Source organism: Mesorhizobium sp. M1295 (genome assembly GCF_040318135.1).
Taxonomy (GTDB): domain Bacteria; phylum Pseudomonadota; class Alphaproteobacteria; order Rhizobiales; family Rhizobiaceae; genus Mesorhizobium.
Window position 1 is genome coordinate 1 of sequence record NZ_JAMYLU010000013.1, and the last position, 57,671, is coordinate 57,671.

General features: G+C 58.4%; 47 protein-coding genes and 5 pseudogenes (1 of these 52 running past the window's edge). 27 read left to right on the forward strand and 25 right to left on the reverse strand.

Translation table 11 applies throughout. The features are described from left to right. Positions 1-81: 81 nt before the first annotated feature. Positions 82-237, reverse strand: a complete 156-nt coding sequence (locus tag NKH29_RS18480) for a hypothetical protein (protein WP_353000247.1) — start codon at positions 235-237, stop codon at positions 82-84. A gap of 134 nt (positions 238-371) precedes the next feature. Here NKH29_RS18480 and NKH29_RS18485 point away from each other — a divergent pair. Further along, positions 372-1,138 (forward strand): annotated as a pseudogene (locus NKH29_RS18485) (IS5 family transposase). A 334-nt stretch (positions 1,139-1,472) separates the two neighbouring features. Here NKH29_RS18485 and NKH29_RS18490 read toward each other — a convergent pair. Next, positions 1,473-1,856: a hypothetical protein gene (locus tag NKH29_RS18490; RefSeq protein ID WP_352473695.1), complete on the reverse strand. Its 384-nt coding sequence runs from the start codon at positions 1,854-1,856 to the stop codon at positions 1,473-1,475. 998 nt (positions 1,857-2,854) lie between these two features. After that, positions 2,855-3,208: a hypothetical protein gene (locus NKH29_RS18495; RefSeq protein ID WP_023680319.1), complete on the reverse strand. Its 354-nt coding sequence runs from the start codon at positions 3,206-3,208 to the stop codon at positions 2,855-2,857. A gap of 655 nt (positions 3,209-3,863) precedes the next feature. Between NKH29_RS18495 and NKH29_RS18500 the strand changes: the two genes are divergently transcribed. Next, on the forward strand, positions 3,864-4,373 hold the full coding sequence (locus NKH29_RS18500; protein ID WP_352924657.1) for a ferritin-like domain-containing protein: 510 nt from the start codon (positions 3,864-3,866) through the stop codon (positions 4,371-4,373). A 718-nt stretch (positions 4,374-5,091) separates the two neighbouring features. Here NKH29_RS18500 and NKH29_RS18505 read toward each other — a convergent pair. The 6 genes and pseudogenes from NKH29_RS18505 to NKH29_RS18535 form a co-directional block, all read right to left on the reverse strand. Continuing rightward, a complete protein-coding gene (locus NKH29_RS18505; RefSeq protein WP_353000249.1) occupies positions 5,092-5,856 on the reverse strand; it encodes a hypothetical protein in 765 nt (254 codons plus the stop codon). After that, positions 5,853-6,737: a hypothetical protein gene (locus NKH29_RS18510; RefSeq protein WP_352706224.1), complete on the reverse strand. Its 885-nt coding sequence runs from the start codon at positions 6,735-6,737 to the stop codon at positions 5,853-5,855. The genes NKH29_RS18505 and NKH29_RS18510 overlap by 4 nt, the downstream gene beginning before the upstream one ends. Then, entirely contained in the window at positions 6,734-7,129 is a 396-nt protein-coding gene (locus tag NKH29_RS18515) for a phage holin family protein (RefSeq protein ID WP_353000250.1), read from the reverse strand. The genes NKH29_RS18510 and NKH29_RS18515 overlap by 4 nt, the downstream gene beginning before the upstream one ends. A 4-nt stretch (positions 7,130-7,133) precedes the next feature. Continuing rightward, positions 7,134-7,481: a hypothetical protein gene (locus tag NKH29_RS18520; RefSeq protein ID WP_352457932.1), complete on the reverse strand. Its 348-nt coding sequence runs from the start codon at positions 7,479-7,481 to the stop codon at positions 7,134-7,136. 237 nt (positions 7,482-7,718) lie between these two features. Further along, positions 7,719-8,263 (reverse strand): annotated as a pseudogene (locus NKH29_RS32645) (transposase); the annotation flags it as partial. A 48-nt stretch (positions 8,264-8,311) separates the two neighbouring features. Beyond that, complete coding sequence (locus tag NKH29_RS18535) at positions 8,312-9,361, reverse strand: YihY/virulence factor BrkB family protein (RefSeq protein WP_353000252.1); 1,050 nt, start codon at positions 9,359-9,361, stop codon at positions 8,312-8,314. A 253-nt stretch (positions 9,362-9,614) separates the two neighbouring features. On the opposite strand from NKH29_RS18535, the gene NKH29_RS18540 reads away from it, so the two are divergent. After that, the gene (locus NKH29_RS18540; RefSeq protein ID WP_353000254.1) at positions 9,615-10,472 is read left to right on the forward strand and encodes an alpha/beta fold hydrolase; all 858 of its coding nucleotides are present in this window, start codon (positions 9,615-9,617) and stop codon (positions 10,470-10,472) included. 846 nt (positions 10,473-11,318) lie between these two features. Here NKH29_RS18540 and NKH29_RS18545 read toward each other — a convergent pair. The 4 genes and pseudogenes from NKH29_RS18545 to NKH29_RS18555 form a co-directional block, all read right to left on the reverse strand. Then, the gene (locus tag NKH29_RS18545) at positions 11,319-11,603 is read right to left on the reverse strand and encodes a DUF982 domain-containing protein (protein ID WP_023680323.1); all 285 of its coding nucleotides are present in this window, start codon (positions 11,601-11,603) and stop codon (positions 11,319-11,321) included. Between the two features lie 308 nt (positions 11,604-11,911). Next, the gene (locus NKH29_RS32650) at positions 11,912-12,124 is read right to left on the reverse strand and encodes a hypothetical protein (RefSeq protein ID WP_502895030.1); all 213 of its coding nucleotides are present in this window, start codon (positions 12,122-12,124) and stop codon (positions 11,912-11,914) included. 143 nt (positions 12,125-12,267) lie between these two features. Then, positions 12,268-12,421, reverse strand: a pseudogene (locus NKH29_RS18550) (diguanylate cyclase); the annotation flags it as partial. Between the two features lie 1,070 nt (positions 12,422-13,491). Further along, positions 13,492-13,830 carry a hypothetical protein gene (locus tag NKH29_RS18555; RefSeq protein WP_352457937.1) on the reverse strand — a complete coding sequence of 113 codons (339 nt, stop codon included), beginning with the start codon at positions 13,828-13,830 and terminating at the stop codon, positions 13,492-13,494. A gap of 176 nt (positions 13,831-14,006) precedes the next feature. Between NKH29_RS18555 and NKH29_RS18560 the strand changes: the two genes are divergently transcribed. Next, positions 14,007-14,309, forward strand: a complete 303-nt coding sequence (locus NKH29_RS18560) for a hypothetical protein (protein ID WP_353000256.1) — start codon at positions 14,007-14,009, stop codon at positions 14,307-14,309. Between the two features lie 489 nt (positions 14,310-14,798). Here NKH29_RS18560 and NKH29_RS18565 read toward each other — a convergent pair whose 3' ends face one another. Then, a complete protein-coding gene (locus tag NKH29_RS18565) occupies positions 14,799-15,269 on the reverse strand; it encodes a KTSC domain-containing protein (RefSeq protein WP_353000258.1) in 471 nt (156 codons plus the stop codon). A gap of 20 nt (positions 15,270-15,289) precedes the next feature. Here NKH29_RS18565 and NKH29_RS18570 point away from each other — a divergent pair, with 20 nt between their 5' ends. The 14 genes from NKH29_RS18570 (at position 15,290) to NKH29_RS18635 (ending at position 28,411) form a co-directional block, all read left to right on the forward strand. Then, positions 15,290-15,523: a hypothetical protein gene (locus tag NKH29_RS18570; protein ID WP_352457940.1), complete on the forward strand. Its 234-nt coding sequence runs from the start codon at positions 15,290-15,292 to the stop codon at positions 15,521-15,523. Positions 15,524-15,834: 311 nt separating this feature from the next. Then, positions 15,835-16,077 (forward strand): GcrA family cell cycle regulator, encoded by a 243-nt coding sequence (locus NKH29_RS18575; protein ID WP_352473685.1) that lies wholly within the window; start codon positions 15,835-15,837, stop codon positions 16,075-16,077. 425 nt (positions 16,078-16,502) lie between these two features. Further along, positions 16,503-18,530, forward strand: a complete 2,028-nt coding sequence (locus NKH29_RS18580; protein WP_352803793.1) for a conjugal transfer protein TraG — start codon at positions 16,503-16,505, stop codon at positions 18,528-18,530. Between the two features lie 120 nt (positions 18,531-18,650). After that, positions 18,651-19,064, forward strand: coding sequence for a CopG family transcriptional regulator (locus NKH29_RS18585; RefSeq protein ID WP_352547797.1), 414 nt, complete (start codon positions 18,651-18,653; stop codon positions 19,062-19,064). Then, a complete protein-coding gene (gene trbB / locus NKH29_RS18590) occupies positions 19,061-20,029 on the forward strand; it encodes a P-type conjugative transfer ATPase TrbB (RefSeq protein WP_352467841.1) in 969 nt (322 codons plus the stop codon). The genes NKH29_RS18585 and trbB overlap by 4 nt, the downstream gene beginning before the upstream one ends. 11 nt (positions 20,030-20,040) lie before the next feature. Next, a complete protein-coding gene (locus NKH29_RS18595) occupies positions 20,041-20,349 on the forward strand; it encodes a TrbC/VirB2 family type IV secretion system protein (protein ID WP_352547795.1) in 309 nt (102 codons plus the stop codon). Continuing rightward, positions 20,349-20,621: a VirB3 family type IV secretion system protein gene (locus NKH29_RS18600; protein ID WP_352571685.1), complete on the forward strand. Its 273-nt coding sequence runs from the start codon at positions 20,349-20,351 to the stop codon at positions 20,619-20,621. Before NKH29_RS18595 ends, NKH29_RS18600 begins: the two co-directional genes overlap by 1 nt. Continuing rightward, positions 20,615-23,065, forward strand: coding sequence for a conjugal transfer protein TrbE (trbE, locus tag NKH29_RS18605; RefSeq protein ID WP_352610162.1), 2,451 nt, complete (start codon positions 20,615-20,617; stop codon positions 23,063-23,065). Before NKH29_RS18600 ends, trbE begins: the two co-directional genes overlap by 7 nt. Continuing rightward, a complete protein-coding gene (gene trbJ / locus NKH29_RS18610) occupies positions 23,062-23,787 on the forward strand; it encodes a P-type conjugative transfer protein TrbJ (RefSeq protein ID WP_352594742.1) in 726 nt (241 codons plus the stop codon). Before trbE ends, trbJ begins: the two co-directional genes overlap by 4 nt. Positions 23,788-23,823: 36 nt before the next feature. Further along, entirely contained in the window at positions 23,824-25,146 is a 1,323-nt protein-coding gene (gene trbL / locus NKH29_RS18615; protein ID WP_353000260.1) for a P-type conjugative transfer protein TrbL, read from the forward strand. Then, positions 25,147-25,878, forward strand: coding sequence for a conjugal transfer protein TrbF (gene trbF, locus NKH29_RS18620; protein WP_353000262.1), 732 nt, complete (start codon positions 25,147-25,149; stop codon positions 25,876-25,878). It begins immediately after the preceding gene. Beyond that, positions 25,868-26,896, forward strand: a complete 1,029-nt coding sequence (gene trbG / locus NKH29_RS18625; protein WP_353000264.1) for a P-type conjugative transfer protein TrbG — start codon at positions 25,868-25,870, stop codon at positions 26,894-26,896. Before trbF ends, trbG begins: the two co-directional genes overlap by 11 nt. A gap of 10 nt (positions 26,897-26,906) precedes the next feature. Next, positions 26,907-28,124 (forward strand): TraB/TrbI/VirB10 family type IV secretion system protein, encoded by a 1,218-nt coding sequence (locus tag NKH29_RS18630; protein ID WP_353000266.1) that lies wholly within the window; start codon positions 26,907-26,909, stop codon positions 28,122-28,124. Positions 28,125-28,135: 11 nt separating this feature from the next. Next, complete coding sequence (locus NKH29_RS18635) at positions 28,136-28,411, forward strand: DUF2274 domain-containing protein (protein WP_353000268.1); 276 nt, start codon at positions 28,136-28,138, stop codon at positions 28,409-28,411. Between the two features lie 563 nt (positions 28,412-28,974). Here the strand turns inward: NKH29_RS18635 and NKH29_RS18640 are convergent. The 4 genes from NKH29_RS18640 to NKH29_RS18655 all read right to left on the reverse strand — a co-directional run bounded on the left by NKH29_RS18640 (position 28,975) and on the right by NKH29_RS18655 (position 33,344). Further along, positions 28,975-29,940 carry a hypothetical protein gene (locus NKH29_RS18640; protein ID WP_353000270.1) on the reverse strand — a complete coding sequence of 322 codons (966 nt, stop codon included), beginning with the start codon at positions 29,938-29,940 and terminating at the stop codon, positions 28,975-28,977. A 74-nt stretch (positions 29,941-30,014) separates the two neighbouring features. Beyond that, positions 30,015-31,199 carry a hypothetical protein gene (locus tag NKH29_RS18645; protein WP_352895877.1) on the reverse strand — a complete coding sequence of 395 codons (1,185 nt, stop codon included), beginning with the start codon at positions 31,197-31,199 and terminating at the stop codon, positions 30,015-30,017. Then, the gene (locus NKH29_RS18650; protein ID WP_352704225.1) at positions 31,199-31,834 is read right to left on the reverse strand and encodes a hypothetical protein; all 636 of its coding nucleotides are present in this window, start codon (positions 31,832-31,834) and stop codon (positions 31,199-31,201) included. The genes NKH29_RS18645 and NKH29_RS18650 overlap by 1 nt, the downstream gene beginning before the upstream one ends. Positions 31,835-32,006: 172 nt before the next feature. Continuing rightward, positions 32,007-33,344, reverse strand: coding sequence for a hypothetical protein (locus NKH29_RS18655; protein ID WP_353000272.1), 1,338 nt, complete (start codon positions 33,342-33,344; stop codon positions 32,007-32,009). An 813-nt stretch (positions 33,345-34,157) separates the two neighbouring features. Here NKH29_RS18655 and NKH29_RS18660 point away from each other — a divergent pair. Together NKH29_RS18660 and NKH29_RS18665 are read left to right on the forward strand one after the other, a co-directional pair. After that, the gene (locus tag NKH29_RS18660) at positions 34,158-34,757 is read left to right on the forward strand and encodes a thermonuclease family protein (protein ID WP_353000274.1); all 600 of its coding nucleotides are present in this window, start codon (positions 34,158-34,160) and stop codon (positions 34,755-34,757) included. A gap of 681 nt (positions 34,758-35,438) precedes the next feature. Beyond that, positions 35,439-36,515, forward strand: coding sequence for a type I restriction enzyme HsdR N-terminal domain-containing protein (locus NKH29_RS18665; RefSeq protein WP_352895867.1), 1,077 nt, complete (start codon positions 35,439-35,441; stop codon positions 36,513-36,515). Between the two features lie 576 nt (positions 36,516-37,091). Here NKH29_RS18665 and NKH29_RS32655 read toward each other — a convergent pair. The 3 genes and pseudogenes from NKH29_RS32655 to NKH29_RS18675 form a co-directional block, all read right to left on the reverse strand. Beyond that, positions 37,092-37,201, reverse strand: a pseudogene (locus tag NKH29_RS32655) (GDP-L-fucose synthase); the annotation flags it as partial. Beyond that, on the reverse strand, positions 37,201-38,271 hold the full coding sequence (gene gmd, locus NKH29_RS18670) for a GDP-mannose 4,6-dehydratase (protein WP_352622551.1): 1,071 nt from the start codon (positions 38,269-38,271) through the stop codon (positions 37,201-37,203). The gene gmd and the pseudogene NKH29_RS32655, both read right to left, overlap by 1 nt. Before the next feature lie 399 nt (positions 38,272-38,670). After that, the gene (locus tag NKH29_RS18675) at positions 38,671-39,318 is read right to left on the reverse strand and encodes a hypothetical protein (protein ID WP_353000276.1); all 648 of its coding nucleotides are present in this window, start codon (positions 39,316-39,318) and stop codon (positions 38,671-38,673) included. Between the two features lie 797 nt (positions 39,319-40,115). Between NKH29_RS18675 and NKH29_RS18680 the strand changes: the two genes are divergently transcribed. The 5 genes from NKH29_RS18680 to NKH29_RS18700 all read left to right on the forward strand — a co-directional run bounded on the left by NKH29_RS18680 (position 40,116) and on the right by NKH29_RS18700 (position 46,705). Continuing rightward, complete coding sequence (locus tag NKH29_RS18680; RefSeq protein ID WP_353000277.1) at positions 40,116-41,105, forward strand: nodulation protein NodZ; 990 nt, start codon at positions 40,116-40,118, stop codon at positions 41,103-41,105. A 370-nt stretch (positions 41,106-41,475) separates the two neighbouring features. Next, positions 41,476-42,891, forward strand: a complete 1,416-nt coding sequence (locus NKH29_RS18685; protein ID WP_353000279.1) for a mannose-1-phosphate guanylyltransferase/mannose-6-phosphate isomerase — start codon at positions 41,476-41,478, stop codon at positions 42,889-42,891. 616 nt (positions 42,892-43,507) lie between these two features. After that, positions 43,508-43,804: a DUF4917 family protein gene (locus NKH29_RS18690; protein ID WP_245278578.1), complete on the forward strand. Its 297-nt coding sequence runs from the start codon at positions 43,508-43,510 to the stop codon at positions 43,802-43,804. Between the two features lie 237 nt (positions 43,805-44,041). Further along, positions 44,042-44,500 (forward strand): (2Fe-2S)-binding protein, encoded by a 459-nt coding sequence (locus NKH29_RS18695; RefSeq protein WP_352467057.1) that lies wholly within the window; start codon positions 44,042-44,044, stop codon positions 44,498-44,500. A gap of 3 nt (positions 44,501-44,503) precedes the next feature. After that, complete coding sequence (locus tag NKH29_RS18700) at positions 44,504-46,705, forward strand: xanthine dehydrogenase family protein molybdopterin-binding subunit (protein WP_353000280.1); 2,202 nt, start codon at positions 44,504-44,506, stop codon at positions 46,703-46,705. Between the two features lie 1,263 nt (positions 46,706-47,968). On the opposite strand, the gene NKH29_RS18710 is transcribed toward NKH29_RS18700, so the two are convergent. Further along, positions 47,969-48,592, reverse strand: a complete 624-nt coding sequence (locus tag NKH29_RS18710) for an SLATT domain-containing protein (protein ID WP_353000282.1) — start codon at positions 48,590-48,592, stop codon at positions 47,969-47,971. 43 nt (positions 48,593-48,635) lie between these two features. On the opposite strand from NKH29_RS18710, the gene NKH29_RS18715 reads away from it, so the two are divergent. Together NKH29_RS18715 and NKH29_RS18720 are read left to right on the forward strand one after the other, a co-directional pair. Then, positions 48,636-52,217, forward strand: a complete 3,582-nt coding sequence (locus tag NKH29_RS18715) for an AAA domain-containing protein (RefSeq protein ID WP_353000284.1) — start codon at positions 48,636-48,638, stop codon at positions 52,215-52,217. Beyond that, positions 52,214-53,989, forward strand: a complete 1,776-nt coding sequence (locus tag NKH29_RS18720) for a phospholipase D-like domain-containing protein (RefSeq protein ID WP_353000286.1) — start codon at positions 52,214-52,216, stop codon at positions 53,987-53,989. Before NKH29_RS18715 ends, NKH29_RS18720 begins: the two co-directional genes overlap by 4 nt. An 85-nt stretch (positions 53,990-54,074) precedes the next feature. On the opposite strand, the pseudogene NKH29_RS18725 reads toward NKH29_RS18720, so the two are convergent. The 3 genes and pseudogenes from NKH29_RS18725 to NKH29_RS18735 all read right to left on the reverse strand — a co-directional run. After that, positions 54,075-54,247 (reverse strand): annotated as a pseudogene (locus tag NKH29_RS18725) (ATP-binding protein); the annotation flags it as partial. Between the two features lie 857 nt (positions 54,248-55,104). Next, a complete protein-coding gene (locus NKH29_RS18730; RefSeq protein WP_353000288.1) occupies positions 55,105-56,322 on the reverse strand; it encodes a tyrosine-type recombinase/integrase in 1,218 nt (405 codons plus the stop codon). A 671-nt stretch (positions 56,323-56,993) separates the two neighbouring features. After that, positions 56,994-57,671, reverse strand: the 3' portion of a protein-coding gene (locus NKH29_RS18735) for an HlyD family type I secretion periplasmic adaptor subunit (RefSeq protein ID WP_353000290.1). Its footprint extends 636 nt past the window's final position; 678 of the gene's 1,314 nt are visible here — the last part of the coding sequence; the start codon falls outside the window, past its right edge — the gene reads right to left on this strand; it ends in the stop codon at positions 56,994-56,996.

Consider the following 57,671-nt stretch of genomic DNA (forward strand, 5'->3'; position numbering starts at 1 on the left):
GCCTGATCAGACCAGATACCGTTCCCGATTCGAAGGCCATCCGTCGAAAGCCCCCGCGTCAACGTGCAGCGAAAATAGCGCTTACACCCATTCGACGAATTGATCCGCTGTAACATCACCAGATTGAGGAATAAAATCGATGACATCCATGAACTTGTCGCCGTGCATTCCTCCACAATAGCCATGACCGGCACAGACCGCGTGCATGAGCGAGTAGAATCTCTTATTTTCTTTCATGAAACATGCGCCGCGATGGTGAGGCGGATGCCTACGCGTGCTGCCGCAACATATCCTTCTTGGGCGTAAGTCAGCAATAGGTCGTTGTCGACCGAGACTTCCACATTGCGACAGAATCTGATTCAGGCTCGGCAATGAGCCGATATGATCTGACCGATTTCGAATGGCGCGTGATCGAGCCCCTGTTGCCCAACAAGCCGCGAGGGGTGCCGCGCGTAGATGATCGGCGGGTGCTGAACGGCATCTTCTGGGTGCTGCGATCCGGTGCGCCATGGCGCGATCTGCCAGAGCGATACGGCCCACGCACCACCTGCTACAATCGGTTTGTCCGATGGCGGAAAGCAGGTGTGTGGGACCGCCTCATGGCCAACATCACCAAAGCCCATGACGACGAGGTACAGATGATCGACACCTCCATTGTTCGCGTCCATCAGCAGGGCGCGACGGCAAAAAGGGGGATCGAGATCATTGTCTCGGTCGATCACGAGGCGGGCTGACAACCAAAATCCATGCTCTTGTGGACGCCAAAGGCAGGCCGATCAAGCTGATACTCACAGCAGGTCAGATGAGTGACATCACATCCGCAACGGACTTGATCACGGATTTGCCCGAGGGTGCCATGCTGCTCGCCGACAAGGGCTATGATGCCAACGCCCTGCGGACAGCCGTCGCCGAGCGAAAGGCCTGGGCCAACATTCCGCCCAAAGCCAACCGCAAGGATCCGATCTGCTTCAGCCCCTTCCTCTACAAGGCGCGAAACCTCGTCGAGCGCTTCTTCAATAAGGCCAAGCAGTTCCGCCGTATTGCCACCCGCTACGACAAGCTCGCCGAGAACTATCTCGCCGCCCTCAAACTCGTCGCAATCCGCATCTGGTTACGCGGTAATGAGTCTACGTCCTAACAATTGTCGACAGTCAGGGGAAAGTATACCTAAAAGGGCCGGGAGTCTCAAAAAGCTACTATGCTGACCAGAGAAGCTCGTCAGTTTGACGATCATCAAGATGCTGCTAACAAGCAGTGTCCGCCTCTACCGGTCGAAGGTTGCCTTCGCAATCTGGTGTGCGCCTTTTGTCGAAGCATACGGCCCCAAACTGATTCATCCTCTGGGGAAGCCAAGCGGTATCGACGCTGCCTGAAAACTTACGCGCAAGCGCTCCACACTTTCGGGGCGGCGCTTTGTCGATCGCCCAGAGTAGCCAAGCACCCCTTCTTTATCCCATAGTATTCGTCTTCGCCTATTGCTCCGGAACGGCAGAGGTTTGCGGACGATTTCGTGCTGCTTCGGCAATTTCCGGGATGTATTTCGTCGCGGTGCAGCTTCGGTTCACATTGGCGCGTGCGTCGAATACCTCTTTCTCGCAGACCCGCTTGGCGAGCTCGATAGGCACATGAACTGCCAGAGGCACTTCCACCTCGGAGATTCCAAGCTCCCGTGCGATCTGCTGTTTCACTTCGTGCCTGCCAAGCGAAACGTCGACGCCGACATCCTCGGCATCTTCGGTTGTCGATGATGCGCCTTGCCCCGGAAGATCTTGCTGCTCGGTCTGAGCAAATGACTGCACGGCAAAGAGTTGCAACGCGAACACGGCGAGCGGCAAAATTCGTTGGAATACTCTCATGCCTGGCTCCTGCAGGTGCCTTTAACAACGGCAAAGTGTTTGAAGCGTTCCAGAGGCGGGGATGCGCGCGCTCAGCGGCAGTCGAGGCGGGTTTTTTCTGTTGGCGTGGAATACGATATGGCGACCATGGTTGGGTGCCGACAGCCGACTGTGCTGGCACATCGGAGTGTAGGAAGTTGCCTACCGAGAAAGAAAGACAAGCCAGAGACGAGCGCGCCTCGGATGCTGCACGAGGATTGACCGACATTGAGCGTGCGGCACGAGACGCAAAGACCGCGGCTTCGGGAGCAGCGCCTGAAGGCCGCACTTGCTGTGACGTCGGCCCGCGGCATCTAAACCGAAGAGGACACCAAAACCGCGAAAGCCTAGCAGTCACTTGCACCACACGGGAGCTTGCATTCAACCCCACGGTGCTCAAGATCCAAGTAGGCTCTGCAGCTCTCTAGGCTCAGAACGTCGTGCACCCAAGTTAGATCCTGCTGCAGCAGTCAGGACTATCCCAGAACGAATATGGCCAGCAGGGCAACAAAGAGAACAAGGGCGATCGCGGCGCCCCAGATGAGGACCTTTCCGGTGCCGCGTTGCTCTTCCTCGCGAGAAACGTCTTTCGCCATTCCATGCATCCTTTGCGAAGGTCCAAACTGAGCAACGTGCCGTGCCAGGCTGTTCCCAACGCTCTCGGAGCCAACTTGGTGTCAGTCCAACTGCCGGTTGCCGTAGGGCTTCTTCGCTCTAGCGCTATCGGCAATACAGCGCGGCTCTCCTCTGAGCGCGACCGCAGCTCCCTTCAGGCAAGATGCGCGAGCAGACGGATAACTATCTGACCGAAAGCAAAAGAAACCACGCGTGCCCCACTGAAAGCACAAGCAAGCGCAAAGGTTCCTAAACTGATGCTCGGCTGGCGGGAACTTGCTCGCCAGCCGAGTTGAGTTCAGGCGGTGGTCGGGGGAGATCAGCCAGCCACACGCTGGTGATTCCAACCTGAGCCGATGTGCCAATCAGCAACCTTCGTCGGTCTTTTTGACCTGGCCTGGCGCGGCGGTGTTGGCTGCCGTGTCCTGCTGACCTGGCGCCGCCTGCTGAGCGCTGCCAGTCTGCTGGCCGGGCGCGCAGTCTCTGGCCGAGTTCGGATTTGTGGTGCCGCTGGTGGTGGTCGTGTCGGTGCCTTGATCGCCGGACATGTTGGTCCCGCTGCTCGTCGTGCCGGTGCCCTGATCCGTCGTGCTGGGCATGGTCGTCGTGGTCGAGGTTCCGCTCGTCGAGGTTCCGCTCGAAGTTCCGCTGGTCGTCTGGGCAAAGGAAAGCCCGGCCGACACCGCCAGCACGGCCGAAGCCAAAAGGATGCGTTTCATCTTCTTTCTCCTGTCTGAATGCGCCGGATGCGCCTGGCAAATTGAACAGGCAGACAGAAGGAGTGTTCCCCGATGAAGTTCAACTTTTGTAACTCTGGTCGTAGGTCAGCCTTAGGATGGCCGGCGTATATTAGAACCTCATGACGGCGGCTCGAGTCGAAAAGCAATCAACGAGCGGAGAGGCCGTCGCGTTCCTTGTGACTGCGGTGGCGCGGTGGGGCACAAGGCTCAATGCGGAGCGCCAGCGGCCGCGATCAGCGCCTCGTCGAGAATCCACTTCAGCTTCGCCGACCGCCCGTAGCTTCATCTGCTTGCCGTTCTTACTTGCTAGGAACGACAGACAGCGGTCTCGGTATGCCATGCGGGACCTTCAATATGTCGCCGTATGTCGCCGCGTCGGATGGCCAGGAAGCGGCCAGTGCCAGTTGGACTTTGTGATGGAGCGGCGCAGCGGCGAGCGTCCACGGGCCGTTTTCCTTGCGCCGATCTTCCGCGATCTTGGCCTTTTCCACGCATCGCTGCAGGATTTTTCGCGAGGTGAATTGAGACCCGCCACGACGCTGATCTCTGCGACGGTCAAGGCCCGTTCGGCGGGCTCTACTCCGGAACAATGTCCTCTTCTGAAAGTTTCCTTAGATCGCAAAGGAGATTCGAGATGTCAGAAAGCCGCGAATGGTTTGTCCAATGGCTTAGAGATGCCCATGCCATGGAAGAGCAGGCCGAAACGATGTTGAACGGGCAGTTGGGTCGCATCGAGAACTATCCCGAGCTGAGCGACCGGATCCGACAGCACCTCGACGAGACGAAGCAGCAGGCTGCCCGGCTGAAGACTTGTCTCGATCAGATGGACGAGGGTTCATCCACGATGAAGGACGCTGGCGGTAAGCTGACGGCGATGGCGCAATCGCTGAGCGGCGTCTTCGCTGGAGACGAGGTGATGAAAGGATCGCTCGCGAGCTACACGTTCGAGCACATGGAAATCGCCTCCTACACGATCCTGATTGCCGCTGCTCGATCGCTCGGCGAAACGGAGGCTCTTCGGGCTTGCGAAGAGAATCTGCGAGAGGAAGTCGCGATGGCGGATTGGCTGAAAACCCGTCTTCCCTCAACAACCGAGCAGTTCCTTGCGCGGGCCGAAGCGGACAGCGACAGCGCCAAGCGGTGATCGGGTAGGAACGTAGTGACCGTGAACTGGGTGATCGGGATTCGTCCGCTAGCGCGTCCCCCTTCGTGAACGCTGGGCAACGAACACGCCTAGCAGGCGGTCGTCGAGCTGCGCATTTCGAGAAATTGCAACGACGAGCGATGCTAATATTGCGGCGTCGTCACTTAGAGAGTTGAAGCGTTCGTTTGCGCAAGCCTGGTCGAATACGCATTGGCACTAGTCTAGCCAAGATCGGAAGGGCTAGTCTAGCGCAGCGCTCGGCGAGATCAAGCTTGAGGGGGCGTGTTAAAACGTTCGAAACGAGGTCGCGATAGCGGAATGCCCGAGAACACTCGTCCCTGATCACTGAGCAGTGCGTGCGCGGGCACCGGCAGCGCCAAGCCGGATCGAAGAAAGTTCGTCCTGACAGCGGACAGAGCGCGCTGTTGCGCTCACGTTATGGGGTCGGCAGCACTTGCACGGTTTTCGGGGTGAATTCCGCTCAGCCGGTCGCTGGCGGTTTCGCTGAAGGCCGTGACCGACCGGCCGACGATCATCATGCTCGAAGGAGTTGACCGCTTTGTCCGATCTTCTCCGCCGTGCGCATCGTCATCGCGCCGTCCGTGGTTCCAGAATATGCAATCCGATGGCTGAACTCGTCGGGACTCGATAAATGTGAGCGCGGCATCATACTTTGCCTTCAGGACGACTGTTTCTCTGCAATGACCTCTGTCTACGCTCATCCAGTTCGGTCGGTGTCCATCTGCTCATTCAGACGTCGTTGATAGGCAAAGCCGACAGCCGCGGCGACTGCCAAACCCGCCGCCGCCAGAAGGAGTTTGTCCTCGGTATGCTCATTGCCCGATGCGTCTTGAACAGCTAACGAAGCTTCATCGAAGGGTGCGGATGCTTTTGCGACAGTCTCGCCCTGGTGCGGCCCAACGCCGCTATGGCGGATACCCGCAGCCAGACGTTCTGTCTTCTCTTTAACAGTTTCCTTGGCCACGCCGGTCAACTCGGCAGCTTCGCGTTTTATTTTGCCAGCCGTTTCAAGAGCGAAATCACTGACGCTTTCCGCCAAATCGCTAGATTGCTCCTTCAGGCGCTCCTTGGCGTACGATAGGTGATCAACCTGCTGCTCGCTGGGTGGCCGGGCTGAATTGGTCCGCAACAAGCTGATCAATCCCGCTCCGACGAGTGCAGTTGCGATCGGCGGATGGCGGAGGAAACGCCACCCCAAACCGGCCCCAATCGCCAAAGCAGCGCTCGGATTGGCAGCCGCCTTGGCCTTGAGATCGTCAATAATCGCCTGCGCCACCGATTGCATTGAGGCTCTTGCTTTCTCCACCAGCGCATCCTTTGCCTCAAGCGCTTCGTGTTTCAAATCATCGGTAAATTCGGAGAGCGTGTTTGGCGACCGAAGTGTCGACAAGTCCTCGGCGAGCTTAGCCCGGGCAGCCTCAACTTCGTATTCAAGATGCTCAATTTGCGGATCGGCCATCATAAATCTCTCTTGCCACCGGGGCGGGCAGGTTTGCTCGACCGAGCGTTGCCCGACCGCTGCGATTTGGCCGTTATTCCTTCCGAAGGGGTGGCGCTGCCCGGTTGCAGCTTGGCGGCCGGAGTGGATGAACCGCTCGATCCACTTGGGCTTGGCGAAGGCGGCTGCACGGGTTCACTTGATTGCTCTTCTGACAAGGCGCTTCCAAAGGCGCCCGCAACGTCCCTTGCGACCTCCTTCAGGCCGTCCGAATTCAGCCCATGTTCCTCGGCGGCGCTTTTGAGCCGTTCGCCCGCCTTTGCTGTCGAGGACTTCAAGCGTTCCCCAGCTTTTTCAGCAGCATCCGTCAATCGCTCTCCTGCTGGGCCGAGCGTGCGCCTCTCGACATCGCTGGCCGGCAAAGCAGCAGCTATAGCGGCACCAGCTGCGAAGCCGGCCAGAACAAAAGCCAATGGCTGTTCTTCCACCATGCGGCCAATCGTGTCTTGCAACGTTGATTGGGCTTGCTGCACCACGCGCCCTGACTTCTCGGATACGGAGCGACCGGCCTGTTCTGCGTATGACGCGGCGGATGATGCGTACTGACTTGCGGTTTCACTCACCTTCTCCCCAATGCCGGCTAAATTGTCGCGCATGGCCTCTGCTGTCTCGCTAGCCTCTTCCTGCGCTTTGGACGCCCCGCCGCTGGCGGTGCGTACGTGCGGAGCATTTTGGCGCCCGTCGGTTGCACGGGATTGCTCGCGATGCCCGGCACTTGAACTGCGGCTGCGCATTAGCAGCGCGCACCCTGCTGCGACGAGCAGAAGGCCTTCGGGATTGTTCCTAGCGGAGCTGAGAAGCCATTCTTTCGTTCCAAAATCCTGGACCTGTGAATTGCGGCTCATGTTAATTGCTCCTTGGTTGTCGCAATATCCTGCTTTATTTGGCTTATGGAGTGTGTCGGCAGAAGTTCTTTTTGCGCATCAGCGCGGCCCCGATAGTAGGCGAAAGCAGCGGCGAGGGCCGTTGCGGCCGCGACGATCAGACACGACCAGTGCAGGGCCATCCCTAAGCTGGCTATTCCAAGTACGAGGGCTTGCACTAGAAGCAGAGCGGCGACCACTCCCAGCCCGCCAGCAGCAGACATCCACACACCTGCTTGGAGCTTCGTTGAGACGTTGGCGGACAGCTCCGCATGCGCCAGGCGCAACTCTTTTTGAAAGAGGTCCGCGACGTCCGCCAACACTGCCGACAGCGCTTGAGGGAGAGGCGAATTCTTCAGTTGTTCCTGTGCCATCAGATCAGTTCGCTCCCTGCCGCCTTCCCTTGTTGGACTCTGGTGCGGGAGGCGCGCTCTTCAGTGTGCGGAACGTCAAAAAGCCCGCTACGGCGGCCAGCCCAAACACCAAACCCGGCTTGCGCCTCGCCAAATCGGACGCTGCAAGAACCAGCTGATCGACGGACCTGTCTCGCAGGTCGTCTGCGTATCCATCAAGCCTATTCGCGAAGGTGCGCACGACCCCAGCGACTATCGGTGCGTTTGCGTCGAGGTCCTCGGCCGCACGCTTGGTCGAACTCGCCAGTTGGCCCATCACCTCGGCGCCGCTGCCGACCTGACGGTCCAACATCTCCTTCACCTGATTGGTCACGGTGGACGCGCCACCAACGGCCGCCCGTTTGGCGGTTTCCGCTGCCCCTTGCGCTATGTCGGACGCTTTGGATAACGTGCCGCTTACGGTCGCTCCTATGTCTTCCGAGGTACCGTCACCAGCTCTTACCGCAGTCGGGGGACGCCGTTCAGAATTCCGGTTGTTCATGGTTTCCTCCATTCGAGGAGCAAACGGAGGTAAGGCACGTTGGTTCCCAATGAGTGACTATCTGGGGTGTCAAGTTGCGTTTGCGAACTCGTGGCGCGCATCGCGTGCTTTTGCATTGGGAATGATGGGTAGCTTGCGGGCGGGCGCAATGCGAATAGTCATCTTTTCCTTTCCTGTCTGAAGGCGCGGGGGGATCATATCTGGCGACGGTGAGCGCGATGAGGAAAAGGATGGAGCGCGGACCTTTACGGCCGCCGCGCACCGGTCTTCGACCGCTGCGTCTGCCGCTGTCATTGGCGATCGGCGCCAAGCCCACGAGTTTGGCGATGGCCTTATTGGAAAGGTGTCAATCTCGGACAACTCGGCCATCAGGAGTACGCGGGGCCCTTGACCGAACCGAAGACCTGATCGAGACAGGCCCACAGCGGATCGTCGTCGAGTAGCGAGCGATCTCGCCCTTCAAGTCGGCGGCTCTGACGCTTGAGCAGAACAATGAACCTCGTCGAGGCTGGCGAGGTTTCGGCATCGGCGACGATGCTTTTGCGTTGCTTCTGGATGGTGAGATCGCCAGTCACCTGGGCAAGCCGGGCGACCAGCGCCTTGAGCCGTTGCTCACGCTCGGCTGCAGCCGCTTGACGATGGCGTGCAAATTGCTCTGCGCGCTACGCGTTGCGCTCGTCCAAACGCGACTGCTGGTCGGCGGCATCGGCCGGTCCGCCCAGTGTGTCGGCGACCGTGGCACCTCGCGCACCCATCGGCTGCTGCGCACCTGTGGTGGTGTCCATCGCTGTCTGATGCTCCATCTCGGAATTTAGCTCCGCACCTACAACCAGGATAATCACAGAAATCCAAGTCCACATCATCAAGCCGATGACTGCCCCAAGGGCTCCATACGTCGCGTTGTAGTTGGCGAAGTTTTCAAGATAGTAGGAGAATCCTATCGAGACTGCGATCCAGACCACAGCCGCGAGGAAGGCGCCCCATGTCGCCCATTTCCACTTTGCCCTTTCACGGCTGGGCCCGTAGCGGTAAATCAGCGTGGTCCCGACGCCAACCATGATGAGCATCATCGGCCACCGAAGGATCCGCACAAGGGCTTCGATCCAGCCGCCGAGGTTCAGCAGCGCAAGCACGGCCGGCACAATCCCCACCGAGACGATAAAGCCGATGCCAATGAGGATGGCGCCAAGTGTGAAGCCCAAGGCCAGGAGATTCAGGTGAATGAAGCCGCGCTTTTCTCTCTCCTCGTAGGCGATGTTCATGGCTTCGAATAGCGTCTTTATGCCGTTACTGGCGCTCCACAGTGTGACGGCAAGGCCGAAGATGAAGCCGAAGCTGAGCGCGCCAGTCTTCTGAGCGGCTAAGGACGCAAGCTGAGATCTGATGATATCCAGACCTCCCGAGGGCAGTACGCCGCCAAGGAACGCAACGTGCTCAGCGATGGTCTGAGGATCGGCGACGAAACCGTAGATGGACACGAAGGCGGCAAGCGCTGGAAAGAGGGCAAGAAGCAGATAGAATGCGGCCCCGGCCGCGATAAGCATAACACGGTCCTCGGTGAGCTCAGCGAAGACCCGCCACAGCACGTCCTTCCAGCCGCGGCCAGGAATCTCTGACGGCCATTCGGCATTGCGTCCGCGGCTCTCCCGTTCGGCCCGCCGCTCAAGTTGCACTTGACCTTCGTAAGCGTCCTCGGTTGTTTTCTTCGACATGGCCGCCGGTCCGGAGCATCTTCTTCGCGGGGCAAACGTATAATAGCGCCAAAGGATGCAGGTGCAGACCTGCGCTTACAAATAAAGATCCGCCGCCTGTACCAACACCTGCGCCATCCCCACTTGGCCCTTCGGCTCCCATGCCCATCTGGCGGAGGATGCGACGGCTGAGCGTGCATGTTGTCGGGACGACGCAGCCTGATCTAAATCCTCATTGCGCTGGATCACTTTAACGACACCCACGTTACCAGCCATGATCTCACTCGCGCCTGAACATCAGTTCGTCAACGCCGGAAGCATTCGGCTTCATGTCGTTCAGGCCGGGCCTGCCGAGGGTAAGCCGGTCATGCTCCTGCACGGGTTCCCGGACTTCTGGATCGGCTGGAGACGGCAGATCCGTACGCTCGCTTCCGCCGGATATCGGGTCATCGTTCCCGACCAGAGGGGCTACAACACCAGCGACAAGCCCGAGGGCATCCACGAGTACACGCTCCCCAAGCTCCTCGGCGATGTCGTCGCCCTGGCCGACGCGCTCGGCATCGGAAGGTTTCACCTCGTCGGCCATGACTGGGGCGGCATCGTCGCTTGGGCCGCCGGGGCAAACTTGCCTCATCGCCTGGACAAGCTCGTCATCCTGAATGCGCCCCATCCCGAGGTGCTGTTTACCCATGCCCAGCGATCTCCGACGCAGTTTCTGCGGAGCAGCTACGCGGTTTTCTTCCAGATCCCCTTGCTGCCCGAAGCCGTTTTGGGTGCGCGCCGCTCGGCCTTGCTCGCACGAGCACTCAGGACATCCAGCCGGGCAGGCGCCTTCGAAGAAGAGGAGATTGCAGAATATCGGCAGGCCTGGGAGCGGCCGGGGGCGCTGACCAACATGCTCAACTGGTATCGCGCCCTGCGCTTTCGCCCGAGCCTGAAGGAGCGGATCACGACGCCCACTCTTGTAATCTGGGGGATGCGGGACCAGGCTCTGGAATCCGGGCTGGCCAAGCGCAGTCTCGCCCTTTGCGACGATGGCCGCCTGCAGACTTTCGAGAAGGGGACGCATTGGGTTCAACGCGAAGAGAGCAACGCGGTGAATGCGGCGCTTCTGGCGTTCCTGGAGGGCTGAGGAACTCAAAAATGGATAGAAACTGGGGGCAGCGTCAGATGGAGCCGGAGGAGGCCTGCAGGGCATTCCTGGCTGCTGCAAAAGAGGAGGGGACATTACAACTAGCTAAGTTGGATTGCGGTATAAGGTTCCATTGTCTCCGACCAACACCGCGCTTTGCGGAGCCCGCCGCCAGCAAGGAGAGGCGACGGACCCCCGCCACAGCGGCTGCACATCCGAAGAACGACCGCTGCAACCTCTAAATCCGCGAGGGGCCCACATCGTTCCCCTATCCGCGCCTACAGCTGGGTTGGTCAACGGGCTCTTCCCGCCTAAGTTCCCCCTCATGGCACTCCGGTTATCCCCTCCGGTCTACGTCAGGGCCAACCGACCTGGGCTCACCTACGGGGTGAGCCACGTCAAGGGAGCCGCCGAGGAACATGAAGTGGCCGAAGAGGGGACCGAAGTGGAAGCTGGCGATCCAGTCCTGCGCCGACGCATTTTAGGGGCGGCTGACCCCGGGGGAGGTCCGTCAGGCCTTCGAGGCTGCTGCCAAAGAGGCCAAGACGTTCCTTCCTGCTGATTAGCCATCGAGAACGATGCAGAGTGCCCCTCTTTGCGAATGCCGACGCCGGCACAGTCCCGGTTATCTTCGGTTCTCGTGCCGACCTGGCTGAACCATCTGACGGCCACCACCAGATTAGTTGCCACCGCCGCGACTTGGGTCCTGGCTGTCCCGGACGAAGCCAGGGCCTTCTCACGTCCAGGCTAATAGCCCGTTTGAGGCGTTTCGGCTGCCGCGGGAGAAGGCAGTATTTCGGGCTTCAAGTGGGGCGGTTCTTCAGTGTTAGCGAGGCCGGCATGACCTCACATCAGATCTTCAACCATCCGCGCAATTTTCCCCAGACCTGCGGTGGTCCCTCTTGTTCTAAGGAGTCCCTGTTCAGCCGCCGCCGCCTTGAAGGCCTCGAGCGCAGCTTGCTGGCTGCAATGCCCGGCGAGGGACTCCTCGACCATTCGGATCGCGTTGAGCCGCCCCGGCTTTCCCATTCTAGGCCATGGTTGCTGAAGCACCTTCATTGCGTCGGCTATGGACGCGACCACCGTCAGGTTGCGATTGAGGCAGATTGTAATTGGACTGAAGGCCCGCATTCTTGTCGCTCCCCACGATTGAACGCAGCTAAACGCGAAGACAAGGGCAGTGGTTGCATGAATGTGGATTACCGCGAATTCAAAGAACCGCTGGCCGATTCGATTGAGGCTGAGCTGGCTCTCCTTGGGCCCGGCACTTTGCCTAGCCGGACCATCCTCTCGTCGTACAACAGGACCCGGCCGGCAAAAAGCATCTGTGCACCGTCCGACGCCGCGAACTATTTTTCGAGCTCGTCACGCCGCTTGCCCGACGGCTTCTCAAGCACACCGCGACGAATTCGACGGCTGTGAGGGAGGAGATGAAAAGATTATGGTCGTTTCGTTGGGCCGTCCTTTAGAGCAGGGGCTCCGAGGCGGTTTGTATCGAGCAGATGTCGCATCAGATCTTGACCTGGAGATCGGCTCCGGCAGCGGGATCGGCGCAGCGCGGCAAGGATGCCACGTTCCTTCGGCGGCTCACCGGCGATGGTCTGGCTGACGGCCCCGCGAAGGCGCGAAGCATCGAGGCCTTCTTCTGCCAGTCGGGCGAGCCAACTTTCTTTGGCTGGGAGGGCGGTGCAGTGCTTCGGCTCGGAACTGTTGACACATGCGCCAGACTGGCAGACCGGAAGCGGCGGCGTGCCCTGACGTCATGGAGACTAGCCTCGCTTCCGAAGCCGCAGATTGTGATCTCGTTGGCTATGCAGAGCATCCAGCCGTCGTTTTGATCCGTTTCCGTCATCCAGAGCCAGCGACCATCCATGATCCGTCTCAACCGCTTAAAAGCCGGTCTTGCCCCGCCGCGACTGTGTGGAAATCAGCCATGTTTCAAAGTCGGAATGCTGGACGAACTCGCCAAGGAACTGGAGCGACGCAAGCACTGCTTCGTTCGCTACGCCGACGACTGCCCTCTATGTTCGCAGCGAGCGTGCGGGCGCACGGGTGATGGCCAGCGTCGAACACTTCCTCGACAGGCGTCTGAAGCTGAGGGTCAAGATACGGAAGAGCGCGGGTCAGCTTAGGAGAGGAGCGTTTCATAGTCTGGTGGGGCCTAATTCGCCTCGTAGTCCTAGTGGTCACCTATAGGCGCTCACCGGTCCCCTGAAGCGCCGGATAAACGCTCCGCTCACTGACCCCCAGTTCCTTTGGCTATCGCTGTTCTGGTCATGCCCTCGGCATCCAACTTCACGATCTTGTCGCGCTTCCCCATCGCTGCTGGCTTCCGTCCTGGGTACTTGGTCTTGTCGCCTTTGACGGCATCGATCCCGATCCGTTGGCGCTCCAGCATGACGCTACGCTAAAGGCCATCCGCCAGTATCTGGCGCCCTTCTACAAGTGGCGGCAGGCCGAGATCGTGGCGACGGCCGAGCCGCTGATGCCTGGCCCCCAGGCCTTTATGCGCATCATCAGCCGGCGCGATCAGGCCAGACCTTTGATACGCCTGTTCGTGGCCTCCACGCTCATATCGGCGCAGCGGGCGCTCGACATCACTAGAGCTCATTGGCAAGCAGCCCGCCGATATACACTGGCCGTGTCCAGGCGTGGGCGTGGCCTTTCCGCTTGGGTATTAGGGTGCGGCCTGCCCGGTCGGCCGTCCCTCGATCGACCCTGAGTTGCTGATCCGCATGCGGATCGTCGGCAGCTCGTCCTCGACTCGATGCGCGAAGTCGTCGACGCCGTGCGCACCGGGAAGACAAGCCTGGAGCTGTAGCGGCCTCGCCTGTCCCGCCCCGGTGTCGTCGCTTCGCTGGCGCTAACGGTGAGACCGCATAGATCTGGTCCAGTATTTTCAGCATCAGAACGTTGAGCTGGCGGGAACTTGCTCGCCAGCCGAGTTGAGTTCAGGCGGTGGTCGGGGGAGATCAGCCAGCCACACGCTGGTGATTCCCAACCTGAGCCGATGTGCCAATCAGCAACCTTCGTCGGTCTTTTTCACCTGGCCCGGCGCGGCGGTGTTGGCTGTCGTGTCCTGCTGACCAGGCGCCGCCTGCTGAGCGCTGCCAGTCTGCTGGCCGGGCGCGCAGTCTCTGGCCGAGTTCGGATTTGTGGTGCCGCTGGTGGTGGTCGTGTCGGTGCCCTGATCGCCGGACATGTTGGTCCCGCTGCTCGTCGTGCCGGTGCCCTGATCCGTCGTGCTGGGCATGGTTGTGGTGGTCGAGGTTCCGCTCGAAGTTCCGCTGGTCGTCTGGGCAAAGGAAAGCCCGGCCGACACCGCCAGCACGGCCGAAGCCAAAAGGATGCGTTTCATCTTCTTTCTCCTGTCTGAATGCGCGGGATGCGCCTGGCAAATTGAACAGGCAGACAGAAGGAGTGTTCCCCGATGAAGTTCAACTTTTGTAACTCTGGTCGTAGGTCAGCCTTAGGATGGCCGGCGTATATTAGAAGCCTCTTGAAGAAGACACTGCCCGCACCAGAATCCATGGCATGGCTCGGGGAATAGGCATTGGTGACCAGGTGGCGATTACGGCCAGGGTTCTGACGCGGATAACAGAGGACCGCGTAAGCGTCTCTATCCCAGGTTACGACTTCCCACATTCCATCATCGATCACACCAAGGTGAACCGAGGCCAGCAAATCGACCTGAAAGGTGAGGTCACGCGCATCGACGAGGACACCGTGACGGTCGACCTCGGGCCGCTGGTCACGGTCGACCGTGACAAGGTCCGGCTAATGGAGAAATATCGGCCGCCAAAACGACGAAAGGCACTTGTCGTTGCCCCGGATTAGAACCGACAACATCGCGACAGGCTATGAGGGCAGGCCGCATGACGGGCCGGTAGAGGACGAGTCGAAGCACTTGGTCTACTGCCCAGTCTGCGGCCAAAACGTTCGACGCGCGCGATCTTGGACAGGTCTTCCACCACGCTGAGCCGCAGCACGAGCCGCTTCCGGTCGAGCAATAGTCCAGCTAGTTGAGTTCCGGCGGCAGACCGTCATTGAGACCCTTCAGCGCGCCACCGACGTACGTTGGATGAGAAAAGGGTGCTGCGTGCACCGCGCCTTCCCCGCGCGCCGATGCTCCACCTGGACCGCAAAAAAGTCCCGCCGCACTGCCAGAACGGCGGGACCGATCAAACGCTTTGCACCAGGCGGGGGGATGCGGGGTGGGCTTGCCAAGTGAGCGCGGACCGTAACCAACCCTAAGCGCAACGGCGGCAACGCGTCCACCAACCGCCGGTTGGAGCGACAGGACGATTGAGCCGCCGGCAGGTCAGGTCATCCCGGGTCGCTATCGCTCGCAACCAGACGGTAGCGGAAATTGTTGCGGATGTGGTCGTTGAAATAGCGGCCCTTGGCGAACGCGGCCCGGAACGCGGCAAAGGTTTCCGGCGGTACCCCCTCAAACTCGTACCGCTTGCCGCTGGCGACGAACCACACCGAGAGGGTCCTTCTATCCAGATCATATTCCATCTTGCGGATCGAAGTAGATGGCATGAGCACCACAGGCCGAGGCCCGCGCCCTTGCGGGGAGCGCGGGCCGATCGGGATACCGATCTGCAGCAATACCTGGAGGGGAGGAATGGCTGCGTGCACCGAACTTGCGCGGCGGTCCCGTGTTCCAACCAGGATACACAAAAAGCTAGCCGCACCTTTCAGCATCATGCGGACGTTGGATTTCTGAGAAAGCGGGAGCGTCAATACCAACTTCTGGCGATGGAATTTTCCCGTGAGATAGGCACGCTCCACGGCGAAAGGAGTGCCCCGCCATGGCCGTCCTCGCCTATAATCTTGCCAATGACATCAAAGGATCGTGGAGGGTCGTCTTCGTGCCGGACGAACTGCATCTGTATGTGGAATTCAGCCAGCCAGACGCCGACACAAACCCGGCTGATTGGATGAGCGTTGATGATTTCCTTGCATGGCGGCCGAAAGGCGCACTCCACGAGCGAGCGCGCGACAGCTTGGTTTCGCTCATTTGCAAGGCGCTGACAGGGCGATGAGACACGGCAAACCCGCACCGAGATCGAGTGCGAGCGCCGCGAGTGGGCCTAGGGCCCCACAAGCCAGTGCCACCCCGCCGCCGGCAAACCGCGGCGGGCGAGTGCCTCGGGGACACGATGGTAGATTGCTAATGCGTCCGCGTGTGGCCTTAAGTCGCAAACTATTGGCTTCAGAAGCAGGGCGTAGGGCTTCATTGATGGTGCTACCAACACCATATGGTGACCCATAGCCCTCCAAAACGAGAGAAGCTCGTCCCGACGGGTCGCACTGCGGCCGTCAGCTGGTAATTGCTACGAACTAGGAAACCATCATGCCTGAAAATCCTGAAAATATCAGACCAACTTCGAGAGACGTCCCCCTCATTCAGCTAGGCCTCTATCAGTGCCGCTTCCCGGTGAGCGAAGACGCTTCTGTACCTGGCGGTTATCGTTTTTGTGCTGGGCCAACTTCGCCGGATCGCGTCTACTGCGATCACCACCACAACATTGTGACCGCCGTGGACCCTCGTCGAGCCCGTTCGGGTCTTCACCTCGCTCAACGACGCGCCGCGTAAGCCTGACTGGCGGCGGCCTCCCGGCCAGGCGCTATGCGCTCCAAGGCCTTGGCTACGACCTTGCCGTCGGCTCGGTCTGGCCCATCCTGCCTTATGCCGTCTTCGCCGATGTATCCCCGTCGCCCGATTGAGAACGACGACTTCTCGCCGAGCCCTTCAGCTCGCTAATCGCACAAACGCGTCGGCTCCAAAGGTTTGTCTGTCAGCACATCTTCAATGTGCCCGCGCCTGAAGCCCCAACATCTTCTGCGACCAAACCGCGTACCTGGCACCGCCGATCGGTTGCTGCGGCGGATTTTTGCTGTTCGCAGCTGAACAATGCCTATCAACCTTGTCATCGCACCTAGTCGCACGTAGCGGCCGTTCGAATTCTCATCGCTCGGCGCGATGTTTGGTCCGTCTGCCCAGAAGAGCGGAGCAAGCCATTGACACCCACGAAGTTGCTGATTGGGCAGATCGCTGTCGTATTCGCAATTGTCATTCTTGGCGTGTGGACTGCAACCCAATGGTGCGCCCACATGCTCTCCTATCAGCCGCCACTGGGCGCGCCATGGTTTGTGACAGTCGGCTGGCCGATCTACCAGCCGTGGAAACTGTTCGAATGGTGGTTCCAATTTGACGCCTATGCGCCTGAAGTCTTCGACAAGGCTGGCATACTTGCCGGAGCCAGCGGGTTCCTGGGCTGTGCCGCCGCGATAGCTGGGTCCCTCTGGCGCGCACGGCAGCGGGGGTTGGTCACCACCTATGGGTCCTCACGATGGGCCATGAAGCTGGAGATCGAGAAGGCGGGGCTGTTTCAGCCGGCCGGCGTTTTCCTTGGCGAACTGAATTATCGCTATCTGCGCCATGACGGACCGGAACACGTCATGGCCTTTGCGCCGACACGTTCGGGCAAGGGCGTCGGACTCGTTGTTCCAACCCTTCTTTCCTGGACCGGCTCGGCCGTCATTCACGACATCAAAGGCGAGAACTGGCAGCTGACCTCTGGCTGGAGGTCGAAGTTCTCGCACTGTCTCTTGTTCAATCCGACCGATCCGAGATCGGCGCGGTACAACCCGCTGCTGGAAGTGCGCAAAGGTCCAGATGAGGTCCGCGACGTTCAGAACATCGCCGACATTCTCGTCGATCCGGAAGGCGCGCTGGAGCGGCGGAACCATTGGGAGAAGACCAGTCATTCACTCCTAGTTGGCGCCATCTTGCACGTGCTCTACGCCGAAGAGGAAAAGACACTCGCCCGTGCCGCCACCTTCCTGTCGGACCCGCAACGCTCATTCGCTGCGACACTGCAGCGGATGCTGACCACAAACCACCTCGGCACGGTGGACAAGCCTCAGGTCCATCCGGTCGTGGCCTCGGCGGCTCGTGAGGTGCTGAACAAGTCAGAGAACGAGCGCTCAGGCGTTCTCTCGACCGCCATGTCGTTTCTCGGGCTCTATCGTGATCCAACGGTGGCCGCGGCAACATCGGCCTGCGACTGGCGCATTGCCGACCTTGTGGATGCCGAGCGACCGATGTCGCTGTATCTGGTCGTGCCGCCGTCGGATATCTCGCGCACTAAGCCCCTGGTGCGATTGGTGCTCAATCAAATCGGCCGGCGGCTGACCGAGCGCCTGGAGGGGGATCCAAAGAAGAGCCGCAAGCATCAGCTCCTGATGATGCTGGATGAATTTCCGGCGCTCGGTCGGCTCGACTTCTTCGAGACTGCGCTCGCCTTCATGGCAGGCTACGGCATCCGCGCTTATCTGATAGCGCAATCGTTGAACCAAATCTCCAAAGCCTATGGCGAGAACAACGCCATTCTCGACAATTGCCATGTGCGGATTGCCTTTTCCTCAAATGACGAGCGCACGGCCAAACGCATCTCGGACGCGCTCGGTACCGCGACGGAACTCAGATCGATGCGCAACTATGCCGGCCATCGGTTGGCGCCCTGGTTGTCCCACGTCATGGTAAGCCGCCAAGAGACCGCTCGCCCCCTGCTGACGCCGGGTGAGGTGATGCAGTTGCCGCAGGCTGACGAGCTAATCCTGGTTTCGGGATTGCCGCCGATTCGCGCCAAGAAGTTGCGTTATTACCAGGATCCGAATTTCACGGAGCGAGTGCTGCCTTCGCCGGTGCTGCGCGACGGTGCCTACGCGGATCGGCCCACGTCGCGCCCGGACGATTGGAGCGGACAGGTGCGCGGCGTGGATCGGCGTCTTGCTGGCGACGACGACAGTGCCGGCGCGGCAATCGAAGACGGAGGTGTCCAGCAGCAGCGCCATCCGGGCCTGCGCGAAGAACGGACCCTCGTCGTCCAGGAGCCTGATCAGGGCGATCTGTTCACGCCCGCAGACGATGACTGCGAGACGCTCGCCGACAAGCGCGTCATGGATCGGATTTCCACCGCCGCACGTGCGTACGGCCTCAACGAGGGAATGGGCGACGACAAGGACATCGTGCCCGGCTTCTGAACGGCGCGCCATACGCGGGCGCATCTCAGCGTAGATAACGGCCGTAAGCGATTTCGAGGATCTCGACGATGCTCGTTCCCGTCGCCGGTGCATCAGCGCCGGTCAGAGGGAACGAGCAGCATGAAGCCCCACCGCATTCGTCACCAGTTTTTGCTTGAACCCGAGTTGAGCCAGAAGCTGGAGAACCTCAGCCGCAATCCATCGACCACCAAATCGGCCATTGTGGCGCACGCGGTCGAGACCTTTATCGAGCGGCGTGGGGAGAATGAACTCGACCAGCGCTACGGCAAGAGGCTCGACCGTCTTTCCCGCGACCTCGGACATGTCAGGCGCGATGTCGAGATGATCCTGGAGAGCCTGGCGCTCTTCATCCGCTTTTCGATCACGCTTCATGCTCACACGCCGGTGCCGGACAGGGCCACGCAAGCGATTGCCCAGGAGCGCTTCGACAAATTCGTCGAACAGGTCGGCCGCCAAATCGCTTCCGGGAAACGGTCACTTGGCACCGACGATCGCAGGGGAGGGGAAGGATGAGTTCTCATCCGGAAGCCGACCATCGCCGCCGCGTCATGCTGCGCACCGCCATGGGTCCGGCGATCACCGAAGCCCTTGCCGATCCGACCGTCATTGAGGTGATGGTCAATCCCGACGGTGCGCTGCGGCTCGACCGGTTGGGTGAAGGCCGGGTCGACACCGGCGTGCACATGCATCCTTCTGAGGCCGAACGCATCATCCGCCTGGTCGCCTCCCACGTGCGCGCCGAGGCGCATGCTGACAATCCGATTGTCAGCGCCGAATTGCCATCGGGCGAGCGCTTCGAGGGTCTGCTGCCGCCTGTCGTGCTGGGGCCATGCTTCGCCATCCGAAAGCCTGCGGCGAAACTCTACACGTTGGCCGACTATGTCGCCGACCGGGTCATGCTGCCGCTGCAGGCCGATGCGCTGAAGAAGGCGGTCCGCGAGCGGCGCAACATCCTGGTCGCCGGCGGCACGTCGTCGGGCAAGACAACACTTGCCAATGCGCTGCTGGCACAAGCCGCCGATTGCGACGAGCGGGTGATCCTGATCGAGGACACGCGCGAACTGCAATGCGCGGCGAAGGATTGCGTTGCCTTGAGGACGAGGCGGGGGTCGGTCACGCTCGCCGATCTCGTGCGCTCGACCCTGCGGCTCAGACCCGACCGCATCATCGTGGGCGAAGTCAGGGGCGCGGAAGCCCTGGACATGCTGAAGGCATGGAACACCGGGCATCCCGGCGGCATCGCGACGGTTCACGCCAATTCGGCGCGCTCCGCTCTCTACCGTATCGAGCAGCTCGCCCAGGAAGCCGTCGTCACCGTTCCCCGCCGCCTCATCGCTGATGCGGTAGATCTGATCGTCTTCATCGCTGGGCGCGGATCCTCGCGCCGCATTGACGCGATCGCTGAGGTCACCGGTCTCGACAGCAGCGGTGATTACGCCGTCACCCCGCTCACGCTTCCGCAACTCCAGCAGTTTTGAAAGGTCACCTCATGCTCAAGAAGCTTCGCTTCCTTTCGTCCACCGCGCTCGCGTTTCTTCTCACCCTCCCGGCCCACGCAGCGGGCTCCGGCATGCCTTGGGAACAGCCGCTGCAGCAGATCCTTGAGTCGGTGCAGGGACCGGTCGCCAAGATCGTCGCGGTGATCATCATCATCACCACCGGCCTGACCCTTGCTTTCGGTGACACGGCAGGCGGTTTTCGCCGGCTGATCCAGATTGTCTTCGGCCTGTCGATCGCCTTCGCGGCATCGAGCTTCTTTCTCTCCTTCTTCTCCTTCGGCGGCGGGGCACTCGTCTGATGGCCACCGGAGAGCAGCATGTCGAGGGTTTCGAAGTCCCCGTTCACAGGGCATTGACTGAGCCGATCCTGCTGGGCGGCGCGCCGCGAGCGGTGGCGATCCTCAACGGCACGGTGGCCGCGGCAATAGGCCTTGGCCTGCAGCAGTGGATCGCCGGACTGGCGCTCTGGATCGCCGGCCACACCCTCGCGGTCTTTGCCGCTCGCCGCGATCCGGACTTCGCCAGCGTGCTTGTCCGTCATCTTCGCCTGAAGGGGTGGCTTGCATGCTGAACCTTTCGGAGTATCGCGGCAAAGCCGATCGGCTTGCCGACCATCTGCCCTGGGCCGCTTTGGTGGCGCCCGGCATCGTGCTCAATAAAGACAGTAGCTTCCAGCGAACCTTCCGTTTCCGTGGCCCCGACCTTGAAAGCGCGACCGAAGCCGAGTTGGTCGGCATCTGCGCACGAGCCAACAATGCGCTACGAAGGTTGGGCTCCGGATGGGGGTTGTTTTTCGAGGCCGAGCGCGTTGAAGCGCTGGGCTATCCGAGCTCGGCTTTTCCCGATGCTGCCTCATGGCTGGTCGATGAGGAAAGGCGCGCGGCCTTCGAGGGCAAGGTCGCGCACTTCGAGAGTCGCTATCATCTGACCTTGGTCTTCATGCCGGCGCCAGATGGCCAGGCGCGGGCGGAAAGCGCACTGGTCGACTCGCATCACTCGGGAGGGGCTAGAGACTGGCGCCAGGAGCTGGCGTGGTTTCGCGACGAGACCGACCGCGTCCTCGATTTGCTGTCCGGGTTCATGCCGGAAGTGCGCGCCCTCGATGATGCCGAGACGCTAACCTATCTGCACGGCACAATCTCGACCTACCGCCATCCGGTCGCCATGCCGGAAACGCCAATGTATCTCGACGGTGTTCTGGTTGACGCGCCGCTTACCGGCGGCCTGGAGCCGATCCTGGGTGAGCAGCATCTGTGCACCCTCACCATCCTTGGTTTCCCGAACGTCACCCGGCCAGGGATCCTCGACGCGCTCAACCATCAGGATTTCGCCTACCGCTGGATGACGCGCTTCATCCCGCTCGACAAGACGGAAGCCACAAAGACACTGACCCGGTTGCGCCGTCAGTGGTTTGCCAAGCGCAAATCGGTCGCAGCCATCCTGCGCGAGGTCGTGACCAACGAACCCGTCCCTCTCGTCGATAGTGACGCCGACAACAAGGCGCTCGATGCGGATGCCGCCCTTCAGGCATTGGGCGGCGATCACGTCGGCTTCGGCTATCTCACCACAACGGTGACGGTATGGGACCAGGACCGACAGGCCGCCGCGGAAAAGCTCCGAGCGGTTGAGCGCATAGTCAATGGGCTCGGCTTCACCACGATCCGTGAAAGCATCAATGCGGTCGAGGCGTGGCTCGGCTCGTTGCCCGGTCATGTCTACGCTAACGTTCGCCAGCCGCTCGTTCACACGCTGAATCTTGCCCATGTCATGCCGCTGTCGTCGGCGTGGGCCGGTCCGGTGGATAACGAGCATCTCGCCAACGTGACTGGGACCGAATCCCCGCCGCTTCTCTTCGCAGAGACCAACGGGTCGACACCGTTTCGGCTTTCCACCCACGTTGGCGATGTCGGCCACATGCTGGTCGTTGGGCCGACCGGTGCTGGCAAGTCGGTTCTGCTTGCGCTAGTCGCTCTGCAGTTTCGACGCTATGCCGGGGCGCAGGTCTATGTCTTCGACAAGGGCAATTCGGCTCGTGCGGCAACACTGGCCATGGGCGGAGAACACCACGCGCTGGGCGCGGATGGTGCGCTTGCCTTCCAGCCACTGAGCAATATCGGCGACCAGGCTACTCGCAGCTGGGCGGCGGAATGGATCGCCGGCCTCGTTGCCCATGAGAATGTCAGCGTTACGCCGGAGGTAAAGGAGGCGATCTGGTCGGCACTCATCAGCCTTGCCACTGCGCCGGTGCAGGAACGCACGCTGACGGGCCTGTCGGTTCTGCTTCAGTCCAATGGGCTCAAGGCCGCGTTGATGCCCTACACGCTCGACGGTCCCTTCGGCCGGCTGCTCGATGCCGATGAAGATCGGCTGGCTTTGTCGGATGTGCAGTGTTTCGAGACCGAAGAGCTGATGCACAGCCAAGGCGCTGTGCTCCCGGTGCTCACCTATCTGTTCCATCGTCTCGAGGAGCGGTTCGACGGACGGCCGACGCTGCTGATGCTCGACGAGGCGTGGGTCTATCTCGACAACCCTCTCTTTGCCGCCCGGATCCGTGAATGGCTGAAGGTGCTGCGAAAGAAGAACGTGTCGGTGATCTTTGCCACGCAGTCGCTTGCCGACATCGCTGGCTCTTCCATCGCGCCGGCGATCATCGAGAGCTGCCCACAGCGCATTTTTCTCCCCAATGACCGTGCCGTGGAACCGCAGGCGCGGGTGGCTTATGAGCGATTTGGTCTGAACGAGCGGCAGATCGAATTGGTCGCCCGTGCCACATCGAAGCGCCAGTATTATGTGCAGTCGCGCCGCGGCAACCGCCTCTTCGAGCTCGGGCTCGGCCCGATCGCTCTTGCGCTCTGCGGCGCCTCTGATCCGGCCACGCAAGCTTTGATCGACAGCGTCCTGTCAGAGCACGGGCAGGACAGCTTTGCCTCCCGGTTCCTGAGTGCGCGCGGCCTCGATTGGGCTGCCGAGCTTCTCCAGCAATTCCCTCAACCAGACAAGGAGCAATCGTCATGATGCGGCGCCGCCTTCTCACCAGCCTGATCACCGTTTCCCTAATCGCAAAACCGATGGCCGACTACGTCCAGCCGGCCCACGCCCTAATCGTGTTCGATCCGTCGAATTATGCGCAGAACGTGCTGACAGCGGCACGTTCCCTGGAGCAGATAAACAACCAGATCCAGTCGCTTCAGAACCAGGCGACGATGCTGCAGAACATGGCGCGCAACCTTCAGCGCCTGGATTTTTCTTCCGTCGGCCAGCTCACAGGTTCGCTCCAACGGATTGACGGCCTGATGACCCAGGCCAGCGGCCTGAGCTTCGATCTCGACAAGCTTCAGAACCAGTGGCGTTTGCAATATCCGGAAAGCTACGACGCCACAATCAAGGTCAGCGATGTGGCGAGCGCCGCGCGCGAGCGCTGGCAAAACGCCATGCAGGCGTTCCGCCAAACCATGAGCGCGCAGTCGCAGATCGTGGAGAACGTGCGGGCCGACGGCGACCTGCTTACCGATCTCGTCAACCGCAGTCAGGGCGCGGCAGGTGCCCTTGAGGCAAGCCAGGCCACCAATCAGCTGATCGCGCTTTCGACCAAGCAGCAGATCCAGATCCAGACGCTGCTCGCGACCCAGTTCCGGGCTGAAGCCGAAGATGCTGCCCGCAAGGCGCAGTCCGAGGAAGCCGCCCGCGAGACGACGAAGCGTTTCCTGGGCACCGGTACGGCCTATCCCGGCAACTGATCAGCAGTTCTTCAAGACAACGAGGAAGGCGGCGACATGAACGACCTCGGCGTCATTGATCGCTTCATGGAGACTTTTACCCGCTATATTGATAGCGGGTTCGGTCTGCTTTCGGGCGACGTCGCCTTTCTCACCACCATCCTGATCGGCATCGACATCACGCTGGCAGGCCTGGTCTGGGCGTTCGGCGGCGAGCCCAATGTTCTTGGCCGGCTTGTCCGAAAAGTGCTCTATGTCGGCGCCTTCGCCTTCATCCTGAACAATTTTAAGAACCTCGCCGACATCATCTACCATTCCTTTGCCGGGCTCGGCATCAACGCATCGGCCGGCAATCTGTCCGCCGACAGTCTCCTGCGGCCAGGCCGCATTGCCGCGGCCGGCTTCGAGGGCGCCTGGCCGCTGCTCAATCAAGCGAGCCAGCTAGTCGGCTTCCCCGAGATCTTTGGCAACGCGCTGACCATCTTCGTGCTGCTTCTCGCCTGGTTTCTGGTCCTCATCGCCTTCTTCATTCTTTCAATTCAGCTCTTCATCACTATCCTGGAGTTCAAACTCACCACATTGGCCGGTTTTGTTCTGGTGCCCTTCGCGCTCTGGAACCGCTCGGCGTTTCTGGCCGAGCGCGTGCTCGGCAACGTCATCTCGTCGGGCATTAAGGTGATGGTGCTTGCTGTCATCGTCGGCATCGGCTCCACGCTCTTCGGCGAGTTCGCTTCCGCGCTGCAAGGCAAGGAGCCGGATTTGGCCGCGGCCATGTCACAGGTACTGGGCGCGTTGGCGCTGCTTGGGCTCGGCATTTTCGGGCCGGGAATTGCCTCGGGTCTTGTCTCGGGCGCGCCGCAGCTTGGCGCGGGAGCCGCACTCGGAACCACCGCGGCGGCCGCCGGATCAACGCTCGTTGCCGGAGGTGCGGCGCTTGCCGGCGCGCGCATGGCAACCGGCGGCGGTCTCGCCGCCGTTCGAGCCGGCACGGCCATGGGATCGGCTGCTTCCACAGCTTGGCAGATGGGGCATGCAACATCGCCCGAGTCCGGCCTCTCCGGCGTAGCTGCTGGACTGCAGGGCGTTGCCGGCGCAGCTGGCGGCGCCGCGATGCGGGGAATGCGATCTGCAACAGAACCATTCCGGCGCAGCGCCGATGCCGGCCGCGATGCCGCCTGGACCGCGACGGGCGGCACGCCGACCGCATCAATGACCGGAAACCCTGCCGCGTCAGGTGCCAATGCCGCGCCGGCGTGGGCGAGGCGCTTGCGTTCCGAACAGACCGCGCGCGCCCATCGCCACGCCGCCACGCAGGCCGTCCGCGATGGCGATCGGGGTGGAAGCGGGGCCAACCCCTCTCTCAACGATAAGGAAGACTAGATGCTCTTCAAGCGACCTGTTCAGCGTTACGGGAAGACGCCCCACCCCGTCACACCATACCAGAAGGCGGCCCAACTTTGGGACGAGCGCATCGGCACTGCGCGCGTGCAGGCAAGGAACTGGCGCCTCATGGCCTTTGGCTGCCTCGCTCTGGCCATCGGGCTCTCTGGTGGACTCTTGTGGCAGTCGATGCAGGGCCGCGTCGTGCCTTATGTTGTCGAGGTCGACCGCTTCGGTGAAACACGGGCTGTCGCGCCGGCAATCCAAACCTACGAGCCCGACGATGCCCAGATTGCCTGGCATCTCGGCCATTTCATCCAGAATGTCCGCTCCGTCTCCACCGATGCGGTGCTGGTGCGGCAGAATTGGCTCTCGGCCTACGACTTCGCCACCGACCGTGCAGCCCTCTTTCTCAATGAGTACGCTAAGGCCAATGACCCGTTCGGCAAGATCGGCACGCGCAGCGTCTCGGTGCAGGTGACGAGCGTGGTTCGAGCGTCCGACAGCTCCTTTCAAGTCAAATGGACCGAGCAGGTCTTTGAGCGCGGCAGCCTCGCCAGCACAACGCGTTGGACCGGGATCCTCACCATTGTGATCCGGCCGCCGAACAATACCGATCAGCTGCGCAAAAACCCGCTCGGCGTCTTCATCAATGCCATCGACTGGTCGCGCGAGCTCGACAGTGCCGCGCAGACTTCCGTTCCCCCAAAGGAGTCCGCCAATGATAAATAGACTCTCGTCGCTCCGCACTGCGCTGGTCCTGTCGACGTCGGCTGCGGTCATCTCCGCCTGTGCCTCGAAGCCGGTGCCGCCACCTCAGATTTCCTATGATGCTGCCAAGTTCCAACCGGCGGCAATCGAGAAGGCGCCGGAGAAGCCCGTCAAGGTCGTGGAAGTGCCGAAACCGCTGCCGCTGCCCGGCCAGTTGCAGCCCGAGCCGGGCAAGGCTGCTGAGGACAAGCGCTCGCCTGAAGAACGTGTCGCCGATGCCAACAAGGCGGCGACGCAGCAACCCACCAAATATGGCTATGTGAATGCGGTGCAGGTTTACCCTTTTGCCGAAGGCGCGCTCTACCAGCTCTATGCCGCACCGGAGCGCGTCAGCGATATCGCTCTGCAGTCAGGCGAGAAACTCCAATCCGTGTCGGCCGGCGATACAGTGCGCTGGGTAATTGGCGACACCGTCAGTGGCTCCGGCGATGACCAGCGCACCCATGTGCTGGTGAAGCCCTTCGCGCCAGGACTTGCCACCAATCTGGTGATCACCACGGACCGGCGAAGCTATCACCTGCAGCTTCAAAGCACGGATAAGACCGCCATGGCGGCAATCTCCTGGACCTACAGCGAGGACCAGATCATCGCGCTACGCCGGCGCAATGCGGAGGCCGAGGCTGCTATGCCAGTGGCGTCGAATGTGGCTCTCGAAAATATTCGCTTCCGCTATTCGATTACCGGCGACATGCCGCCCTGGAGGCCGACGCGCGCCTTCGATGATGGCAGCAAGGTCTACATCGAGTTCCCGCGCCGCATCGATCAGGGCGAGGCCCCGCCGCTCTTCATCGTCGGTGCTGACGGGGACAACCAGCTCGTCAACTACCGCATACGGGGCAACTATTACATCGTCGATCGCCTCTTCGCCGCGGCCGAACTGCGCCTCGGCGCCAAGCAGCAGCAGGTGGTGCGCATCACGAGGACCGACGGCAGGCAAGCGCCGCGGCGGATATTGCTCTTTTCGCGTTCCAGCAGGTGAGGGACGGCCCATGACGGATACTTCACGCTCCGATGCTCCACCGAAACTCGATCCTGAACAGCTGCAGCTGCGGGCCTCGCCTCGCCGCGCTGTGCGCTTCAAGCGCGGCATTATTGTCGCCATTGCAGCTGTTGGTTCCGGCACCGTTCTAGGCGTCACCATGATGGCGCTGCAGGGACCGGCGCTGCGCATCAAAGAGCAGGCCGAAGAGCTTTACGACACTGAGCGGAAGCCAACCGCGGAGGCACTTGAAAGGCTGCCTAAGGACTATTCCGGGATCAAGCCCAAGCCTCCGGTGCTTGGACCACCGCTGCCCGGCGACCTCGGCCGCCCCATCCTTGAGCACCAACGCCAGCTGGGCATCGCGCCGGGCCAGGAGGTTTCGGCGGAGGAGCAGCGCCTTGCACAGCAGGCGGTCGAGGCGCGCGAATCGCAAGTCTTCTTCCGGATCGAAAATCGACCCCGGCAAGCGGATGCCGCCGGCAACGGGCAGGGCGGGCGTCCACCCTTTGAGGCAACGGCTCCACAATCCGATGCCGCACGCGATTCAGCTTCCGTAGCACCGGCCGAGGGCGACCAAAACAATCAACAGCGCAAGCTCGATTTTGTCAGCCAGCGGAACACAAGTGGAATCTACAATCTGCATGCACTGCAGACGCCGGCTTCGCCGTATCAGCTGATGGCCGGCAGCGTCATCGCAGCGAGCCTGATCACTGGCATCAATTCCGACTTGCCCGGCCTCGTCGTCGCACAGGTCACCGAGAATGTGCACGACACAGTCACCGGCAGCACCTTGCTCATTCCGCAAGGCTCTCGCCTGATTGGCACCTATGACAGCGTTGTTGCCTTTGGACAAAGGCGCGCGCTGCTGGTCTGGCAACGGATACTGCTGCCCGACGGCTCTTCGATCGAAATCGACAATCTGCCGGCAACAGACACCGCCGGCTATGGCGGGCTTGAGGACAAGGTGGATTTCCACACCTGGCACCTGATCAAAGGCGTTGGGCTAGCCACGTTGCTGGGGGTCGGCACGGAGCTGAGCCTCGGGGAAGACGAAAGCGACCTGGTCAAAGCAATCCGCGAATCCGCTCAGCAGAACGTCAGTCAAGCTGGCCAGCGCATCACCGAGAAGAACCTCAATATTCAGCCCACGATCACCGTCCGCCCTGGTTGGCCACTGCGCGTCATCGTGCACAAGGATCTTGTGCTACGGCCGTACCGGAATTGACTGGAGTCATCATGACCAATCTGAAACTCGGCAAACTTCCGGATCGGACACCTTCGAAGATCACCATAAGCGTAAGTGCAGACCTGAACCAAGCACTGAAGGACTATGCGGCGCTTTATCGTCAGACCTATGGCGAGTCCGAATCGGTAGCGGAACTGATCCCGTTCATGCTGGCGGAGTTCCTGGAGAGCGATCGAGCGTTTGCCAAGGCCAGAAAGGAAGGTTCCCGGATGCGGGCAAGTCCGAGAAATCGCGACATCAATCAGTATCAGAGTAAGCAACAGTGACCAGTGAGTTTGAGTGGGACGCTTTTACGCAAAACCTCACCGTCAGACAGGCGATTGCATTGAAGCAACTTGCCTACGACAAACCGTGTCGGTTTCGGCGACACGATCCGCAACCCAAGAAACCCATTCCTCGCGAGTAGTAGGAATGAACTCTCGCGGCCCGCCAATCCCACTGCAGCTAACGCCGTCATGTTATACTCCACGCTCTCACCGCATCAATTGAAGTACAGATCGAACCGTCCCTCCGTGCCAGTGTAATTACCAGCATTACCGAATCTGGGCAGCTGCCATTCAGCTCGCATTCCCACGCGACCAGCTGGTTGCTCACGGCTTATTTGGGCGCAGTTGGCATAGCAGGTCGAAGCTACGCTACCATCCCGAAAGACGTCGGGTAGACCTCGCGTCATCCCGCACGGTCATTCCGGCAATCGTCCGGACGTTGGAAAGGGAAGCCTGCCATTTCTATAAGGCTCAAGCGAGAAACGGCGTCGCATTAAGAAAACTTGCCCGCTCGACGAGCGCGCAGCACCGATTGCGCAGGCGGCGTTGCGAATCTCGTTCACCTATGGGCCAATCGGTGCAGAACGCCGCATGCGGATTTCGATGCGCCGCCGCTCTTTTACGTCACCCTTTGCGCTGCCGTTAGAAAGGTTGTCGCCGGGAAGCACCAACTGACCGGCCGAGAATGGGACAATCTTGATGCCCTTCAAGCGGGGATCGGCTAGGAGAACGCTTGAGACTGATACGGCACGGGCCATGCCGAGACCAGCATTGTCGGCCGGGGTGAGTAGGCCGATCGGAACCTTTCCGGTTAATGCAGCGATTAGGTCGTCATCAAGATTGGAACGATTCGCACCCATCGGCTGCTCGTCCGTGTGCCCCACGACTTCGATCACATCAACTTTATATCGTGAGATCAGGTCTGCAACTTGATCGACAAGTGCCAATTTGCGTCGCTCAAAGTCCGGCGTCAGATCCGCTTTGCCCACAGCAAAGCTGTAACCGTCCGCTTCGCTCAAGGGGATAATAGGCGGCCAATCGTGCTCGCCAGTGCTTGATTGTTCACGATCCTGAGCGGCCTTGGCGAGGCGGATGAGTTCCTCAATGGAGACAGCGCTGAGCTTTTGGGAGGCTTTTGCTTTTTCCAGCGTTTCGACTTCTTGGAGGGAAGCAAAGATCTTCTCAGCTGTTACGCCAGAGGAAAGGGAGGGCAGTAATTCCTTGAGTTCGGCAGCTTGCTTTAGCAACCCGTCGCGAGGCAGGCCTGCCTGGTCGATTTGTTTGGCGAACCTAAGATCCGTTGAAAGATTCTCCCAGTTGTCGGCAATTTTCTCGGGGAGGCCACTGTTTGCACGAAGCTGGTCGAGTAACTCTCTAAGCGTTTTTTGCTCATTCTCAAGCTCGGACACCTGCGTGTTGAGTGCCGTGAGCTTGCTTTGAAGGTCGAGGTTCTGGGCCTTGTAGCGTGTAAACACAACCGAGGTCGCTATGAGCAGGCAGAAGACCAAAAGGAGCATGATCTCTGCCATGGTCAGTCCGAGGACAACGCCCCGACGGTACGCGGCCATGTCATCTGCGATCGCCGCGCGACCTTGCATTCGTGCTACTCTTTCGGCTCGGTTGTCAATGGCGGCTGGCGTTGACTTAGCAGTCGGAAAAGGGCCTCCAGTCGACTGCCAATGACGTGAATAAGAGCCCGGTCCTCGGTCTGATTTTTGCTCGCTGAGTTGATAGCCTCCGTGATTGGCTGGAAGCGCTCTTCGTGGACTTCGATCGAACGGACGCTGCTTTGGATCGTTGTCAACGACGATGAGATGGCCGTAGCAAGCTCACGAATGGCATGGCTGTTCGATCGAATTTCCATTGCTGTGGAGCGGCTCTCGGCAACAACTTGGGAACCGGCGTCAGCGTGGCTTCGAACGAGAACGCCAAATTCTTCGACCGCCTTGGACAATGAACTAACGAGCGGCTCGATTTTGATTTCGATGATGTTGTCCGGAGTTTGCATCGCCGCCAGCTTATCGGTCGTCGCCTCGAATTGACTGACGATGCGTGTCGCAGCACTGGCAAGCTTCTTGTTCTCATCGGCAAGATGATTTGCCGCAGTCTCCAGACTTTCAGTTATGGTTCGGGCAAGTGACGTCAATGCAATGCTCGAGCTTTCCGAAGCCGCTTCAAAGGGCTTACGGGCCTGAGACGTCATATCTTCGAAGTTGCCGAGAATTCGGCCGGAAACTTCCTGCATGCCGCGTCGGACTTCTTCAAACCCTTCCGAAATCGCCTGGTGCGATGAGCGACGAAAATGGCTGAGTTCCACCACCGTCTTGTCCAACTCGCGGCGGACTTTGCGCGCAGCTTCGGACAACTCCAGACGCGCCGCGTGTTCGACTTCAACAGGATCGCGACGCATCTGATTGAAGATCACTCGAAGCGCGACGCCTGCGATGGTTGAGCCGATTGCCACGCCAAAATTGCGGACGATCTCTTCTGCGGCACCATCCGCCGAGAATTGATAGAGGGATACGCCGAGGCTCGTCAGCGTGAAAAGAAAACCCATGTAGTAAAGATTGTCGCCGGCTTGATCGTCGCGAATTCGCAAGAACCGGATGGCTTTTACCACGACTGCGTAAACCAGCATAACGACAACCGGGGTCGCGGTGACTACGAGAGCCGAATAGCGGTCCAGTTTGGCAGCGATGATAAAGCCGCAACCAAAAAGGACAAAAAGGGAGAATATGCCTGCGGTGTACCAGGCATCGCCGGCCCGTTCTTCAGCTTCGCGCGCCATTATCCAGCTCCCTGAAGCTTGTCGGCATCAAGCCGCGAGCCATGGCTTTCTGCAATCCAATCGCGCCAGAACTGAATGTGCTTCGCGCTGTCGATCTTAGTGTTCAGACGAACCAGGTATTTGACCGTCACCGCTGCGCCATGAAGATCCGTTCGCAAGCGCCGATAGGCAGGCGTGCGCGCAAATTCCTCGAACGCTAAGTTGCCTCTGTACTGTGAATAGTCTGACACATGCTCGATCATATCGGAGATGACCGTGAGGTTTTTCGGCATCTCCTCCGCTTTGCGGCCGGAAAATTGATCCACGGCAATACGCTGGATCGTTTCCATGATGGGTGAGGTATCAGACGGGGACCCCGCCAGGTTTTTAAGGGCGGCCTCGAGGGGGTCCTGAAAAGCTTGCTTCCAATGGTTTTTGGCTAGTTTGGGATTGGAATCGAAAGCACTCAGATCAGAGCCATCGCCAGGATTGCACCTGCTAAACACAACGGCGCCACCCGCAATGTTTGGGTCAAGCAGACGGAGCTCCAATAGGCCGTATTTCGGGGTCGTGTCAGCAATGTCCAGAAGGTAGGTCTTTATTTCGCTTTTGGTGATGTCGGGAAGATTGTCGGATCGATCGAGAAGCACGATCATCTTGGAATGTGGCCCATCTTCCGGACAAAGCGATTCCTGTGAAAGGGCTACTCGTGCTGGCCGACTTAGATACGAGTAGCCCAGGAAAACGGCAATCGCGACACAAACCAGGAGAATCGCCGCGGCGGTAATAATCTTTCCGATTTCGGAAGCGTCACCGGGGCGCCGCCTACTACGCTGACGGCGCGACATCTGAAGCCCTTTGTTCCGGAACGAGTTCATCGAGCTGGCGGTAGCGATCGACGGCGTTCTCGAATTCTCGGTGAATGGCACCGACCTGCTCGGTCAGCACGTCCTGTGTCGCAAGAATTCGATCACGCAGTTCTTCGCCTCTCCATTCGCCTGCCATGCTTGCAACGACCGGTATTCGTTGAAGCTTGTATGGGGCAGAGAAGCGCTTGGGCGGCTTGGTACTACGTGCTGCCTTGTTTGCCTCCCTGTAGGTAGACAGGAGCAGGGTTGCAGTCCGTTCCAACTGATTTTGGTGTTCTGCAAATAGCTGGATGAAGCGTGCGCGATTGGTAAGGATCGCATCATGCTCTCCGCGCCGGACGGAGAGGTCACGGTTCAATTCCTCCATCTCATCGCGGTAATCATCTCTAATGTCGCTAAGTCTGTCGATAAGCGCCCGCCGCCCCCTGGAATAGGCTGCCCGGCGCTCCTCAAGCCGCTTCTGCGTAGCAGCGAAGCCGGGATAAGGGTCTGACAAAAACAGCCCATCGATAAACGCGATGAGCGAGAATAATGTGCCGATTACCAAAAACACCCACGAGTTTACATCGTCCAATTGCAAGGGTGTGTGCCGCATGCGCTCCATGACGAGCCGACCCGGGTTCTCGGCCAATATTGCTGACACATCACGGTAGTGTGCCAGGGCAAGATTCAATCCTAGCGCGACCGCGATGTAGAATGCCAGGCTCACGAAACCTATGAGTTTGCGAAGCAAAGAGCGGTGATTGAGTTGAACCACGCCAAATAGCGCAAGAATCAAGGCGCAAGTGATATTCACAAATGCGAAGGAGAAAGCTAGGGCAATACCCCCTAACAAGCCACTTTCATTGCCGACGGCCAAAAACTGTCCATTCAGAATGGTCTCGAATACAAAGATGCAGACGAGGATAGCGATCTTAAAAAGCGTGCTCGCGCGGCCCTGAACCCGTGCGCTACGCGACAGGTTATGCGTGCGGCGGAATTCGTCACGCTCGTTGTGAGCCTCTCGGAAATTGTCTCGTAGGCTGTGTAGGTCATCCAGCCCTTTCGCAACTTCGGCCTTGAACTCGCCAACGCATGCAGGAGCGGCATGGCGAATGGCGGCGAACTTACCCTCAAAATCCAGTGAGGAGAGGCGTTCGGAATAGGTGCGAAGCTCGTCTTCAAGCGCACCGTGAGACTGTTTTTTTTCCATTTCGACGCGTTCGATGATCGCGGCTTCAATGTCGTCAAGGGACGTGGAAATGGAAGGTGGCTCGTTCCTTTCGCCTCGTTCTTGACCGAGATCTTCGAGCCGCATCTCTCTTGCGATACGGTTTGCATCTAGATCAGGAAAAGTCTCAATCGAGGCGACTTTATCGTGAGGCGGCCGTCGCGCGCTTTCCAACAGACCCGATAATGCCCTGCTTACCAAAATGCGTCCCGCCCCTAGTTACCCGCTTTTCGTTGGAATACCGAGTAAAAGTAAAAGAGTGGCAACGTCAAGGCGCGCCAATTTCACGAGGCGCCGCCATTCTCCGGAGGATGGAATTAGTTCACGGTGCTACCCGGGCGTAGGGAGCCTGTCTAGGCAATCTGTCACATCGCTAATATTACAGATTTCCACGACGACTTAAATATCGATCGGCCGCCAACCACGTACGCAAAAACGGCGGCCACTGAGTAGTTTTCGCAGCGAACTTCCTGTCGATGTCGAAGTAAAAGACCAAAAATCGAGACCGCCAGCTCGCACGATTTTTTTACCATCCGGGCAATTTCACGGCCTCATTTGCTTCCCCTTGCGCGCACATTAACATTGCGCGATGTTATCTGCGCTTTGGGAGGGCTTAGGCAATGAAGGGGGTCGTGATCATCGGGACTTTGGCTGGCCGCCAGCCAGGGAATATGTGGGGCGTGAGCCCAACCGGCGGTTGATGTGATGGGGAAGATCACTCGCGTCGGCAGGCAATCCGCAGAATCTGGACGGCTAGGACCTCTCCGAGCGTCCATTTGGATTGCGACATGTTTAGCGGCTCTCGTGGCGGTCGGCTATATCAATGTGGGCCGTTCCGATTTGGGAAAACTCCAAATCCTTCGGTCTCTGGACGACCCGGGCCCGCTCGAGGGAGTCGCATTGGTCATTGATGGCGACACGATTGAAATTCATGGGCAGCGCGTTCGCCTCAACGGCATTGACGCTCCCGAAAGCAGCCAACTATGCGACGATGCAAAGGGCTTTCGCTACCACTGCGGTGCAAAGGCAGCAGCGGCCCTCCGCGAGTTTCTTTCGAAATCAAGGCCGACCCGCTGCCAGTTCGTCAGTTGGGATCGATATGGCCGTTACGTTGGCAGCTGTACTCGTGTGGACGCGGTTAGCGTTGCTGGCTGGTTGGTCGAGAACGGTCATGCGCTCGATTGGCCGAAATACAGCAGTGGAGCCTATGCCTCGCAACAGGCTGCGGCAAAGGCTTCAAAGCGCGGCATCTGGATCGGAGTTTTTCAAGCGCCTTGGGACTGGCGCACTAACCACCGGGAGGCCGAACATTCGCCCAGCAAGCCACCACTAGGCCTGGTCAGCCCGCATGCTCTTGCGCAAAGTTGGTCCTGCCAACCCCGCCGAACATGCCCTCAGATCAGTTCATGTGACGAGGCAAATTGGTATTTGAACAACTGCTCCTGGGGCGGGAAGCTGGACCGCGACAGCGATGGCCTTCCGTGCGAGTCACTATGCTGATTGTGCTCAATGGTCAGCTTGTGACCGACCCTGACCGGAGAAACCGGAGGCCTTCAGATGGTCGACATACGCTTGTTCGTGGATCGAACCACATTCCCAAAGGATTTCAAGAAATAGATCGAAAGAAACAGGTTTCCCAAGTGCTCCCTTTGCAACAGCCTGATCCAGAGCTGTAAGATACCGGCAGGGTCAGGTGGCCGACGTATGTTGTGTTTTACGTACTTCATACGTCAAAGTTTAAGGGTAACGAAGGGTCCAATCAAACGAAAACAATGGCCCGCACGCGGGTTTTCACATGAAGCTTAGCTTGAGGCCCACAGTACAGCGTCTCATTTCACAAGAATATTAAGACCTAAGAGCCCCTGAGAGGCTTTGTACCCAGTCGGATGGGTCAGTCGTGTAGGGCTCGGGCATACGTCGCCGGGTTCCGCGCTGCGTGCTCGACCTCACAGCCATTTTGAACACATCGGTTGGTCGCACGGCATTCCGTCTTGACGAGCCGGGTAGCCTCCTCAGCATGTCGATATGGGACCGTGCACGTCAAACCGGCCATCGCAAATCGTTGAGCGCCCTTGTATGCGCGATGTGGCATTCGCCTCTTTCTAAGAGGCCAGATTACATTGACTTGCGCAAACGGAATTTTTGCACGATCTTACCTATCTCAATTTGGGGGAGGGGCTCATGAGTGTTGAAGAAAAACTTCGCGTTCTTGCTGATCGCATCAAGACGCATTCGAGCGCAATGCTTACAGAGGAGGCCTTAAAGACAGCGATAGTACTGCCCTTTCTCTCAGCGTTAGATTACGACGTTTTCAATCCTGACGAGGTCATCCCTGAATTTTGTGCCGACGCAGTGGGGAAGAAGGGCGAGAAAGTTGACTACGCCATAAAAATTGACGGGGAAATCAGGATTCTTGTTGAATGCAAACCGATAACCACAGTTCTTGATCGAGTACATCTCGCGCAGTTATACAGGTATTTTTCCGTCACTAACGCAAAATTCGCCATTTTGACGAACGGTCGCGCGTTCCATTTTCATACGGACTTAGTTGCACCAAACAAGCTCGATGACAGACCGTTCCTCACGTTCGATCTTTCGGACCTACAGGGGCAATTGATCTCCGAGTTGAAGAAATTCGCGAAAGCGGATTTCAATGTGGATGGGATTCTGCAATCCGCTCACCGCTTGAAATATACATCGGCGATCAAGAAAGAAATTGGAAGCGTGATGGAGAATCCACCAGAGGATTTTGTGCGGATGGTGACTGGCGGCCTTTACCAAGGACGGTTCACCGCCCAGGTGAAGGAGCAATTCACACCCATGGTCAAAGCGGCTTTTCGCGAGATCGTTCGAGAATCCGTTCAGTCACGTCTTTCCACAGCGTTGGCCGAGACTGAGGTTTCAGAAATTGGCGCCGACGGACTTGGCGCCGAAGAAGAGGTTGTGACCACTGAGGACGAGCGAGAGGGCTTCATGGTTGTGCGGGCAATCGTCCGGGACCTTTTAAAGCCAGCCAGGGTGATCATGCGCGATCAGAAAAGCTATTGCGGGATCCTGGTCGACAACAACAACCGTAAGCCCTTGGCCCGGCTGTGGTTTAACAGGTCGGTTAAATATCTTGGGCTTTTCGATTGTGAGAAGGAAGAGAAGGTTAAGATCGACTCGCTCGACGAAATCTATGACCACGCCGATCGCTTGCGAGCTACCGCGAAGGAATATCTTTCCGGGGCAATCGCGGCGCCCTCGATTGCTTCATGACTTTGAACGGTTCGGAAGTCCGCGCTACGCGCCTTCTTCGAAGCTTGATCCCGCGCGATGTGGCGCCCATGTGCCTTATCAACTTTCAATGGGCTTAGTCCGCCAGACGTCTTTCGGCAGATGAGCATGCCGGTTGTTTCCAGAATAAAAGTTGTTCCCGGCGAATTTGCCCCCCACTGATACTGACGACGCACGGTCGGTTGGCGGGTTCATACTTCAGATTGCGTGATGAGGCAATGGAAGGTCCGGCCGACGTGGGAAGCGGTCGTTGGTCTCGTCCCAACGAGCAAGTAGCGCCCCTAAGCTGACTCGCCGGCGGACAGGGAGCGGTTGGCCGTGCCGCCCGGGTCGGTTACGAGGCTAGAGCCAGAACGGGTCCCAGGCGTCAGCTCGTGGATGTGCTCCGGCCGTCCAACTCCAGTCGGGCTACGCCCTGCCTGCGTTCCAACCCGCCAGCATTCTCATTTTAATTGACGCAACGCTCACAGCTTCATTGTCGCGCCGCAGGTTCCGCTGTGGACCAATCAACTACAGACTGCCGGTTGGTTATGGGTCGGTAACGGAACTACCGCTTTCCGCGGCAACAACTTTGCAGTCTTCAGACGCGAGGCGGCGTACAACAGCGCTACCCACCATACCCTTGTTGCCCGCGACCCACTACGGCTTTTTCCCTTCAGATCGTACATTATGCTTCCTTCATTATTACCGATGTCTGCATGACCTTGAGGTCTTCCCGCACCATTTCCGCGGCGAGCTCGCGCACGGATGTCTCATGCACCCAGCCGAGCTTCTCCTTCGCCTTGGTGGCGTCGCCCAGGAGAAGATCGACTTCCGTGGGGCGGAAGTAGCGAGGGTCTACTTGGACCAGGCATCTGCCGGTCTCGACATCATAGCCCTTTTCGTCGACTCCCTCACCACGCCATTCGAGCTCGACGCCGACATCTTCGAAAACCCATTCGACGAATTGGCGGACAGGGGTCGTCTTGCCCGTCGCCAGCACGTAATCATCCGGTTGATCCTGCTGCATCATCATCCACATACCACGCACGTACTCACGCGCATGGCCCCAATCGCGTTGAGCATCGAGATTGCCGAGATAAAGCTTGTCCTGCTTGCCGAGGTAGATAGCAGCGGCGGCGCGGGTGATCTTGCGCGTCACAAAAGTTTCGCCGCGCAGTGGGCTTTCATGATTAAAGAGAATGCCGTTGGAAGCGTGGATACCATAGCCCTCGCGATAGTTGACCACTATCCAGTAGGCGTAGAGCTTGGCGGCGGCGTAAGGGCTGCGCGGATAAAAGGGCGTTGTTTCGTTCTGCGGTACGGATTGCACGAGGCCGTAGAGCTCTGAAGTCGAGGCCTGATAGAAGCGGGTCTTGTCCTTCAGACCGAGGAGGCGGATCGCCTCAAGAAGTCGCAATGTTCCGATACCGTCGGCGTTTGCTGTGTATTCCGGCGTTTCGAACGACACCTGGACATGGCTCTGAGCGGCCAAGTTGTAAATCTCGTCTGGCTGGGATTCCTGAACTACTCGGATGAGATTGGTCGCATCAGTGAGGTCACCGTAATGCAAAATTAGGCGCGGATCGGGATCGTGCGGGTCTTGGTAGATGTCTTCGATGCGACCCGTGTTGAAGGAAGAGGAACGTCGCTTAATCCCATGAACGATGTAGCCTTTTTCCAGCAGAAGACGGGTAAGATAGGCACCATCCTGTCCCGTTATGCCCGTAACCAGAGCAACTTTCCTGTTCTCGCCCATTTTCTTCCTGCTCTATTATAGTTGAAGTTTCGAATCTGGCTCGCCACACCGCCAGCAAACTGCGGCCCGGCGCATACCCTATGGTAGGATTTCGACAGATGCGGTGCGGAGCTCGTCATTGACAGTGTCAGCCAGCGAGCACACCTGCTCCTGCTTCGAGGCATAGCAAAACAGAGTCTCGCCGCTAACCTGCCTAAGTCGCACATGCGGGCTGCTTTGCGCTAACCAGGTAATCTTTGCCTGCTTCAGCGTCTTCTAATGGAAATTGTTTTGATCAGTGAAATCGATTGTTTGGATGAGGTGCATCCATAAAATGGATTGTTTGACAGGGCAGCGCGGCACCATCGGCGGCACAACCGTGGGTGCTAGGTTTCGCTCCGCGCGAAGACAAAGTTCGTGTCAGTGGGCGGCTTCGGGCGAACCGCACATCTGAGACGGCGGCGAAAAGCGCGGGTAGGGCATTACGTATTGACCTCCAGGAATTTCGGGCGGCGAGCCGGAAAAGGGTGGCTGGGCTTCAACGATGGGGGACGAAGCGACCATCAAACTGTGTTTCATACTGTAGGCGATTCGCAGTGCGGCGGATTTGAACGGCTGCCTTTGCCAGCCCTCGCCATCGCATCCGGCGAAGGTCGTGGCTTCGTTTCCAGGTACCGAAGATCTTCTCGATCCGACTACAAATTCTGTGGATCGGTTGGTTCCAGGCGTCGAGCTTTCGGCCTCGTCGCGCCCCCACATAGCGGTTGCGATGATGCGCGGCCTTCCACCCTTGGCGCGCACCGCGTCGCCGAGATGATTGCCTCGGTAGGCGCTGTTGGCAAACCCTTCGCCGGGATTGTCGGGCAGAGCATCAGGAACGGCGTTGCCGTCCTCGGTGTGGGCGCCGTGACGGCGATCTCCTCGACAAGGGCCGTATCGGCGTAGGCACCGAAATGGGCTTTGAAGCAATGAAACGCTGGTCGGCCCTTGTGCTTGACCCTGGCCCTCTTCATCGTCTTCGCTGGCCGAGGCGATGATCGCCGCATCGACAAGCGTGCCGATCTTCACCTGGATCGCTGAACTGGCGGGTGATCTCGGCGAACAACAGGCTCATGAACCTCAAGGGCCTTTCGAAAACGGACGAAAGCGGGTTCGCACAGGTGTCGGCTCCGACACCCAGAACCAGCAGAACCGTCGGAACGATCCTCCACATGGTTGCAGACGCCAAAATTCCTCTCTCGGCCGTCGTCGCACAGCATCGCGTGCCAGTCGCTCAGTCCAGCCGGATCGAAAGCTATCCGGCAGGAGTTGCGCCATGTTGGCGCACTTGAAAGCGTCAGAGGGCGCCGTGTCGCATCTTTCGATGGGACCGGACGCCATGATGGCCATAAATGACGTGGATGGCCTGCGCCTGACATTCGACGGCTGGCGGGTCCTGCACATCCGTCCTTCAGGAAACGCCCCGCAAATGCCATGTTAGGTTGAGGCAGTTAAGAATTGGACTTGAAAAAGGGACTTTGTGGACTGCCTCGACCGGCTGTTTCGCTTAGCAAGGCGCGGCCCCACGTCAGCAGAGGCTCATCGTCAAGGAACGCCTTAGTATCCAACACATGGATGGGCCACATCCACGCAATCAATTTTACACATGTCGCCGGGCGCATTAGAGAACGCTGAATTTAAACCCGAAGCGAGTGTACCGGCGTCAAGATTTGCGAGCGTCACAGAGATAAGGATAGGCAGTGCTGAGGGAGCTCTCTGCCCCACGGCGCAGCCTCTACCAAATCGCCCGGCGTAACGGTCGACTAGTATCGATTAAGAGATCCCAAGTCAGATGCAACCTCGTCTCTGAAACGAGATTTCCGAAAATGCAGGTCAGTGGATTGGTAAAGCGCCGGTTCGTCGTCTCTCAGAGGCGTACGGGGTTCGGTGATTGTCTGTGGTCGCTGGCGGCCGCTTGGCGCTACGCTCAGCGGTCGGGACGAACGCTAGCCGTCGACTGGCGCGGGTCCTGCTATCTCGACCAACCCTTCACAAATGCCTTTCCGGTGTTCTTCCAACCGATCAATGACATCGCTGGCGTACCGGCTATTTGCGACGACCGGATCAACGACTTTTCCTTCCCGGGTCCATTCTTCCCGGAGTGGTGGAATAGGCCAGCGATCGACTGCCTTTACCGCCCAGATGAGCAGATTTTCCAAGAGCGCGACGAGTTGGGCGAGCTCTTTCAGGCCGAACACGATGTCGAAGCGAACACAGTAGTGTGTGACGCTTGTTTGATGTGGCGCTGCGATGAGGATGCCGAGCGGCAGGTCTTCCAGAGTGTCAAGCCTCGGTCTGAAATTCAAACACGCATAGATGCCATTTACCAAGAATGTTTTGAGGGGCACAGCATCATCGGGGTTCATGTTCGACATGGTAACGGTGAAGACATCATGGACCATGCGCCCTACTGGGCCGATCCGGAGTTCGCCGTTCGACAAGTGTGCACTGCGGTTGATAAGGCTAAAGCGTTACCGCACCCCAAGCCTGTGCGGCTGTTCTTGTGCACGGACAGCGCGCAGATCCTGGATCACCTGTCGGGCAGGTTTCCCGATCTTCTCACCGTCCCCAAGCGTTTCCGATCCGATCAAGATGGCCCCTTGCACACTGCAGCACTCGGGATTGACGGCGGAATTTCCGCCCTCGTTGAGATGTATCTTCTCGGGCGCTGCGACACCGTAATTCGGTTTCCTCCGACGAGCGCCTTTACACGATATGCACGCCTTTTCGTACCGCGGGTAATTGAGTTCGATCTGAAGGACCCAAGTCGTTTGATTTTGATAGAAGGCAGGCAAAGGATCTCTCATCTTGATTAACACCCGCTACCTGGGCAATTCGGCAGATGCAACGAACAGGCATAGAGACATCGACCGCAATCCACGAGAGGCGGGCCATGGCATACGCTAAATGTCCCGCAGCTGCTCAGCTTGATCCGCAGGCTCGAGGATCGGGACACACTGCAGCAGTTCTTGGCTCCATTCGGGACTGTTGCCGACGTCGATGAAACCGACGGCCTTAGGGCACGAATACAGAATTACGAGATCATTTATCTGCGGCCGTTCGGCAACGCGCCAGAACTTCGCTGTTACTCGGAGCGCCGCAAGACCATCCCAGAGCGACGGCGGTCGTGACGCTGACGCTAAGGGCGCGGGCAATGACGTCCAGAGACGAAATCGAGGTTGTTTAATGAAAGTGGTTCCCGTCATTATCAGCGGTGGAGCCGGATCGCGGCTATGGCCCGCTTCGAGGCAATCGCACCCCAAACCTTTCCTCAAAGTAGCCGATGGACATTCTCTCATTCAGCACACTGTGCTGCGCGCCGCTTCGATAGAGGGCGTAGTGGAACTCGTCGGTGTGATATCCGGCGAACACCTCTTCGTTACGAAGGACGACTTTGACGAACTGGATTCCGTGGTCCTGCCGCGCACCTTTCTGCTCGAGCCTGAAGGCCGCGATACGGCCGCCGCCGTGGCGGCAGCCGCCATCCATGCCCGGGCAACGCAAGGCACTGACGCAATTCTGTGCGTCTTCCCGGCCGATCACATGGTTGGAAACCTGCCTGCATTTTTAGACGTCATGGGCCGGGCCATCGAACATGCGAAGCTCGGGCGGATCGCCACATTGGGCATCACCCCAACCAGACCGGACACGGCATTCGGCTATATCGAAGCGGATGGTGAGAAAGTCGTCCGTTTCGTTGAAAAACCGGATCTGGACACAGCCAAAGCCTATGTCGCGTCCAAGCGCTTCTTCTGGAATGCCGGCATTTTCTGCTTTAGCGCACAAACCATGCTCGACGAGATGGCATCGCATTGCCCCGCGGTGATCCAGGCCGTCTCCGACAGCTACGAGAACGGCCGCTTCAGTCAAGGCGAAGGCTTTGCCAAAATCGAACTCGCGCCTGAGCATTTCGGCTCCGCCCCGCGAATCTCGCTCGACCACGCTGTCATGGAGAAGACGAACAAACTTGCCGTGGTTGCCTGCGACATGGATTGGAACGACATCGGATCCTGGAACGCAATGGCCGATTTGATCGCCCCCGACGAAAGCGGGAACAGGATACGCGGCGATGTGCATATGGTCGACACGACCGGCAGCTATGTGAGCTCCGACAAGCGCGTCATCGGCACGGTCGGTGTCAGCGATCTGGTGATCGTCGATTCCCCGGACGCTTTGCTTGTCGCATCCCGCGACCGCGTTCAGGACGTCAAGAAGCTGTTCGAGGGCCTCAAGGCTTCCGGACATGAAGCTCATCTGGTCCCTAGCACCGTACACCGGCCGTGGGGTACCTATACGGTTCTAGAGGAAGGCGAGCGCTTCAAGATCAAACGCATCGAGGTGAAGCCCGGTAGACGTTTGAGCCTGCAAATGCACTACCATCGCTCCGAGCACTGGGTGGTGGTCAGCGGGTCTGCGAAAATAGTCAACGGCGACCGGGAGCTGTTCCTGGCGACCAACGAGTCAACCTACATCCCTTGCGGCCATACGCATCGGCTGGAAAACCCTGGCAGAATCGACCTTGTGATCATTGAAGTGCAGAGCGGCGACTATCTCGGCGAGGATGATATCGTGCGCTTCGACGACGTTTATGGTCGGACGTAGATTTCACCCGCGCATGACGAGAACGTCAACGTGTCGCTGACTAATTACCACTAGGAAGGCCGTCTGCCCACTCAGGACCGGATGCTTGTGGAATCGGGAATTGACCAAGGCAGCGGCGAATGACCGCAATCGGCATCAGGGTGGGACAAATCAACCGGAAAAAACCGGAGAGCATAGTAACGCAACACAGTCCCACTGTCGAATAGCCTTTGATATTTCTGACTTTCCAAGCACCCTCAGGGCCCACCAAAATTATATCAATGGCTTATGGCCGACTTCGCTCTGAAGTGGGCCAAATCGACCTCGCTATCCCCGCAGCACTCAGTTTGATTGTTTTCGCATGAAAACGAGCAAGGACAGGGGGAGGGCACATAGCGCGGCTATCGCGAGGCTGGAAGGCCTCCGATCGACAGGTGCGGCGAACGGCGGCAACGAGGTGCGAATAGGATGGCTGAGCGTATGATCGAGAATACCGCAGCTGCGGTCTAGCGCGAAATGCAGCGTCTGTGACTCATCGGTCATTGCAGCGCGATGAACCGGAAAATCATGACCCTAAGCCGCCCTTCATCAGCCCACCAGCGCCCAGAAGAAGGCGAAGATCCGTCACAATGCCTACCTGTACCAAGGCTTCAAGCAGTTCACCGCGAATGTGAAGACCGCCAGCCATTGCTTCTTCATTTTCGGCCATTCGCTCGCTACGAATGACGACCACATCCTTAACCGCATAGCGCGTGGCAAGTTTCGCAAGCTCTGTGTTGGCATCTATGGTGAACCAGCATCCGCGGATAACCAGCGGATCATGAACCACGCGAACGAGCTAGCGGTGCAGCGCAACGAAAAATCGCCGCTTGATGTCGTCTTTTATGATGCTGCTACAGTTCATGTCTGGGGTCTAGGCTTAGAAGCGGAATGACTGCCAACCAGGTCATCGAGCCGGAAACTGACCGGCCGGTCGGCCCAAAAATGACATTCAGTTGCCTCCAGCCTTTCGACACGAGCCACTTCACGATCTCGCGATTGCCAGCTAGCGGCTTGTTGCTCGAGCTGCGCGATCCTAGTCTGTGGTCGCTATGCCTCAGCAAGAAGAGTCCGGTTCCTAGCCGGGCGGAGGCGCAACGAGATAGCCAGCTCAGGACAAGGAGAGCAAGCCATGGTCGCTTTTACCCTCAATGGCGAGGCGCGAACACTCGACGTCGATCCAGAGATGCCGCTGCTCTGGGCGATCCGTGACGGCATCGGACTCACAGGAACGAAATTCGGTTGCGGCCTTGCCCAGTGCGGCGCTTGCACGGTTCACGTTAACGGCATGCCGACGCGCTCGTGCCAGACCGCAGTCGGCGACATCGAAGGAGCCTCGATCACCACCATTGAGGGCGTGTCGGGCAAGATCGGCGAAACGGTCCAGGCCGTGTGGGCCGAGTTCGACGTACCTCAATGCGGCTATTGCCAGTCTGGCCAGATCATGTCGGCCGTGGCCCTCCTGACAGAGACGCCGAAGCCGACGGACGATGATATTGATTCGGCGATGAGCGGCAATCTCTGCCGCTGCGCCACCTATCATCGCATCCGCGCGGCCATCCACGAGACCGCCAACCGGCTGGAGACTTGAGGCATGTTGCAGTTTCTCCCGAAGCAAAATGCCGTGGGGCCCACGCGCCGCCAGTTCCTCCTCGGCACGGCCGTCACCACCGCGGGCCTCGCCGTGGGCTACCGGCTAATGATGGCCGCGCCCGCCAACGCACAAACGACGCCTGCAACGGTCCAGGCGAACCCCTTCCAGACCTATGTCGAGATCACACCGGAGAACCGAATCGTCATCCACTCGTCGCAGTTCGAGATGGGACAAGGCTCCTATTTCGGCATCGCCACCTTGGTTATGGAAGAGCTCGACGGCGCCTGGGCGCAGGTCCACGTGGTCGGCGGATATGGCAATACCGCGCTCTACGGCAATCTCGCCTGGGGCGGGGCCGCGCAGGGAACCGGTGGCTCCACGTCGATGAGCTCGTCGTGGGAGCGCTACCGCAAGGCGGGTGCTGCCGCACGGGCCATGCTGGTTGCGGCCGCGGCGCAGCGGTGGGACGTGCCAGCCGGCGAGATCACAGTCGCTTCCGGGGTCGTGTCGCACGCCTCAGGGATGCAGGCGCGCTTCGGTGACCTGGCTGAAGCCGCAGCGGGAATGCCGGTTCCCGACGACGTGCCGCTAAAGCCGCGCGACAAGTGGGCCCAGATCGGATCGGACAGCCTCAAGCGCTACGATTCCGCCGGCAAGACCAATGGCGCGCAGACCTACACGATCGACCTCAAGATGGATAGACTCAATACGGCCGTTATGATCCATCCGCCGAAGTTCGGCGCTGAGATCGAGAGCTTCGACGCCTCCAAGGCCAAGGCACTCGACGGCATTGTCGATGTCGTCCAGACGCCGCGCGGCATTGCCGTGGTCGGCAGGGACATGTGGACGGCGCTCAAGGGCCGCGATCTCGTGGAGGTGACCTGGAACGAAGAGAAGGCCGAAAGGCGCGGCACGGCCGAGATCATGGCCGAATACACTAAGGCAGCAGACGATCCGGGCGCGGCCACCGCGCGCGACGACGGTAGCACTCCCGCAGCGTTGGCCAGTGCTGAGAAAGTCATCCAAGGGCACTACGAATTCCCCTATCTTGTCCATGCTTCGATCGAGCCACTCAACGCGGCCGCCCGAATCAACGAAGACGGCACCATCGACGTCTGGGGCGGACACCAGATGCCCGACCTTTATCAGGCGGCTGCCGCTCAAGTAGGCGGCACCACGCCGGACAAGGTGAGGCTGCACGTGATGAAGACCGGCGGCAGCTTCGGCCGCCGAGCGGTCTCGGACGCAGATCTCATTATCGAAGCTGTTTCCACAGCGCGTGCACTGGGACCCGGCAAGCCAGTGAAGGTGCAGTGGACCCGCGAGAACGACATGCGGGGTGGGCGGTACCGGCCGGCCTATGTGCACGCAGTCAAGGCGGGGCTCGACAAGGAAGGCAATGTCGTCGCTCTCCATGACCACATCGTAGGCCAATCGATCGCGGGCGACTCGCCCTTTGCGGCGATGATCGAGAACGGCATCGATCCGACCTCCGTGGAGGGCGCCACCAACCTGCCCTATGCGATCCCGAACCTGAAGGTCGAGCTGACCACCACGGGCGTGAAAATCCCAGTGCTGTGGTGGCGTTCGGTAGGCTCCACCCACACCGCTTACGCAATGGAAACCCTGATCGATGAGCTCGCCGCCGCTGCGAACCGTGATCCGGTCGACTTCCGCTTGTCGATGCTCGGTCACCATCCACGGCATGCCGGCGTGCTGAAATTGGCTGCTGAGAAGGCAGGCTGGGACAAGCCTCTGCCGGAAGGCCGTTTCCGCGGCGTGGCCCTGCATGAAAGCCTCTCGACCTATGTCGCCGAGGTGGTGGAGATCACCTTCAACGATGGAAATGATTTCAAAGTCGACCGCGTCGTCTGCGCGGTAGATTGCGGCACCGCGATAAATCCTGACCAGATCCGCGCTCAGATGGAGGGCGGTATCGGCTTCGGGCTAGGCGCGATCCTCCAGGAGGAGCTGACCTTGACGGGCGGTGTGATAGACCAAGAGAACTACGACACCTATACGCCGCTCAGGATCGAGCAGATGCCGCGCGTCGAGGTGCACATTGTGCCGTCCGACGAGCCGCCCACGGGCGTTGGCGAGCCGGGTGTGCCGCCGATCGGCCCGGCCGTCGCCAACGCGCTACGGGCGGCGACGGGCAAGACGATCCGCAAGCTGCCGATCATAAAGAACTTGTCAGCATAGCCGGGGATGACACCATGAAAACGGCCGCGATGAAGATCGCGGTCGTAGGTCGTTTTTGAATTGGCTGCGACTATCCCGCTTTAACTCGACGCCAGCCCACCATACGTTGGTCGACTCGCAGTCGGTCACGGTCGCCGCAATCTGACGCCCGGATGATTGCCGTTCGTGAATTCCACACCCTCTGCCTCAAGAACAGCACGGATTTCATCCTGGGTTTCAGCGGACACGACGGCAGCGCGCTCACTGTCGCTCTCGCAGCGTTTTATCGTTGGAATAGAGACGCTAGCCCGGCGGGCAAGCTCCGCTTGTGAGAGACCGATCAACGCTCGGGCCGCCCGCATCTGTGCTGCTGTCACCAATTTCTATTGATCCCTTTAGATCATTTCGACTATGATCCAAAGGTATCAGTGACACCCCTGGGCCATTCGTTGGTCCGGGTACGGCTAGGACGCGGTGTTGGCGCACCGTGCCTAGCCTGACCACGCCTAAGCTACTGGGAGCTCGGATCATGGCTTCTCTATTCGGCGGCTTGGGGTCAAGCGCTTTTGTCATTTTCTGCCTTACCAGCTTCTGACATCATTCGCGGGTGACTTGAACACGCCAGGAGCCGGACGAGAGTTTTGTATAGGTGGCCATTTTTTCGTGTGCGATCCGTGTGCACTGAGAGATCGAAACGTGGCGAAAAGGGTCGTATTCTGGCGTAAATTCGTGTGCACTCGGCAGGTTCTAACGATTTGATGTTAAAGAAAAAATGCTGAAAAATCAAGATCATAGACAGGCTATTGCACCCATGATGGATGGGGCAGATAGATAGATGAATGAATCAATGATTATTGAGCTTATGTGTGCAAAAATCGCACACGAAAGTTCCGCTTCTCTTCCTTTTTCGTTCACACGAAGGACCAGCCGACAGTCGCCTTGCGGCGCTCTTTTGCCCACTTCGTTGACATCATCCACGCGAATGCTCGCTAAGATACCCGATCGCCGCAACGAGCTTTATCTGCACATCTATTTCGATCCACCCGGAATCGACCAAGTTCTTGGAACTTGTCGAATTTCGTGCCTAGCACCTGCCGGCAAATTGGGTATGCTTATGACAGAGGTCGAGCGTCTGGGTGCGCTATTGGCCAAGTTTGATTGTTTGCCCGTACTTTGAAGCTGAATGTCCTTCGCAGCTCACTCGTAGTAGGATCAAACTAGGCGTCGCTTGCGCGACTGTCGAACCGTTTATCGAGGATAGGGCGCACGCGGAATCCAAATGGTTCACAGCCCGAGTTTTGATCTATAGAGATAACCCAATACTATGGGGCCAATTATGAGTACAAAGTAAAGCCAATATTCTGCGATGATTAGAGCCACGTAGCGAATAAAGCTGAAGGTCAGTGAAACTCTGCTCAATTGTAGATCTTTGTGAAACATCAATTCAAATCTAATGTAATCAACATCGTTATGATTTAGCTGATGTGTCTTTAGAATATCACTGTATGTTATACTAAATTCAGGTCTACGACTGTTTGCTTCCTCCAAAGTCAGTGCTTGAAATTGGTTGTATATTTCAGAAATCTCAAGCGCACACTTCTGCATCATATCTGCCTCGCCGCTGTAATTCTTGGCACTCTCCAGCAGAGTGATAATAATTAGGAAAATGGATATAATGAGGGACAGGACCGACAGAAATTTCGGTCCGCCCGGTGGGAGGCTTGCCTCATAGAGCAGAGGTATGAGCGCCACGATTACCAGGTAAAAGGCGAGGAAAGACGTTGCTGTGGTGGACAGCGATTGTTTCGCTTTGAGTCGTGTGTGCGCGTTAAAGCGGGCACTTTTTGTTTTCCACATCTTTCCCAGTAGCGGATCGGTGGTTCTGCCGGGATGTGGTTGCATGATCATTTAAACTCGCGAATTAATGGATGATTCTAGATAGTGGATAACCATGCCCCGACGCAATGAGAGAATTCGATTAGAAGATACCTTCTCGCTTTCAGAAGACTATTTACAACGTCCCCAGGTCGAAGAGCTTCGCCCTGGATTGATCACGGCCGTCGTCAAGGAGACTGGCGAAGATCGAACGCTTAAGATCTGGTGGAAAGCTGGAGATCAGGCAGACGGGGAATTTAGAGAGCTCTGGAACCATGAAAGGCTTCAGGTTGATCGGGTAATGAACTACCCTGACGCCGACGAAGTCATGGTCGAAGTCATCGAGATGATCGAGACCTCAGATTCATTTTGCGTGGTATATGAGGCTGCAGCCACCCCGTTGGCGGCACGTCTGCGCACCCTAAGCTCTCGCCACTGGCTGAAGGGGCTGGACATCGTTTCCAATCGAGCAATCCTTTGGAACAACCTTTCCCGACTGGCAAAGGCCATAGGGCTATTGCACGCCCAGGGACTGGTTCACGGAAGGCTTGATTGGCATGCAGTGTTCACGAACGGTAGCAATTCTGCGGACTTCAAACTTGGAGGCTTCGAGTGGTGCGTTGGCATGGGGGAGGCCAAACCACTTGATCCGATGTTGGCGAAAGCGCGCGCGCGGATCGACCGGCTGATTTATTCCTATGGTGACGATTGGAAAGCTCTAGGCGCGCTCTTTGCTGATATATTGGGTGTGGACGTGACTCGGCTTCGATCGGATGACCCTTTTCAACGGGGCCGACCCATAATTGATCTGAGTGAAGGCGAGATCGATTTTCTGCGTCGACTAACCGATCCCCATAGAGAAGACGCAGCGGATGCTCGTTGGGTCATGCGTTCGGTCGACGCGTTACTACGCGAGCTCGTCCGGTTTGGGACCACGAAAGCGGCCCGCTTCATTCTACTTGCCCGTCCTAACCGGAAAATGGCCGAAGCTATCGATCAGGCTACTGATGGCGGCATCCCCATCGATGATTTCGACGGTCAAATAGCATACATAGAGGGCGATATTGCGAGCGGCGCCAAGATTGTGGTTTCCAACCAAAATGATCTGGAGACGCTCGATACATTAACAATCATTACAGAGGCACTCTCGTACCGCGTTCGACAGTTCACGGATGAAGGTCCACCCACATGGCAAATCGCAACTGTGGTTTCGATTGTTCCGAGGGATCGAGCGCGACTGCCGGGCGATCGAGAGGTTCATCGCCTTAGCCACGAGGTTTTAGTTGCTCGCAACAAGCACGACGCGCTGGCATTGCTCGGCCGCTTGAGAAGTATGGCGATTGACTGGACCATTCCAATAGTCCCTCCAAAAGTCGACGACATCAATCGTGAGAGCGTGCCGTTGCAGCGAGCAGTACTGCTTGTTCAAGTCGTCGAGGCGTTAGTCAAATCGTTGGACATCCTGCCTGTCAGCGTCGCGTCAGCGAAGACGGATGGAGGGAGAAATGTTGTTCGCCTTGCCCCTCGTTTGGGTACAGCTCGCGACAATCTCGCGGCCGAAATCGAAGAGCGGAACACCGCCGAGGTTATGGATCGGTTATTCGAAAAGGAAGATCTTGGAACTGACGTCGATTGGAGGCTCAGTGTATCCGGAACACTATCCTCAAAGAATGCAACTGAGATAAGGGCGCGTTTTCTTGGCGTAGTGGAAGGCCCCAACGGCTCTCCGCTCTATGAGTTTGAAGTCCTAGATCTCATCCGTGACGAAAAGAACTTGTTTCTGAAGCGCAGTGGTGAAGCGGGGACAGAAGCTTTGATCCGGCGCCGTTTGCGAACGACCAAGGCGCTTGGCGAGCAGCGGGATTTGGCATCACTGTTTGTCGACTTGAGAAGGCGGATAAGAAGCTCACAGGACGTTTTGGTAGAGGATAGTGAATATCGCGACCTAGATGGCCCAAAGCGGGAAGCATTGGAACAGATCTGGAAAACTTTGCCCAACCATCTTGTCGTGGGACCCCCAGGTGTCGGAAAAACGCGACTCAGCGCCGAGGTAGTTAGGCGACGCCTTGAAGGTGACCCAGCCGCCCGTATTCTCCTCAGTGCTCAAAGCCATCAAGCACTCGATCATCTTCTGTCAACAGTCCGAAAGAAGGTTGTCGCTGCGCTGCCGGAAACGATCATAGTTCGGTCTAGGGGAGGAGATGATTCAGTCTCGACGGATGAGGATCTTCGAAAGACCGCGGCTAGTTATCTTGATCGGGTTCTGAGTTCAGCTTTGATAAGTGAGGCTCCAGGCCCCTTGCAACTGGGGATCTCATCGCTCAAAGAGGCTGTGCTGCACGCCACATTTGATGATGAAGGTAAGATCACCCGGCCGCTTAACCGCCGTGAGGAAATTGGCTTACGTGCATTAGACGCATTAGTTTTAGAATCGGCAAACGTTGTTTTTTCAACAAGTAATTCTTTCGATGTTGAGCGTTTATGTGAAGATGGTGCACAGTTTGACTGGGTGCTAATAGAAGAAGCGGCTAAAGCGACAGGCCCAGAATTGATAGCTCCATTATCGCTGTCAGGGCGCCGGCTGCTGATCGGTGATCATCATCAGCTCCCTCCCTTCGATGCGGAGCGGTTGACTTCGATTCTCTCAAATAACACCGCAGTCCGTAATGCATTACAGCAAGTCGAACATGTACTTGGAGCGACGTTCTTTGAGAGCGGTTTGGACGAGCTAAGATCTGCCGTCCGAGACGAAGCGGTGTTAGAAACGACGACACAGCTCGCACTTCGTATGCTCGAACCCTTTCGGTCCCTCGTTGAGGAAGAGGAGCGTAAGCGCGCAGTGGCTGGAGGGCAGAGACGCACGGTATCAAGCGAATTGTGGTGCCAACATAGAATGGATCCGGCGATCGCCGAGTTGGTCTCACGTTGCTTTTACAAAAACCGGCTTTACACTGGTGATGACAGGATTGAGAGCGCCAAGTTACCATTGCCTTTTACCTTCGATAGTAAAATTCCAAGCTCGCCGATCGTCTTCATCGACATGCCATTTGCCAGCCGATCGGGTCGAGCTGAGCCGGTTGAGAAGGGGCGGCCACGTTGGCATAATCCGTCTGAGCGCCGGATTGTCTTAGAGATACTTCGTCGCCTGCAGGTCGCGGATCTAAAACCCGCCCCTGCCGACCTGAACACTCTGGCTGTGTTATCCCCCTATAGAGCTCAGGTTGAACGCATGGCGAGAGACCTGGACATATTGCGAGATACCGGTGCGAGTTCTCTCGCGCAGTTCTCAGGTTTCACCCACGATAGCCGCATGCATGGAACGGTCGATTCTTCTCAGGGCAGCGAGGCAGACTTGGTGATCGTTTCTTTAGTACGAAACAATCACCGCATTGGCGTTGCCTCGCTCGGCTTTCTAAGAGATCCGCGGCGGATGAACGTGCTTCTAAGCCGGGCGAAAATGCAGCTAATCGTGGTCGGGTCTCTGGAGTTCTTGAAAGAAAGCACGCGGCACGCCTCTGCCGTCGAACAGGATGACCTCGCGTTCATACGTTTGTTCCTCGACACGCTAGAGCACCTTACTACTCAGAAAGCATGCCGAGGTGGGCCCGCGGCGGTTGTCACTAGCGCGGCTGATGCTCTTGAAGGAGTGACATTTTGATCACGAGCAAAAGCCGCCCACTGGCGATTGCCGCAATCCCCATTCTTCGTGTTTCGGCCCGGGTTGTTCTTGAGAAGGGACGGGGCTGGAGTGCCATTGATGAGCTTGTCTTATGGGCATTTTCAATTAACGCACGTTCAGCAACACAGATGGCCAGTGAGTTGAACCTCCCGAGGCGCGTTATCCTAGAAATCATCTACAGGATGATGCGCTTCCGGCTGATCGAAGCGGTGTTGCTGCATGGCGTTCCGGCATTTCAGGCCACCGCATATGGCTCGGCAATTGTCCTTCATGGTGAGGAAATCCCCACACTTCAGCGAAGATTTTCTCGCAAGATTGCCTTCGTGGTCGACAAGATAACGGGAACGGTCTTTCCTAAAAGGGACGTTCGGGTCGAAAATGCGGGGGCGCTGACGGCCTTCAAAGAGAGTGGGGCTGCTGTCCATGAGATCGAAGTACGTGGACAAAAGGTTCAAACGAGTCCGTCTCAAAATGTCGCAAGGTTTCAGGAAATCCTTAATCCTGATGAGACTTTAATTTATTTTGATGGCGATACTCTAATCGAGCGAGATGACGAATACGTCATCGTGACTGCTGACGGTCATGATCTAAGGGGTCTGCCAGCAAAAGCACCTGCACAGCTAAAATCCCAAGTTGTTTATGCCCTTTCGCTTCCCATATCGGGAAAGAAGGTCGTGATGAACTCTCTCATTACGAAAGACGACGAACCGATCGTGCCATTGATGGCCCGAATTGATTTTGATCCGCGCACAGACCTGATCGTGGGTGGTCAAGAGCACATGGGTGCATTCCATGCCATTCTTGGGACCGCCAGCCGTCGAATCTACCTCCACTCGTCGTTCTTGAAAAAGGACAGCTTCGACAATGTCGTAGACCTTTTGCGTGGCGCTGTAAGGAGGGGCGCGCGCATAGATATTTTTTGGGGAGCCGGAAGCCCGAACGAGCCAAAAGAAAAGACTCTTTTGGAAGCGACTGCGATCTCAAAAGCGATCTCGGGGGATGACTCTCTCAGAGGAAGTGTCACTATTCATCTGCGCTCCACCGGGTCGCATGCCAAACTGATTGTTGCGGACGATGGGGTTGGCGGCTGGATCGGAGCAATAGGATCTTGCAGCTGGCTCTTTAGCAAGTTTGATCGCCTTGAAGTCACGGCAATATTGCGATCGCCGGGTATCGTAGCGCAGCTGGTCAGCAGCTTCTGCAAACTTATAGCGCAACCCGGTTTTCGGCCCGAAGTCGGTAGTGAACTTTACCTTTTGGGGAATGCTCTCAGGCTTCAGCCTCAACAGGGAAAAATGACCGCGGGAGTAGTATCGGGCCAGATGCATGAAGCTCTCTTGCGCCACGCGAGCGGAACCGCCGAAAAACGCTTCGTGATTGCCAGTGATCGGCTAGGAAATGCCGCATTTGCCAATGCAATAATTCCTGCTGAACACTTCCATTCGAGGACGGGTTTAACCCCCGTAGTCGTATACAGTCAGAACTCCGGTGCCATCGCCGAGGCCGGTGCCGCTATGCTCGTCGCAATGGAGGCACTCGCAAGAGGCGTTCAGGTCGTGTCCCCGTCAGAGGGTTTCCACGCGAAGTTCCTCCTATGGGGCGAGGATGACGTGGTGATCACGAGTCTCAACATGGGCTCTGCAACAATCAGTCCAGACCTTCCGATGGGGGAATTTGGCGTTCATCTGTCAGGTTCGCAGATCGCAAGCCACCTTTTCGATCGGCTCCGAGGGTGCTGGGACTTTCTTTAGGGAGTTGTTGCCGGTAAGCGCCCGATCAGGCGAAGCTGGTCGGGTTGCACAGCCTGATCGGGCGCGACTGATTGGCTTTCGGACTTCAGCTTTGAGAGCGACTCTTGAAGCGCCAGATTCGTTGCCATTCTCGGCGATCTCGCAGTGATGGGTGAGGCGGTCGAGCAGCGCGGTTGTCATCTTAGCGTCGCCGAAGACGCTCGGCCATTCCCCGAAGGCGAGATTGGTGGTGATGATGACGCTGGTGCGTTCATAAAGCGGATTGTTATGGGAGAACGACCCTTGTTGGACCTACTAGGTCACCAAGACCTTCCTGATCACCACGGTTTTTCTGTTCGGCACCCCCTTTCTCGGCCTTGGTATTATTCCGGCCCTGATCCTGACTGCGGTCCACACGCTCATCCTAGAAATCTATTATCAATGGCTGGCGCAGCTCGGGGAGGCGAATCTCCTGCAAGATCGCGCACTTCACCTCGGCGTGCTTAAGATTCAGCATCACGGGTCTGAGAACAATATGAGCCCCCTGTCACGGCAGATCACTACCTTTTCTGTGGCGACGGCCAGGGCAGCAATCCCGAGCCCGAGGTAATCGAGCAAATTTACGCCTCAAGGATGAGTAGAGATCGCGCGATTCGCGGAAGAGCGCCAGAGGCGGCCGGCCGTCGACCCTTCCACTTCTGGTTCAGCACGTCCACAGCAACCCCTTCGCACGGCACCGCTGCCGCCAGTTTCAAGGAGGTTACGTAGCGGCGACAACTGACGAAATGTCGAACTTGTTCGCTGCCAAGCCGTATGGAAATCGCTGGAGCGTCGCTTTGGCGTTCCCGCCGGTTCAGATCAGCCGCCGTAATGTGAACTTTTGGCGCTACCGCGACCTTTCTCAGGAAGGCTGCACACCGACGCGATCTTCCTTTCGCCTTGCGCAAACCTCCCTTCCGAGTGAGGCGTTCAGTGCGTCGGCTTGGTGGACTGAGGCACTTCTGAGTGGGACAACAACATCGAAAAACATTGGAAAAGATTTGAATACTCTGAAGTCCCACTGATCTGTAAGGAATTGATTTTTATGGCTTTCTGAGCACCCTCCGGGCCCACCATTGGCTTTTGTGGCCGTTGATTTAATTGGATTTTTTGGCCATTTTTGTCCCACCTCTTTCAACCCCCTCAGAAAGTGGGACAATTTTGTTCTCTTTTCGATCGATAACCAGCAGGTATTTCGCCGCTCTCGCTACCTTCCGGCGACGCGCTTTCTTGATGTAGTGGTCGGGCTGCTGGTACGTAGTCCACCCATATATCGCCTTCAGCTGCTCGTGCGTCGCGCCGTTCTCAGCGGCGATCGTCGCGCCGGCCTTGCGAATTCCATGAGCACTGCAGTGCGGCAGCTCAGCTTGATCACACCACTGGCGCATCTTGTTGCCCAGACCGTTCTCCGAGAACGGGCGACCATACTCATTGACCAGGAAGGTCATCTGGTCGGAGGGCGTGTGCTCAAGTTCCGCCTCTAGTTCGGGCAGAAGCGGGAGCTCCACCAACACCGCATCCTTGTTACGACTGGTCTTCCCAGGCTTAATTCTGATCCACTTCTCCCACTGCTCGGTCTCCTCGTTGTAGACGAGCGTGATGTGCTGTCGACCGAAGATCGCGACGTCGGACAACCGCAGGCCAGTAAACATGAAGATCGAGAGCGCACGTCTGGCTGCGGTACCCAGCGGATGCCGCTTCTCATATTGAACGATCTCCGACACGTCCCATGGGTGCCAGCCGTCGCCGCTCTTTAGCCGTCTGATGCCGCGGGCGGGATTGGAGTCGACGCCCGGAATCTCTGTGTCCTTTGCCCACTCAAACATCGCGCTGATGGCTTTTACGATATTGTTTGCCGCGCCAAGGGCGTCGAGCCTGGTGTCCCTGATCTCCTTAACATGAGACCGTTTCATACCGGCGAATGGCAGAGATCCCTTGGTGGGATACTGAGGATCCGGGTCACCTTCGAGGGGATGAGGTAATTCGCATACGCGCTCCAGAATTGCTCGTCGGCGCGCCATAGTGTCTTGGGTGATTTCCGTGCCGCCCCGACGGTAATACTCCTGGCAAAGCCACAGCAACGTGCCTTTCTTCGCTGGCTCGGAAGGCTTGGGGACGCGCCGGCAAATCTCGGGAAGAGTGCCGGGCCGAACATAAGTGACCTCGGCGCGCGCGCACCGCAGTTCCTCGAGGAACTCGTCGCTGCCGGTCGGTTCACGGAGCCGGACCTTCTTCCGACCCGGTGCGCGAAAATAGTACCGATCATTGCCGTGGCGATCAGTGTCCTTCACTACGCCCTTAAGATCGACCTTCACGGGCTCATCCGTCATGTTCGTGGTTTTCGATCCCAAGGATTGTCTAGTGGCGGCGAATCTTCGTCAAGCTTTGGTGCTCCTCCGATTTGGCGGTGAGGGAGCTTTCGAAACGCCAATACAAGTTCCTCGACGTCCCAAACAATGCGCCCCTTGCTCGGCATTCGTGGCTGCGGCATCCGGCCGTCCTGGACCATTTCATCAAAGGTCGTTGAGCTTACGCCGATGAACGTCGCAGCCTGCTCGCGATTGATTCCTACCGGCGGGAGCGAGGGCGGCAAGACGCTCGGGGTGCGTAGCATCGGTTTAGCGCGTTGAAAGCGCGTTTTTGACGCCTGCCTGTCTTCCTATGTACCTGTCCGAATATTGCAGACGCTCAATCATGTCCTGGCCCTGTGCTTGCAGGCTCACCCTAGGTCTCCAGACCTCAGGATCGCTCAAGACACCGGACTCTTTTCCAGCCTTTGTGTACGATGATGGGTATCTTAATGCGCTCGAGGCCAAGAACTGAATGGTCGGCGACTTGGAAGGGCAAAATGACCGTGGAACCACGAATCTGAGTCAGAGGCGCAATCCAACTGAGGAAAGTATGGCTGTGTTTTCAGACGGTTATGACTCTCATGCATGCGTAACAACCAACAAGAATACAAACAAAATATTTCTGTGGATTACTTTCATTCCTCATGGAATGCGCGACTGATTTGGTCCGACAGCGGCTTCACAAAATAAGAAAGCGCCGTACGCTCGCCCGTCTGGATCATCGCTTCGGCCGGCATGCCGGGCACGAGCGTCAGGTCCTTGAGCTTCGTCAGTTCCGCATGCGGAACCGACAGACGCACCAGGTAATACGAAACGCCGTTTTTTTCGTCCGTCGCCAGATCGGCTGCGATCCGGCTGACATATCCGTTCAATACCGGCGTGGTCCTCAGATTGAAGGCTGACATCCGCAGCACGGCCTTGTGACCAAGCTGGATTTGGTCGATGTCCTTCGGGGTGATTCGTGCTTCAAGCACAAGATCGTCGCCTTCCGGCACGATTAGCATAATCGGATCGGCGGGCGTGATCACTCCTCCGACCGTATGAACTGCGAGTTGTTGAATGGCGCCTGACTGCGGCGCGACAATATCGATCCGTCGCAGCTCCTGTTCAGCCGCCACCTTGCGCTCAACATACTCCCCAACCTGCGCCTGAACCTCTCTGAGCTCCTGGCCGACTTCCGTCTTGAAATCCGGATCGATCTGCAGGATCTGCAGGCGCGTTTCGGCTATGCGGGCTGCCGTCTGTGCCTGATGTGCAATCTTCTCACCGCGTTCGCCGCCGAAAGTGGCAACCTGCGTCTTCAGGCTGTTCAA

Bases quoted from the DNA above. Each gene is read 5' to 3' on its own strand.
- NKH29_RS18560 (WP_353000256.1), top strand. From the start codon at position 14,007: ATGGCTCGGGGAATAGGCATTGGTGACCAGGTGGCGATTACGGCCAGG.
- NKH29_RS18570 (WP_352457940.1), top strand. From the start codon at position 15,290: ATGGCCGTCCTCGCCTATAATCTTGCCAATGACATCAAAGGATCGTGG.
- trbF (WP_353000262.1), top strand. From the start codon at position 25,147: ATGCTCTTCAAGCGACCTGTTCAGCGTTACGGGAAGACGCCCCACCCC.
- trbJ (WP_352594742.1), top strand. From the start codon at position 23,062: ATGATGCGGCGCCGCCTTCTCACCAGCCTGATCACCGTTTCCCTAATC.
- NKH29_RS18685 (WP_353000279.1), top strand. From the start codon at position 41,476: ATGAAAGTGGTTCCCGTCATTATCAGCGGTGGAGCCGGATCGCGGCTA.
- NKH29_RS18655 (WP_353000272.1), bottom strand. From the start codon at position 33,344: ATGCGGCTCGAAGATCTCGGTCAAGAACGAGGCGAAAGGAACGAGCCA.
- NKH29_RS18540 (WP_353000254.1), top strand. From the start codon at position 9,615: ATGATCTCACTCGCGCCTGAACATCAGTTCGTCAACGCCGGAAGCATT.
- NKH29_RS18695 (WP_352467057.1), top strand. From the start codon at position 44,042: ATGGTCGCTTTTACCCTCAATGGCGAGGCGCGAACACTCGACGTCGAT.
- NKH29_RS18630 (WP_353000266.1), top strand. From the start codon at position 26,907: ATGACGGATACTTCACGCTCCGATGCTCCACCGAAACTCGATCCTGAA.
- NKH29_RS18680 (WP_353000277.1), top strand. From the start codon at position 40,116: ATGCAGGTCAGTGGATTGGTAAAGCGCCGGTTCGTCGTCTCTCAGAGG.
- NKH29_RS18640 (WP_353000270.1), bottom strand. From the start codon at position 29,940: ATGGCAGAGATCATGCTCCTTTTGGTCTTCTGCCTGCTCATAGCGACC.
- trbE (WP_352610162.1), top strand. From the start codon at position 20,615: ATGCTGAACCTTTCGGAGTATCGCGGCAAAGCCGATCGGCTTGCCGAC.
- NKH29_RS18545 (WP_023680323.1), bottom strand. From the start codon at position 11,603: ATGCGGGCCTTCAGTCCAATTACAATCTGCCTCAATCGCAACCTGACG.
- NKH29_RS18715 (WP_353000284.1), top strand. From the start codon at position 48,636: ATGCCCCGACGCAATGAGAGAATTCGATTAGAAGATACCTTCTCGCTT.
- trbG (WP_353000264.1), top strand. From the start codon at position 25,868: ATGATAAATAGACTCTCGTCGCTCCGCACTGCGCTGGTCCTGTCGACG.
- NKH29_RS18510 (WP_352706224.1), bottom strand. From the start codon at position 6,737: ATGAGCCGCAATTCACAGGTCCAGGATTTTGGAACGAAAGAATGGCTT.
- NKH29_RS18490 (WP_352473695.1), bottom strand. From the start codon at position 1,856: ATGAGAGTATTCCAACGAATTTTGCCGCTCGCCGTGTTCGCGTTGCAA.
- NKH29_RS18515 (WP_353000250.1), bottom strand. From the start codon at position 7,129: ATGGCACAGGAACAACTGAAGAATTCGCCTCTCCCTCAAGCGCTGTCG.
- NKH29_RS18480 (WP_353000247.1), bottom strand. From the start codon at position 237: ATGAAAGAAAATAAGAGATTCTACTCGCTCATGCACGCGGTCTGTGCC.
- NKH29_RS18535 (WP_353000252.1), bottom strand. From the start codon at position 9,361: ATGTCGAAGAAAACAACCGAGGACGCTTACGAAGGTCAAGTGCAACTT.
- NKH29_RS18595 (WP_352547795.1), top strand. From the start codon at position 20,041: ATGCTCAAGAAGCTTCGCTTCCTTTCGTCCACCGCGCTCGCGTTTCTT.
- NKH29_RS18500 (WP_352924657.1), top strand. From the start codon at position 3,864: ATGTCAGAAAGCCGCGAATGGTTTGTCCAATGGCTTAGAGATGCCCAT.
- NKH29_RS18635 (WP_353000268.1), top strand. From the start codon at position 28,136: ATGACCAATCTGAAACTCGGCAAACTTCCGGATCGGACACCTTCGAAG.
- NKH29_RS18600 (WP_352571685.1), top strand. From the start codon at position 20,349: ATGGCCACCGGAGAGCAGCATGTCGAGGGTTTCGAAGTCCCCGTTCAC.
- NKH29_RS18700 (WP_353000280.1), top strand. From the start codon at position 44,504: ATGTTGCAGTTTCTCCCGAAGCAAAATGCCGTGGGGCCCACGCGCCGC.
- NKH29_RS18645 (WP_352895877.1), bottom strand. From the start codon at position 31,199: ATGGCGCGCGAAGCTGAAGAACGGGCCGGCGATGCCTGGTACACCGCA.
- gmd (WP_352622551.1), bottom strand. From the start codon at position 38,271: ATGGGCGAGAACAGGAAAGTTGCTCTGGTTACGGGCATAACGGGACAG.
- NKH29_RS18665 (WP_352895867.1), top strand. From the start codon at position 35,439: ATGAGTGTTGAAGAAAAACTTCGCGTTCTTGCTGATCGCATCAAGACG.
- NKH29_RS18650 (WP_352704225.1), bottom strand. From the start codon at position 31,834: ATGATCGTGCTTCTCGATCGATCCGACAATCTTCCCGACATCACCAAA.
- NKH29_RS18555 (WP_352457937.1), bottom strand. From the start codon at position 13,830: ATGAAACGCATCCTTTTGGCTTCGGCCGTGCTGGCGGTGTCGGCCGGG.
- trbB (WP_352467841.1), top strand. From the start codon at position 19,061: ATGAGTTCTCATCCGGAAGCCGACCATCGCCGCCGCGTCATGCTGCGC.
- NKH29_RS18505 (WP_353000249.1), bottom strand. From the start codon at position 5,856: ATGATGGCCGATCCGCAAATTGAGCATCTTGAATACGAAGTTGAGGCT.
- NKH29_RS18585 (WP_352547797.1), top strand. From the start codon at position 18,651: ATGAAGCCCCACCGCATTCGTCACCAGTTTTTGCTTGAACCCGAGTTG.
- NKH29_RS18495 (WP_023680319.1), bottom strand. From the start codon at position 3,208: ATGAAACGCATCCTTTTGGCTTCGGCCGTGCTGGCGGTGTCGGCCGGG.
- NKH29_RS18710 (WP_353000282.1), bottom strand. From the start codon at position 48,592: ATGATCATGCAACCACATCCCGGCAGAACCACCGATCCGCTACTGGGA.
- NKH29_RS18575 (WP_352473685.1), top strand. From the start codon at position 15,835: ATGCCTGAAAATCCTGAAAATATCAGACCAACTTCGAGAGACGTCCCC.
- trbL (WP_353000260.1), top strand. From the start codon at position 23,824: ATGAACGACCTCGGCGTCATTGATCGCTTCATGGAGACTTTTACCCGC.